We start from the raw sequence: 40,622 nt of genomic DNA, 5'->3' as shown, positions 1-40,622 counted from the left end.
TCGTTGGGTAGGTTCCAATTGATATAATTCATGCAGGTCAAACAGGCTTTCTTGTCGTATAATAGTCATAGGGAGTCTTCCTCCAGTCTTAGAGTTTGTTTGGTCACTTACTCATTTCGACTTGTTAGGGAGGTACTCCTTTTTATGTGTCTTAAACCCCTTGAAGCTCTAAGGAGTTAATTTATGAAATTGATTCAAGATATTAAATATTCAGAAATATTAATCTACAAGGATGATAGTATGTTTTATATCATCCTCACTATTTGATGTAATTCGGTTGTCATCAGTCGGATAAGCTTGACGCTGTATTTACTAAAGACTGTAGACGTTTTTTCTTCAATGCTGTCAACGTAATCATTTCGTACATTACAGAAGACGCAAGAACAGCTGTAATTTCACCACTGTCATAAGTTGGTAAAACCTCGACTAAATCAAACCCAACAATATCGAGTCCGTCTAAGCCTCTTACATACTCCAATGCTTCATAACTTGTCGGCCCACCTACTTCAGGTGTACCCGTACCTGGAGCATACGCTGGATCAACAAAGTCAATATCATAGGAAACAAATACAGGACGATCACCAACACGGCGGTGGATGCGTCGTATCACTTCTGAAAATCCAATTTCCCTAACTTCTTTCATTGGAATTACTTCAAAACCTAATTTTCGAGCATCTTCTATATCATCAGGGCTATAAAGTGGACCACGCATACCTACCTGAATAGAATGATCTACATCCAAAAGCCCTTCTTCTACTGCACGACGAAACGGTGTTCCATGCATATACTTTTCTCCATAATAATTATCCCAAGTATCACCATGAGAATCGAAATGAACGAGTGCAACTGGACCATATTTTTTGTGGAAAGCACGAAGATTTCCTAGAGAAATGGAATGGTCCCCTCCCATAATAATAGGAGTAATTCCTTTCTCGAGAACAGGCGCAAGTTCAGAAACCATGTTATCGTATGTGCGATGGATATTGCCAGGAATCACATCAATATCCCCGTAGTCCACACCGGAACAGTATTCAAAAATATTAATATCCATATCCGGATTGTAGGGACGAAGCAGTACTGAAAAATTACGAATGTGATGTGGGCCATATCGTTGTCCGGTACGATTTGAAGCGGCTGTATCAAAAGGAACACCTAACACAACAAAATCTACATTATCTGTTGTCTTAATTTGTTCCAATCTCATAAAAGTACGTACACCGCAAAAACGTGGTGATTTCGAAGAGTCTTTTGGTTGATACATAATAATCCCCCTATTTTTTAAAATGTACTTAGTTATAATGCATGAACTATGCCAACATTGAACACTAAGGAAAACGGGGGATTTTCAGAAAGACCCGATGCAATAACGCATTAAAACGAACATAAATAATGCGGTTATGCATTTGAATGCGTTTTTGCATTAATTCCATATTTTTTTAGTTTCCTAACAACATTCGATTGATTCAACCCAAGGTATTCAGCCATTTCGTATGTCGTCCTATACTGTCTGGCAGCTCTCTTTAACCAACGGATTTCAACTTCTTCGAGAGCTTCCCTCAAGGTTGTACTCCTCTCTTCCAACTCCTCAATAAGTAAACTATCCGTGTTTTGCAAGCGTTCTTGTTGGATATAAAAGGGTAATGAGTCAGGATAAATAGTGTTAGTCTCTGCTGTAATTACGAGTCGCTCTATCATATTCTGAAGCTCACGTACATTTCCCGGCCAGTCGTGAGCCACTAGCCCCTCTATTGTTGTTGCATGAAAAAACTTGCTCATCCCATATTTTTCATTGAACTTTTGTAGATAGTAATGCGACAGCATAGTAATATCCTCTTTACGTTCTCTCAAAGGAGGAATCGTAATTGAGATCACGTTTAGCCTATAAAAAAGATCTTGTCGAAACTTCCCCTGTTTCACCATTTCTGACAAGTCCTGGTTGGTCGAAGCAATTAATCGAAAATCAATGGATTTTGATTTTATTCCCCCTACTCGAGTAACTTCTTTCTCCTGAAGCACTTTTAACAACTTAGCCTGAACTGGGAGAGGGAGCTCACCAATTTCATCGAGAAACAGTGTCCCTTTGTCAGCAAGCTCAATGAGTCCTGGCTTCCCTTTTTTGTTAGCTCCCGTAAACGAACCTGCTTCGTATCCAAACATTTCGGATTCAAATAAAGACTCAGGAATAGCTCCACAGTTTACTTCGATAAACGTTTCTTTTTCTCTCTGGCTCCCTTTATGGAGGGCTCGAGCAAATACGTTTTTCCCTACTCCGGATTCTCCCAGAAAGACAACTGAAGCGTCGGATTTTGCTACTCGCTGTACAAGCTGCCAAGTTCGCTGAATTGACTTACTTTTGATAACCATGTTTTCTAGGCCATGGTCTTTTTCCCTAATTTCTAGTATTTCCGATTGATATCTTTCCATGGTTGTTCTTAATTCTTCGTAGTCTTCTTTCAAATGCTGGAGTTCTGTTAAATCATGTGAAAAGCTAATGACTCGTATAATTTCACCTGCTTCATCGTATACCGGAATCCCTGTTGCCATGACCGAACGTCCGGTTGAAGTGTGCTGCATCACCTGTACTTCCTTACGCTCTTTTAATACCATTATGGTTACAGATGGTGAAAGTACATTTTCCGCTTCGAGTTCAATAACGGTCTTCCCAATTAAGGACGAAGAATCAGTTCCATAAATGGCACTGCTATTTGGACTAGCTCTTAACACAATCCCTTCTCCATCCGTAATTACAATGTTATCTTTTGATGCTCTTACTAGAGCATCAAGTTCAATCTCCAGTATCTCAAGCTTCTCCATGTAACCACCAATCTTTCGTAGAAATATTTTTAATTTAAAATAACATTTTGTTAAGAACCTTGCTAAGAAATAATATAGTAAAGCCTATTAACCGCTTCAGCTATTTTTTCTTCTTGAATGTTTGCAAAGCCAATAACTAAATCAATGCTATTATTTTCCTTATATTTGTGTTTTAGCATAAAACGTTTCATTGAATATATTTCAAGTTTTGCTTGATTAGCCATTTTTTCAATTTCATCATGATCTTTATTCGTTTTAAAATGGGCAAAGATATGAAGCCCCGCTGGTACATCCTCAATATGAATATCATTATTAAAACGTTGTTGAAGCTCATTTATTAAAATTTTCCTTTTCATTTCATAATGATGATTCATCCTTTTTACATGTCTATTGTACTCACCATTTTCTATAAAATAATGCAATGTGAATAGATTGAGTGAATTACTAGACGGCATTAAATCAGAGTAATACCGGCGATATTCTCTTAATATATCTGGTGGTAACACCATGTAACTAATACGTAGGCCAGGAAACATTGTTTTCGAAAAAGTACCAGTATATATAACACGTTGATTTCGATCTAAACTTTGTAATGCGGGAATATTATCTGTTTCATACTTAAATTCACTATCATAATCATCCTCTACAATATACCTATCATTAGAATAGGTCGACCAATTTAAAAGTTCAATACGTCTGGAAATCGGCATGATTTTACCAGTCGGAAATTGGTGCGATGGTGTCACAAACGTAAAATTTGCTTTTGATGATTCAACTTCTTTTATATCAATGCCTTTTGCATCCATTTTTACAGGATGAACGTCAAATTGCATATTTTTCAGTAAAGAATACATTCGAAAGTATCCAGGATCCTCCATTGCGATTACTGAATTATTTTTCTGCATCTCCATTAATTGGCGTATTAAAGACATAGTACCTGCCCCAATTATAATTTGCTCGGGCTCACAAATAACCCCACGGGTTAAGGCTATCAAGTGACAAATCGTTTTTCTCACGATGTAAGGACCTTGAGGATGAGTAATTTCTGAGAGCTCTCTATTGTGAATATCTATCGCTTTTTGCTGACACTTTAACCATTTTTTAAAAGGAAATAACGATATATTTGAGGTCATATGAGAAAGTGAAAGCCATCCTTCCTTATCCATGAAACTTTCTTTTAAATCACTCGGTAGTTGATTTTTTAATAGGTCCCCTTTATGGATAAACTGGGTAATATTTTCAACATAGTACCCTTTTCTTTCAGTCGTATAGATATATCCCTCAGCAAGCAACTGCTCATATGCATTCATAACCGAATTAACACTGACCTTTAATTGATCTGCTAATATTCTTTTTGAAGGCAACTTCTCACCAGGTTTCATCCTCCCTTCTAATATACTCACCTTTATTGCCTCATAAATTTGTTGATATATAGAATTCGTTTTCAAATTTTTATCTATAGTTAAATAGATCATGATCATCCCTCTTATCTCTGGTACCCTCATTTTTTCCCTTTTGGTGCTTTTCATTATACCAAATAGTTGTCATGATTATCACTATATTCAAATAATTAAATCATAAATTATTAAGAGGGGGATAATAATGACAATATCTTATTTATCTACTAAAGAATTACAAGATAAAAGAAAAAAATATGTTCCGAAAGGTGTAAGTAATGGTAACTTAAACATCGCACATACGGCATCGGGGGCAACCATTTCGGATATCGATCAAAATGAATGGATAGACTTCGCAGGTGCGATTGGAACATTAAATGTAGGCCATAGTCATCCAAAAGTAACTGCAGCCGTAAAAGAACAAGTGGACAAGTTTTTGCATCCTGGATTCAACGTTATGATGTACGAAGGATACATTGCTCTTGCCGAAAAATTATGCGAAATAACGCCTGGTAATTTTGATAAGCAAGCGATTTTCTTTAATTCAGGTGCAGAAGCTGTAGAAAATGCGATAAAAGTTTCTCGCCGTTATACAGGACGACAAGCTGTAGTTTCTTTTACCCGGGGGTACCATGGAAGAACGAATCTAACGATGGGGATGACAAGTAAAGTCAAACCATATAAATTTGGTTTTGGCCCGTTCGCTCCTGAAATCTATCAAGCACCATTTCCTTATTTATATCACAAGCCAAGTGAAATGACAGAAGAAGCATATATTGATCAAAAGATTGAGGAATTTAAAGACTTTTTCATTGCTACAGTAGCTCCAGAAACGGTTTCTTGTGTGATAATGGAACCCGTCCAAGGTGAAGGCGGTTTTATTATACCTCCTAAAAAATTTGTTCAAGCTGTAAGTGATTTCTGTAAAGAACACGGAATTGTATTTGTGGCAGATGAAATTCAAACAGGATTTGGTCGTACAGGAAAGTTATTTGCCATTGATCATTTTGACGTCACACCAGACCTAATCACTGTCTCAAAATCATTAGCAGCCGGTTTACCTTTAAGTGGTGTTGTAGGTAAATCTGAAATATTAAATGTTGCAGATCCAGGTGAATTAGGTGGAACATATGCAGGAAGTCCAGTTGCATGTGCTGCTGCATTGGCTGTGATCAATGTTATAGAAGAAGAGAATTTAGTTCAAAAAGCTGAGATCCTTGGTCAAAAAATCGAAACAAAATTAAAAGAACTTTATGAAAAACATGATTACGTCGGAGATATCCGCCGCCTAGGTGCAATGGTAGCAGTGGAAATAGTAGAAAATCGGACGAACAAGGTCCCAAATAAAATCAAAACAGCTGAAATCGTAAAATATGCCAACGAAAATGGGCTATTACTTCTTTCTGCTGGATTAAAAAGTAATGTCATTCGCTTCTTGGCACCATTAGTCATCACCGAAGAAGAATTATCAAAAGGACTCTCTATATTGGAAAAAGCATTTGAATAAAATTCGGTTTGATAGGAAGGGATGAATATATGGACAAAAAATTTTCCAAATCTATGTCTAAAGTAGATGTCTTATTCTTAGCCATGGGTGCAATGCTCGGATGGGGATGGGTTGTTCTTTCAGGTGAGTGGATATCCAAGGCAGGGTTTTTAGGAAGTATAATTGCCTTTCTGATTGGTGGACTTTTAGTCATTTTCATTGGTCTAACATACGCTGAGTTAGCAGCAGCCTTACCTGAAACGGGCGGTGGCCTAGTCTTCGTATTACGAGCATTTGGTAAGAGAACTTCTTTTGTAACTGCATGGGCTGTTTTATTTGGCTATGTTTCCGTTATTACTTTTGAAGCGGTCGCATTGCCAACAGTTTTAGATTATATATATCCTGTGCAACATAAAGGATACTTATGGACATTAGGCGGCTGGGATGTTTACTTAACCTGGGCTCTAATAGGATCTGTTGGCGCTATCCTTTTAACGGCTTTAAATTACTTTGGTATTAAACCAGCAGCGATTTTCCAATCCGTTTTTACCGTTGCTATTGTTTTGGTTGGTCTACTATTAGTGTTCGGAGCGTTTAATAATGGGAATACAGCCAATATAGAGCCTCTATTTAGAAATGGAATCGGGGGCACAATGTCCGTATTAATAATGATCCCATTTTTATTTGTTGGTTTTGATGTCATTCCACAAGTTGCGTCCGAAATTAATGCACCACCAAAAATTATTGGTCGTATCTTAATTATATCGATTATTACTTCTGTTATCTTTTATTTATTAATCGTGTTTGGGGTTACAACTGGATTAACAGAGTCACAACTTGCTAGTTCACAATTAGCTACCGCTGATGCGATGGTAAATTTATTCGGAAGTCAATGGTTCGGAACCATTCTTGTACTAGGCGGTGTAGCAGGAATTGTCACAAGTTGGAATGCATTTATTATAGGCGGAAGCCGCATTCTTTATGCGATGGCAATCCGAAATATGATTCCGCAATGGTTTGGTTATATTCATCCAAAATATAATACACCAACGAATACAATCCTTTTCCTAGGTATCCTTGCTTTTACCGCACCCTTTCTGGGAAGACCAGCTTTAGTCTGGATAGTAGACGCTGGAGGGGTGGGAATTGTAGTCGGTTATCTGATCGTTTCCCTTGCCTTTTTAAAGCTTAGGAAAACGGAACCAAATTTGGAGCGTCCGTATAAAATTAAATATTGGAAAACTGTAGGTTCACTTGCAATCATATTAAGTATTGTATTTATAAGTTTCTACTTACCTGGTATGCCTTCTTCTCTGATCTGGCCAATGGAATGGATTATATTAGGAACCTGGTGTTTTATAGGCTTTTGCTTATATATAACACGTACAAAAGAAAGTAGTAGTGAGGTGCATGGCAATGCCAAAACAATTCAAAGTGAATAATCCTGCCACAGGTGAATTAATTGCTGAGGTAAAAGTGAACTCTGAAGAAGAAATTAAACAATCTTTAAAAAATGGGCATGACAGTTTTGAGAAGTGGTCCAAAATTAACGCGCATGAACGATCAAGATTATTAAGAAATTGGTCTCATATAATACAAGAAAATAAAGAACAAATAGCAGAACTGATGACTTTAGAAAACGGCAAGCCACTAAAAGAATCATTAGGTGAGGTGGACTATGCGACTAGCTATATTGATTGGTATGCTGAGGAAGCAAAACGGATATATGGCCGCACGATTCCAGCAGCTACTGAAACAAAACGAATTGTCATTAGTAAACAACCGATTGGATTGGTCGCTGCTATTACTCCATGGAATTTTCCAGCAGCTATGATGACTAGAAAAGCAGCGCCTGCTTTAGCAGCTGGATGCACATTCATTGTGAAACCTGCAGAAGATACACCATTAACGACAATCAAATTAATAGAACTCGCTCACGAAGTCGGAATTCCAACTGATGTCGTGCAATATGTAATTGGGGACGGCAAAGAAGTTGGTGACTTGTTCACAAATAGTGAATATGTACGGAAAATTACGTTTACCGGTTCTACTCCTGTAGGAAAGTCCTTAATCAAAAATAGTGCTGATACTGTAAAACATGTCACCATGGAATTAGGTGGTCACGCTCCTCTAATTATTGCCGAAGATGCTGACCTAGAATTTGCTGTCAGTCAAACGATTATCTCAAAGTTTAGAAATGCTGGTCAAACTTGTGTGTGTACCAATCGTATAATTGTACATGAAAATGTTGTCGAAGAGTTCTCTAAAAAGTTAACAGAAAAAGTCAAAAAATTAAAAGTTGGCAATGGGTTAGAAAAAGATACACAAATAGGTCCTATTATAAACGAAAAGGGATATGACAAGATCGTTTCACAAATTCATGATGCCCTCGATAAAGGCGCTGAAGCACTTGTCGGGAATCAATATAATGCTAATAAGGAACAAGGTTATTTCTTTGTATATCCTACCGTATTAAAAAATGTCAATTTAAATATGATGATCATGCAAGAGGAAACGTTTGGACCAGTAGCTCCGATTATAAGTTTTAAAGAGATTGATGAAGCTATAGAAATTGCCAATAGTACTCCATACGGACTTGCAGCTTATTTCTTCACAAATGATTATAGAACAGGAACTTACTTACATGATCATTTAGACTTTGGTATTGTAGGATGGAATGACGGTGCTCCTTCTGCTGCCCATGTACCATTCGGAGGATTAAAAGAAAGTGGGCTTGGACGTGAAGGCGGTACTGAAGGGATTGAGCCATACTTAGAAACAAAATACTTATCTATTGGAAATGTTTGAACATACTCACTAACTCTCCTTGAATTAGTAGAACCTACATGGCCGCATTATATAGATTAATACTTGCGTTAAAATCCTTTGTCATAGTGGGTGTAAACTTATCATGCCCACTCATGAAGTTTAGGGTTTTTAACGCTTTTTTTATATCCAAAACAAGGTAGGAATTAACAGGATGAATTGAAGTTTGCTGCTAGACATTTGTTGTTTATAGGATGTTTATTTAAGGGTATTGAAATGTGTAGAAACTATTCTGAGACTAAAAAATTCTCTTTTTGCCACTAACATGATGAAAAAAGCATTGGCTAGGTCTCATCATGTTAATGACAGCAAGACAAATATGAGAATACTAGTTTGTGAATTTGGTGGTAACATTTGATTTATAGATTATATCCTCAGAGGGTTGCATAAGAAAAGCGCAAGTNCAAATATGAGAATACTAGTTTGTGAATTTGGTGGTAACATTTGATTTATAGATTATATCCTCAGAGGGTTGCATAAGAAAAGCGCAAGTGCCCTGCTTAGCCACGAAGGTCACTGGAAGACCGACGAGGAGGCTGTTGCCGCCGCAGGAGGACTGAAGTGATCCAAGTGGTTGGGCGCTGAAGCTGGACATTACATCCATGCCGCAAACTTTTATACTTTCTGGTGTAAATAAAGGGTCACGCCTCCCCCTTATACAGAATTATGATGCTTCATCTGCGGAGTCCATATCGATTTCTGGCGGTTGCTTTTTAAATCCTTTAGTTAGGAATAGTAGGTAGACAAAACCTATTGTTGTCCATACAGCTCCTAATATTAATGCATTCTTGTCTAGATTAATGAATAAAAAGAGATCTAGACCAGCTCCGATGAACGGTAACACCAAGTAAAGCAATAGATCTTTTCCTGATCTTCTCTTGTTTCTTACATAGTAGTGAGAGATGACGGAAATATTTACAAAGGTAAAGGTAGCAAATGCTCCAAAATTAATAAAAGAAGTAGATGTAGTGACATCCGTTACAAGAGCTAATAAACCTACAAACCCGATCATTAGTAAATTAAAAACAGGGGTTCTATAGGTTTCACTGATATAGCCAAATATTTTCCTCGGTAAAACAGAGTCTCTTCCCATTGCATATAATAAACGAGCAGCACTTGTTTGGGCTGATAATCCTGAGGAAAACTGGGCGATAATTAAACCTGCCAAAAACACGGCACTAAATAAATTCCCACCAATTTGTTGAGCAATTTCAAAGGCAGCTGAATCTGGGTTTGTAAAAGAACTAAAATCTGGATGTATTAAGAATAAGAAATATGAAGAAACAATAAAGATGAGGCCACCAGATAAGGCAATCAAGAATATGGCTTTCGGAATTGTCTTCTCAGGTTTAATTGTCTCCTCGGACAGGGTTGTTACAGCATCAAAACCGAGGAAAGAATAACAAGCAATTGCAGAACCCGCTAATAAAAAAGAAAAAGAAGATGTTGGATCTATAAAAGGGTCTATAGAAAAAAGCGTTCCACTTCCCATTCCATTGGAGAGGCTTATGATACATAATACAAGAAAAATTGCAATAACAAGTATTTGAAATACCATCATAATAAAGTTAACATTCGTAGTTACTTTTATCCCAATTATATTAATGATTGTCGTAATGGCGATAAACCCGACAATCCAAACCCATGAAGGGACTCCAGGGAATGCAGCATTTAGATATACTCCACCTATTAACCAAATAACCATCGGTAAAAATAAATAGTCTAGCAGTACCGACCATCCTACTAAAAAACCTAAATGAGAACTTACAGATTTCCGAGTGTACGTGTATGCTGATCCAGAGGCTGGAAATGCCTTTACCATTTTTCCATAACTATAAGCAGTAAAAAGCATTGCAATCAGGGCAATAAGATAAGCGGTTGGCACAATCCCATGTGTAATTTCTGCTAGAACTCCATAAGTCCCAAATACAATCATCGGTGTCATATAGGCTAATCCGAATAAGACCACATGATACAAATTTAATGTTCGTTTTAAAGCTATATTATTACTCAATTTTTCTTTTCCCCCTTTGTATATCTAACCATCAATTTCTTTTAGTCTTAAATGTACGTTCATCATTACTCAGTTATAAAGTTCTGTTCTTCTGTTTTGGACATAATTTAATTTTTTATCCTTCAAAACATCCATATCCAGAGCAATCGTTTCAATCTGTTCTTTATTCTCCATTTTCATTAATGTATTACCATATAAATCTACTACGATACTTTGTCCAAAAAAATCAATCCCTTCTAGTGGTTCAGATTGATTGCATAATACAATTGGAATTTCATTTTCCATTGCTCGACTTTTCGAATAAATAGATTGGTAGTTCTCATATGGTTTCATATTTGCTAGAGGCACAAGAATAATATCCGCTCCCTTTAACCTTAATGTTCTTGCCACTTCTGGAAATTCAAGATCATAACAAATCATAATACCTATTTTACCAAATTTTGTATTGAAAATTGAAAGCTCATTTCCTGGTCTATAAATTTTTGTTTCTTGGTCAAATAGATGTGTTTTTCTATAAACGCCAACAATCTCGCCTGCATCATCAATGAGTGCACAAGCGATATAAATGCCTTCCTCTTCTCCATTTCCCTTTTCTATAAACGAAATTGCAGCGTAGATTTTATTTTCTTTACAAGTTTCCCTGAGTTCTTTAATACAAGGTCCTTCCATGGTCTCTGCGAGTTCAAATACGATTTTTGATGTACAGTAACCCGTTAAAGCCAATTCTGGAAACATAATAAAATGCGAATCCAGTTTTTTTGCTTCTTTTATCATATTTTTCATTTTATTCATGTTTCCTATCTTATTACCTATCTCTGGTGAAAATTGTGCAATAGTTAAATTAAACAAGATAATCCTCCTAAATTTATATTTAGTTTTAAATCTGCAAGAATTGTGCCATAATTTATAATCTTTATACGACTACACTTACCTCTTATGATAGAATAGAATTGATGAAAATAATCATCAATATTTTCAAAAAGTAAAGAAAAACCCGTTTAAAAATGAGTACATTTACAAAAAATGATTTTTTTCATCAAAGATGCTCTTATTCATCAATTCTCGTAAAAGGTGGTATCAGCAATGTATAATCCCCCAATTATTCCAGAAACAAGGAATAATTCTTCGAATACTTTTTTATTTTTAAACAAAAATTGTCAAATTAGATATGTTGCAACGTGTTTAGAATGTACATGGAAGGACATCTTCAACAAGGGTTTCCATGTTTTTGAAGACGTGACTTGGAGAGATCATTTTATTTCTGCTCCTAATCAAATTAAAGAAGTTCAGACTTTATATACCTTGGACGGAAAGTTTATCCTATATTTATTTAATAATATAATAGAGCCTTTTGACGAAATCTATTACGTCATTTCATTATTTGATACATCTGATATAAAGAAACTAAGTTCTTCCTCCAACAACGAAACCTTGTTAGAAAGCGACTTAATTATGACCTCCGATTCTATGAAAAGAATTCAAAAAATTATTTATACGATTTCAAACGTAGATTCAACGGTCTTTCTTTTAGGAGAATCTGGTGTTGGAAAAAGTGCTATTGCGAACAGGATTCATCAAGCAAGCAATCGTTCCAACTACCGGCTTATTTCTATTAATTGTGGAGCTATTCCTGAAAGTTTAATTGAGGCAGAACTATTTGGTTATGAAGATGGAACATTTACTGGAGGAATTAAAGGGGGGAAGATAGGTTTATTTGAAGCGGCTGACAAAGGAACAATCTTCTTAGATGAAATCGCTGAACTTCCATTAAACCTCCAATCAAAACTGCTTAGTGTACTCCAGGAAGGTACTATTCGAAGGATAGGCAGCACTAAATCAAAGAAAATCGATGTAAGGGTCATCGCAGCAACGAATAATGATATCAAACAATTAATAAGGAAAAAGTTGTTTCGTGAGGATCTATATTATCGATTAAATGTCGTTCCATTAACAATTCCACCTTTACGAGAGAGAAAAGAAGAAATCCAACATCTCATTGACTTTTTTTTAGCAAAATACAATAAAAAATATGGACTAGAGAAAAGATTAAGCATTAGTGTCAAACGTGAATTAATGGAATACCAATGGCCAGGAAACATTCGTGAACTCGAAAATATGATTGAAAGAATAGTAGTCACCAACATAGATGATGAAATAGATCATGTTCTTCATCCACACGGAAAACTAACTAGAAAAGAACATTTTAATCCGATTGATTTCATGCCGTTGAAAAAAGCAAAAAAGCAGCTTGAAAAAGAACTCATTTTAAAAGCCGTAAATTTATATGGGAATACCTATAAAGCAGCTGAGGCGTTAGGCATAGATCAATCCACCATCTCAAAGAAGATGAAATTATATAGAAAAGGAGAAATATAGAAAGTGAAGTTAACAATTGCATTAGCTCAGATACGAAGTAGTCTATTCGATAAAGAAACTAATTTGCAACGAATTCTAGAGTCCATGACCATTGCTCATAATAAAAAAGCTCAATATATTTTATTTCCAGAGTTATTTTTAACAGGGTTTGCTATAGAAGATCGGATTGAAGAAATGGCTGAATCTTTAGATGGGGAGATCATTACAAAAATAAGAAGAAATGCTAGGGCCTTAAATATGGGTGTCATTGTAGGATTTCCGGAAAAGGATGGAAACCATATATATAACTCATCTGTTTTTATTGATAATAATGGGAATATTTTAGGCGTTTATCGAAAAATTCATTTATTTGATCATGAGAAAAAATACTTCAAAGCTGGCGATCAAGTCCCTATCTTTCATACACCTGTAGGAAAGATGGGAGTGATGATCACCTACGATATGGAATTCCCTGAAATCTCTCGAATTCTATCGGTAAAAGGGGCTCATATAATTCTCGTATTATGTTCAAACATGATTCCCTATCAACAGTATCAAGATACTTACCTTAGAGCACGGGCTATGGAAAATCATATTTTCATTGCAGCTGCAAATAGAGTAGGACTTGAAAATGATTATGTTTACTTTGGAGAAAGCAAGCTAACAGATCCCACAGGAAAAACATTATCTAAAGCATTAAATAATGAAGAAATCTCTGTCACCGCCATCGATTTATCTGAAACACATCAGGCCAAAGGAGTATTGGACTACATCAGTAACCGGCGACCAGATATATATAGTAAAGAAGGTTTAGTCTAACCTATATTTGCACAACAAAATTCTAGCTAATAACTGAAAATATGAATGATACAGATGATACGAATGATCAAATCGGAGACGAAAACGGACCCGATGCGATGAAAATGAAACCCTAAATAATGATGATGAAAAAGATAGAGATCAAGATCCTGAAGGTCCAATAGAGGATTAAGAGGATAAGAGTGATGAAGATACTAGAGATAATGGTTTAAGTGGTTGGCTCCTTTACATGGAACCAACCACTTTTAAAAAATGGCAAGAAGTAAATCCTTATAGTACCCAGTAGTCAATCATGCTGAAGTGTCTCGTGAGCTGATATTTGACAGAAATGACAACACTCGAACCATGTAAAATTAACCATTTTCTATTTTCATAGGCAATCTAATTGTATTTCAATGCAAATGGTACTAAACTTGTTCTATTCTATTTGTTTATATTTTGAAATGAGGTCCTAACATCATGAACGAAGAACAAAGAAAAGAACAAGTTACCGGAGTAGCCGCAGGGGCAGGTGCGTATATGCTTTGGGGGTTTTTACCTCTTTACTGGAAGCTCGTTGACCATGTTCCACCTGGCGAGGTTTTAGCACACCGCATTATCTGGTCATTCGCATTTATGGTCTTAATCCTATTTTTGATGAAAAGAATGAAGAAATTTGTACGGGAACTGAAAGAAATTACATCAAATCGGAAAAAGCTTATTGGAATTATTTTCGCATCATTATTTATCAGCCTAAACTGGTTTGCCTATATTTGGGCCGTCAATAATGATCATGTAGTTGAAGCAAGTCTAGGATACTATATTAATCCCCTAGTAAGTGTGTTGCTCGGGATTATTGTTTTAAAAGAACGATTATCTTTCTGGCAACTTATTTCGTTTTTGCTTGCCATGGTCGGTGTGTTGAACTTGACCCTCCACTTTGGTTCGTTCCCTTGGGTAGCGTTCTCACTTGCTCTTAGCTTTGGATTTTATGGATTATTAAAAAAGCTCGTCAAATTAGGGGCGTTAACTGGAATAGCGATTGAAACGATGTTGATAACACCTGTAGCACTCATCTACGTCAGCATAATAGGAACGAACGGAACAAGTGCATTCCAATTTAGCGATATGAATACGTTACTACTTCTGTTTGGGGCTGGAGTTGTTACAGCGATTCCTTTGTTGCTCTTTGCGACAGGAGCGAATCGAATTTCATTATCGATGATCGGTTTCCTTCAATATATTGCACCTACAATTATGCTGTTTCTGGGGATTTTCTTGTACGATGAGCCATTCTCACAAGTCCATCTCGTTTCATTTACCTTTATCTGGACAGCACTCGCAATCTTCTCTCTTGCTAATACAAGGTTACTTGCAAGGTTTGAACCCAGATTATCGAAAACAAAATTAAACAGTTAATGTACAAAGAGGGTGACTCAACTGCAAAGAACCGCTTTGCACATCAGAGTCACCCTTTTCCTAATTGTACTGCAATTAAAATGGTTTTGTGAAACACTCAACCTTGACTCACTTGGATTTTTCGAGGATTAAAAACTATTACACTACCAATAATAATCAATCCAAAGGATACTACACACCAAAAACAAATAGCATTAATAATGAAAAGTTCTAAATAAGTTAGATATACAGAAAAAAGCAAGCCCACTACTAAAGTCATTTTAGGAATTATACTAAACGTTTTTTTATCTAATAAAAAGGTTGAACTAAATAAAAAGGTATAAAAGATTAATCCGAGTATAGACATTGGTACATTTCCAATCTCAGAATATCTACTACCATTCACTTTTGAGCAGTCGCCAACAGGACAAAAGTAATTACTAGAAAGGTGGGATAGATATAGATATGCACAAATCAGTAATCCAAGAATTGAAATGACTTGTAAAACAACTACTTGGATCCTTTTTTTCATTTTTTTACCTCTCCTTCTTTAAGAAGACTTTGTAACTTTTCCTTATTGTAACCGTTTAGTCGTTGTGTAATTACGCCCTTCTGATCGACCAAATAAAATACAGGGAATGTCTTAAAATTCATTTTCTTCTGGATATCCTCACTGGCTGAGATAATTGGAAATACGAAACCATGTTCTTCTTTTACACGAGCATATTCTTTTTGATTCCCTTGACCAATCATGACAAATTTTGTACTAGGGTGTTCACTCTCTAGCTTTTCTATTGTTTGATAAGACTTTTTACACACGTCACAGTCAACCTTACCGATCATGACGACAAACTTTTCACCTTTATATTGATTCAAAGAAACTTCCCCGCCACTCACTTCTTCCCCACTTACAAGTGGAATCGAATTCCCTTCTTCAATACCACCCATATCAAAAAACATTGCAATTGCTGCTTGGGGATTGTTATATGACCAAATACCAAAACCAAGTATAAGTACGACAATACCTATCCCTACGCCAATAAAGTATTTTTTCATGTGATAACCTCCATTTTCTTTTCCTCAAATTGCTTCAGATGTAATCCTGGATAGATACGACCAGATTGCAGTAACTCTGAATGTGTTCCAGACTCCACGATTTCTCCATCGTCCACCACGAGGATCTTATCAGCATTTTTAACTGTACTTAACCTATGAGCGATCACAATCCTTGTACATTCTAAATCTTGTAAATGATTATGGATACGTTCTTCAGTAACCGTATCTAATGCACTACTAGCTTCATCTAGCAGCAAAATGACTGGTCGATGTGCTAGGGATCTAGCTAATGCCACCCTTTGTCGCTGTCCACCAGAAAAATTACTTCCCTCTTCAGAAAGGATTGTCCGATACTGCATTGGTAGTTGTAAAATATCATCATGGATTTCAGCAAGCTTTGCTGCCCGAATTACCTCTTCCTCGTTGATGTTGGAATTATGAAAGGCAATATTTTGGAATATAGATGCATTAAACAAATGAATTTGTTGCGTAACGACACCTATTTGTTGGCGAAACTTCGATTTATCCAAGTTACTAATGTCTTGACCATCAAATAAAACTTGACCTTTAGTTGGTTGATAAAGTCCTATTAGAAGGGAGGCTAATGTACTTTTTCCCGACCCAGTTGCACCGACAATCGCAACAAATTGACCAGGTTCAATCTCAGTTGATACGTTCTTAATTACTGAAGAACCATAACGGTTATAACGAAAACTAATATTTTTAAGCTCAATCCTTCCCCTTAGAAGAGGGGGTTCAATAACTGTTTGATCTTCCTGTTCAAGATCAGCTTCAAGAATGTCCAGGATGCGTCTAAAATACGTCCCCATCAAAACCATTTGGCTTGAGGTTGTCACTAACGAAGTAAGCGGGGTAAAAAAACTAATGGCTAAGGTGTAAAATCCTAACATAGCCCCTAGTGTCATGTTTTCAGACATCACTTCTTTTGTACCCATTAAAAGGACCATTAGCGGTGCCGCAACACGTAATGCCTGCATTGTGCTCTCGATATAAGATGAAAAGAAACCTCGTTTTCGTGAAGCTTTTATTTGTTCCAAAAACAAATTCGACCAATGCTTATAAGCACTAGTTTCTACTCCCTCTGATTTAACGACCAAAATACCACGCAATACCTCAGCCAAATAGCTCGAAGCTTTTGTTTGTCGTAGTATTTCTTCTTGTGATAACCGGCTCATGTAGATATTACTTATAGCCATTAAAACCACTTGAATAATTGCTATTCCAACAACATAAAGGGTTAAGTAAACAGAATTATAGAGCATATAAGCTAGAAAGCTCAAAACCAATCCACCATCTAACAACATGGTGACTGTTCTTGTCGAAAGAATTTCTCGAATAATCATGTTACTGTTAGCACGAAGGATTAAATCTCCACTTGTGCGCAATTGAAAAAAATGAAAAGGTAACTTCAGCAAACGATTAAAGAACTTTGTCATTAGGTTCCAATCTAAACGATTTTGTAGTTTAACAAGTGTTCTAGTTCGTAGAAGGGAGAAGACGAATTGGATCACAACCAACAAGATAATTGGTATCGATAAGAGTTTAAGATAGCTGTGGTTTTCTGCAACTATAACTTTATCAACAATAAACTGTACAAGCATCGGGGTTGCCACCGCCAATAGTTGTACAAATAAGGAAAAGATAATAATTGAAACAACAAGACGCGGTTCTTCCCACAAAAACTTGAGGTATTCTTTCCACACTTTCTTAACCTTTCGACGCTGTAAGCTTTCAGTTGGCTTCATAGATAAACATACCAAGGGTGTGTTATTATCCATTTCCTCCAATAAAATGACCCGACGTCCTGCTGCTGGGTCTAATATGAACATTTTATTGTTACGGACTCTCTCTAACACCACAAAGTGATCCCCCTGCCAGTGTAAAATCGCAGGGAGTTGGATTTCATCCAGATGTTTGGGATGGACACGTTGTGCTGAAGTCTGCAATTCTAATGATTCTGCAATTTTTTTTATAATAAGAAGGTTTATCCCCTCACGTCCCCCTCCCCAATCATTTCGTAGTTCCCATAATGTGTATTCACTCTTAAAATAAGAGAGGATCATGGCTAGACAACATAACCCACATTCAGATTGTTCCATCTGTTCAATAAATGGAACACGGTAACGACTTGTTCGTCTCATACTAATTCCTCCGCTGGAGCACCTAAAACAACTACCGGGGGTACTTTAGATGGATCAACAAGTCGTAATAGTCCATATCCAACTCCTGCCAAACCTAGCATTAATCCAGGAGTTTCTTCATTTTGAGGGATGCCACAGAACCAACCATTTGCGTTTGCCTCCTGCAAAATTGAAGTACCGATTTGTTGCGCACGATCCATTAATCGAGGATCATCCATATTTTCAGATGCCAGTATAAGAACTTCTAAATTTCCAAAATCACCATGGCATTGGCAGTGGCTGCCTCCGAAACCTTCCCTCAGTGTAATATCTACTGCAATGTTTATCTCATTTAACATTTTTCCATCTTCCCAGTGTTTCTTTGTCATTAATCGTCCTAATGCAATCCCAGCTGCACCATGACACCATTGAACTGGAGTAGTGATACCGAGACGCTTACGTTCTTCCCGATAACGAAGATCCGCCCAATTCCCTTCTTCGGCTATAAATCTACTACGTTCATAGGTAATCGCATGTTGACTATATTCGAGGAATCGATTATCCTCAGTGACGGTATATAGCTCAGCTAATGCCCACGCAATACCTGCTGTACCATGTGATAAGCCTACTAGGGCAGTCACATTATCCATAGATGAAACCCAGCCGTATCCGCTTTCTTTTGCTCTTGCATTTTGAATAAGGTGCTCACCACATTTAACGGCAATAGAAAGAGCCCTCTCAGATTTAGTAATTTTATATAGCCTTAAAGAAACCAATAGAGTTCCAGAAACACCACCTATTAAATCGTACATAATATCCTTATGGATCCATCGTTCACATTTATATAGTGCCTCCAATGCTTCATCCAAATAGTCTCTGTCTTTCCACAGCACTCCTAAATGACTGAAAACATAAGCCACTGAGGCATAACCATGAAAAGCAGAGAGCGACCCCAGCCCATCGTATCTTTCTAGAAAATCATATGCGGATCGTACCGCAGATTGTGAAACCCGTTTGTACGAATCTTTCCCAGATAGTTCAGCCAAATAAGCATAAAATAGTGCTACTCCTAGTACACCATCGTATAAAGTAGCATCTAGAGGTGTGAATAACCAACGATTATTGAGAGATGCCCCCACACCAATCCAACTTACATCATCTTTTCCATCGCCCCAAAATGCAGACTCCAGTAATTTGTCTCCGATCGTTATTGCCTCTTGTAAAAATTCATCTTGTGTAGAGAACTTCTCAGGGGCATTCATTGAAACCTCGCTCCTATATTCTTTAAAATCCCAACGTTTTAACATTGTGGCCATCGAAGTACGGATATACTTTATTTGTTTCTGACAATCTGTACGATTAAAATTCTGAATTCGCGACAAGGTATGTTGAAGAGCTGAGCTACTATAAAAATCTTCTATTTCTTTTCCACGACTGTCCCAAACTGACAAAGAGTTCACTTGAGTATGAAAGTATGGAACATCCCCCTTCAATAAATCACGAGTCTCTGAAGGAATAATATGTCCTAACTTTTGATTGAGTTCAACAACTCTCCATAGGTAATCAAATAACTGGACGCGATCTAAACCATTTTTTAAATTATCTGGATGCAATGATGCTTCAAGCATTGTCGTATATGATTGTGTATGTCGAAGAATTGAACGAACTTTATCATTCTGAAAGGCTATTATAGGTCCATCTTCTTTTAACAGAGCTTCTTTATTTTTCACTATAAACATATAAGCTCGTTCGAATCCTACTAAAATATGATCAACATAGTCTTCTGGAGGAACCTCCTCCCCCTTATACATCGGACGATTATTTGCTCCTTTATGAAAACCTGCTACTTTTGTCATACGCATTTTATCTGTTTTCTTATTCGCGAATTTATATATAGATCTTGGGAGTTTTTGTCCGGCATGGCCGCCTATTCCACTTACTTCAATAGAACGGAAAGAACCCGTTTTAAAAAGAGAAGCAGGTAGAATAGCCGTTCGCAATACCGATTGTGTCAGTTCCTCTGATGTTTTCTGTAGAGCGGTAAGGTTTGTATCGTCTATTGGATGAAAATTTTGAAATAATGATTCTAGATCAATAAACTGCGGATGCTCACCTGAAGCAACCATGTTTTCCATATGTATATCCGTGGCGTGTAGCATATGGAAAATTGCAATGTATGATCCTAAACGTTGGTAGAAGTCCTGAACTTGATTTATGCTTTCACATTCCTTATGATCAGTAAATTGCTGCCAACCATAATCGATACGGTCAATTACTTGTACAGGATGTAAAGTTGGTGTGATTCCCTTGTTCAACCACTCAATTAAACGATTAAAATGATAATCAATCGACAATGATCTTGGCTTATAAACAAGACGATCGCCTGTTGAGAATCTCATGATAAGTACACTGCGACCATCACGATGTAGATCGCCACTTCCCGTTTGAATGTCTATTAATTCAACATAGTGTTCACCAAACGTACTCTGAATCTCAGTTAAATCATTGATTAAGTGCTCAACTGATTCACAAACTGTATTCTTCCACCTTTCTGTTGTCTCAACCATCAAACGAGCTAATACTGGATATTTAGAAAGTAATCTATAAATATCTTTATAATTCGTAATATGATTATCTATAAAGTCTTCATACCTTAATTCTGGTGTCTCACCATTTAGAAGTCCTTCAATCCGTGCAAGGTTTAACTCATATATTAAGACTCTCATTGATAAAGTTAATAGCCCTTCACAAGTCGCCTTCATTACACTTTCCTGTATAACGGATTCTTCCATGCGAAATGAAGTATGTTTGGCATTCCACTTCTGATAAGTTTCGCTTACCGATAATTTGGCATATTTAAGAAAAGGCTGTACAAAGGCAAGAAACTCAAGATTATGTAATTCCTCATTTTCAAAATGAACATCCTTCATATATAAATGCTGGCCATTAAATATCTCCTCGAGCTTTTCACCCCATCTTATTTCACCATTCACACTCGGATTATCTTTCTCCATTAAAATACATTTGAATTCTTCTTGATTCAATCCGTCTCCCAATAAACGAAATTCTGCTTGCGAGATCGGTAAACCAGTACGCTTATACCAGATCATCTCTTGATCTATATCATGATCATATGAAGGATTCGATCCTACACCCCGTTCATGCAGATATAATCCACGTTTCCAAGTTCCCGGATTTATGATTGTCGATGAAATATCAGTCATTCTATCTCTCCTTTATTAGAAAAGCGTACCTTATAAAGAAAACTTGGCTAGCACCAAGCAAATAAGTTTAGTAGAAACAATTAAGACAAGGATGATTAATTATCCTCCTTGCCTTAATTGGTCATGCATTTTGTTTTTCAAAATTAGCAGCAGACAAAAACACTATTAGGGCAGTCATCAGTGACTGTGCAAGACCATCCACAACCGTCAGCACCTGAAGCCTCTTGCAATTCCTCGTCAGTAATGGATACTACTACATTTTTCAAATCTTCCATTTTAATTCCTCCCTAAGTTTCATATTTTTTAGCAACCATGGCTCCTAACAATTTTTACTATAGACTACCCTTTTTCATTTTACAACCACATTTATACATATAATCTATAAATTTACTTTAATGTAAGGTTATGTAATGGTTATGTAATTTACTTTACCCTTTAAATATGTATCCCCTTCGGTATACCTTTTATTTTAACTTGAAGAAGGAAAGTCAATAATTGATTAAACTTACACTTGTCTTACATTCATGTAATTTGTAAGTTAAAATTACTTAATAATAGAATTTATCCCTCCCTTTCCCAGTTAGAAATAAGTCGATACCCCTTTCCGCGTTCCGTGATAAGTGCGTCGTGAATATGAAGTTTTGAAAGCTTTTTCCTCACCCTTGTCATATAGACATTTAAAGTATTATCATCTACAAAAACTTCGTCATCCCATATACTTTCAAGAAGTTGCTCACGACTTACCACGCATTCTGCTTTACGTATCAATTTATCTAAAATCTTCGCTTCTGTATGATTCAACTCAATCTTTCTCGCACCAAGATATAACAATAGCCTGTCAACATCTAGAGTTAATCCATTAAATAGTTGTTTACTTTTGTAATGGTTACTTGCGTAGCTACCATAAGTTCGTCTTAGTTGGCTTTTGATCTTTGCTAATATGATTTCATAATCAAAGGGCTTTGTTATAAAATCATCAGCACCTTTTTCCATAGCCATCACCTGCTCCATCCTCCCATTACGCGCAGAGATGAACAAAATAGGACACGTTGAAATGTCTCGGATATGCCCACACCAATAGTACCCATCAAATTTTGGCAAGTTAATGTCCATTAGTACTAAATGGGGTGAAAATCGCTTAAAATCTTCAAGTACCGCTCCAAAATCCTTTATTGAAAATGTTTCAAAGTCATACTTCTGAATGTAGTTTTCCAATAAGATAGCAAGTTTTGGGTCATCTTCTACAATCAAAATTCTAAACATATTTATCCCACCTTAGATGTCTTAATCGTTTTACACATAACTCGAACATTTTAAATACTTACAAATCTGTAAGTGAAATGAAAGGTTATTCAATGGAACTAATAATTTCCAACTCTTATACTAAATTTATAGATTATTTATTCAAAGGGGCATTAGGCTTATATATGTATTAAATGGGACTATTCTCCTTTTTCCTCTTTGAAACAATATAAGGTGGGGTAATGTATGATCACTAGTTCGAACGAAGTATTAATTTCTACAAATGGCCTAACAAAACAGTTTGGAGAACAGACTTCTGTTGATAACGTGGACTTGCAAATTAATCGCGGACAAATTTTTGGATTTTTGGGTCCAAATGGCGCTGGAAAGACAACAACTATTCGAATGTTACTAGGTCTTATGAAACCAACTAAAGGAGAGGTGAAACTATTTGACAAATCTTTTAATAACAACCGCTTAGACATTTTAAGAAAAGTAGGAGCATTGGTTGAAGCACCTTCCTACTATCGTAATTTAACAGGCTACGAGAATTTAAAGATATCCAGTGAAATTTTAGGCGTTACAAAACAGAGAATTGATGAAGTTCTTGAGATCGTGCGCCTAACAGAAGTGTCCGATAAGAAAGTAAAGCAATACTCGTTAGGGATGAAACAAAGGTTAGGCATTGCTTTAGCATTACTTGGTTCCCCCGAGTTATTAATACTGGATGAGCCAACAAACGGCCTTGATCCAAGTGGTATTCATGAAATTCGTCAATTAATTAAACGTATGCCAAGAGATTTCGGTATTACTGTATTAATATCAAGCCATAATTTAGCTGAAATCGAGATGGTTGCCTCACACGTAGGTATTATACAATCGGGTAAATTGAAGTTTCATGGGACATTGGAGGAACTGAAAGGTGATAATAAACCCCTAGTGGAGATTAAAGTGAACCAACCTGCGAAGGCAAAAGAGATCCTTATGCAACAACAAGTCCATGCACAAATCAAGGGAGACATGTTGTTTGTCGAAAACTTTGATGGTCCTGTTTATTCCATTAATACAAAGTTAGTCAGTAACGGTTTTGAAGTCTCTCATTTGGTTGAAAAGGTTCAAACACTAGAGGAAATCTTTCTCGATCTAACTGGAAGAGAGGGGGCTTTATAATTGTTTCGTCACGTATTAACAGCAGAATGGATGAAGCTTAAAAACAATTGGGTTGTTTTTCCCGTACTCATGGCTCCCTTACTGATCCTACTTTTGCAATATGCTAATTTTCGTATACGCTACTCCAGTGTTGTAAAGGAAGGAGATATTCCGTGGACGGTCTTTATTGAACAACATTCCGTCATTTGGGCCGTTCTCATCCTTCCAGTTCTCTCTGCATTACTGTCAAGTATGTTAATTATGACAGAGAACTCAGATAATAACTGGAAATACCTATTAGTTCTCCCTATTAAACGGGGAGAAGTCTATTTCGCAAAAATGGCATTAGTCGTTCTTTTTTTAATCATCAGTTCCATAATCCTTGGCGGTGGTATGGTAATCAGTTCAATTATTTTAAACCTTCCAGGCGAGATTCCTATTACACAGTTACTCCAAACGTTGAGTGCCGCTCTCATAGGGGCATTCGCAGTTCTAATGATCCAGTTTTGGCTCAGTATTCGCTTTAATAACCCTGGAATTCCTCTTGCCGTTGCGATCTGCGGAACAGTGTCTGCTATCTTTTTGCTACAGTCTGCCTTTACTCGTTGGCTTCCCTGGGTCTATCCGTATTTAGTACTACCGATTCGATTAAATGAAAACATCAATATCTCATGGTACATGTTTCAATCATTATTGGTAGGACTTCTATGTTTGTTGGCTGGTTTTCGAGAATTCGCACGTCGGGATATATAGATAAAGGAGAAATGAGGTTGATATAACCATGGATTTTATTAATGTATTGAAAATGGAGTTTCTAAAGTTAAAACGTTCGTATGTATGGTTACTCATGTGTGTGGCACCCTTACTTATGGTAGTCTTTGGTGCATATAACTTTGTCCGTTATCAGGATGTGTTTTTACAAGGCGATGCTGTCCCATGGCAAAAGCTACTAGGGCAGATTGTCACCTTCTATGGCTTGTTACTTTTGCCATTGTCAATCGCCGTAATGGCTGTATGGCTAGCACGAATCGAACATTCTGAAAACAACTGGAAGCATTTATTTACCTTGCCACTAAACCTTAAAGCCATTTACTTGGCCAAAACAATCATTCATATTTTATTGGTTGGCATTTCAATGTTGATCTTATATCTAGGAACGATAATCGCTGCAAACATCGTTAACGTAGGAGACATTCCTTTAAAAGCAATGGCTATTAATTCTCTTATATGCTGGGCGACATGCTTGCCAATTCTAGCCCTACAAATGCTATTAAGTATACGATTTTCGAATATTGGCATACCAGTTGGGATTAGTTTAGCTGCTTCAATAACAAGCGTTGTCATTACAAATAGTGCATACGGCAAATACTATTTTTGGTCCCTGCCTTCTCTTACATTAATGCCCAATTCAGAAGGGATGCGTAATCTAACCATTCCTTATTCGTTAAGTGTTTCCATAATCGCTTTCATGTGTTTATGGATCATTGGATATACTTTATTCCGCCGTCAGGAAGTTTAATTATTCCCTGTCAATTAGAGAGTATGTTACCGTGATTACTTCTCGTGTAGGCTAATATTATTGATTAAGTAAAGGGTGCCTTACCTGTAAAGAACCTTGTACAGATGAGGCACCCCGTCTAGTTCCCGATTCGAACTCGTTCAGCACCCATCATAGCTACAAACGGCCAGTGGGGACGTTTTCTCGCAACTAGATGCTGAAGTTGCCATCTATCTACCTATAGGCCTCCATAAACGACATTACCACTGACCATGACTGCTTTTCGATCAGGCTTCCGAGCTACCAATTCTGCAGAAGAAGCCGCATCTACAAATACAAAATCAGCTGGGTCTTCTGTTTTTGGCCATTGCTTTTCCCCATCATCGTTCAATGGAGTAATTCCTCTTGTAGCCCACTTCAATGCTTTACGCAATTGAAGTTCATCTTTAAAACCTGCAATTTCACTAAACTTAGTCACTTTTTCCAACACATCACCTGTTCCATGTGGACTCCATGAATCAAAAAATCCATCACAGCCAAAATGTATGTCAACGCCAAGCTGGTCTAGTAATTGTACTGGAGGGAGCGATTTGGTTAAAGGTATCGTGGACATAATCGCCACTTTTTGTTCAGCTAAACGATTGGCAAGCTGACGAGCACGTGCTTCCGAGACCTCGCCAATACAAAACGCATGGCTGATCGCGCTCCGTCCTTGCCAACCCGCATCTCCGTTTATATCCAGCCACTTATCAATCGTATACCATCCCATATGACCCCCATCATGGAGATGAATATCCACATCAGCATCGAATTCTGTTGCAATGTCCATTGTCATATATAGAGACTTTTCAATCGACTGATCGATACCTGCGGGATCTAGTCCACCGACCATCGTTGCTCCAGATCGCATGGCTTCCTTCATTAACTGAGGAACCTCATCTCTTAGCAAACCGTGTTGTGGAAAAGCAATTACATCTGCAGTTATAACCCCCTCATAATCCTCTAATGCTGCAAGAACCCCTTCAAGGTTTCTCAACCCTATGTAAGGATCGATGTTCACATGGGTACGGATATGAGTACTTCCATGAGATAAAAGAGTTTCAATCATCTTTTTCGCACGTTGTTCTGTTGTGGGAGCAAGCATTGCAAGCTCCTCGGCCTCATAGTGTAGACGTTCTTTTAAACTCCGAACCGGTTTACACGCCTTCCACCCTAAACTCATATACGTTTTATCTAGGTGATTATGCATTTCTTTGAACGTAGGAATCGCTAATAGCCCTTTGGCATCCAGCTTCTTACTATCAGTGTCAGGTATAGAAGAATGCTCATCGATCTGATCGACAATCTTCCCATCATCAACTTTCAAATGAAAAATACCTGTTTTTGTATAACCGTATCCCTCTTCATCAGTAAAGCTACCTGTTTCCAATTTTACATTTTGAATCCATGTTGCTACCATTGATAAAAAACCCCCTATTTATGCTCGAACCGCATCTAGATTCGTTTCAATCTTTTTCCCTTTGTGAATAGTGTGCGTAACCGACTTTCTGCGGGCCACGGCTTCCGCCGAGCAACTGGCATCGACAAGCAACATATCAGACTTATCGCCAACCTTTGGCCATACTTGTTCTCCAGACTCATTTAATGGGGTAATACCTCCACTAGCAAACTTCCATACTTGATTTAACGATTGTTCCTCGATAAGTCGAAAGCGCTCTGCCAAAATACTCAGCTTTTCGATTGTATTCCCCGTTCCAAAAGGACTCCAATGATCGGTTAAACTATCATGCCCCACAGAGACAGGAATACCAGCCTGATCTAATGTAAGAACAGGAATCGTTGGACGATTAATTGGAATTGTTGAGGCAACATCAATTCGCGCAGACTTGAGGTTCTCAATCGTTTCGTTTAAATCTTCACCTGATAAATCACCTAGCGCAATTGCATGACTAATCGTTACCCTACCTTCAAGACCTGCTTGCTCCGTTAAACCAGCTAGCTTATTAAATGTAAACGCGCCGAGAGAATCGGGATCATGTAAATGTATGTCTATCCCAGCCCCTGCTTCAACAGCAATATCGACCATCGTTTCTAACGATTTATCAATATTCCGGTCAACTGTTGCGGGATCAACACCTCCAACTAGGGTTGCTCCTGAACGCATTGCTTCACGCATTAATCCCTCTACCTGACTACGGAGCAATCCATGTTGAGGAAAGGCAACAATTTCATAGGTCAATTGATTTTTATAGCGTTCAAGGACGTTAACAGTGACCTCTAAATTTTTCAAACCAATCGTAGGATCGATATTACAGTGGGTTCTAATGTGGGTATGGCCCTGAGCCAATAAATGCTGTACCATTCGATCCGCTCTTTCCTCCGCTACAGCTAACTGTTTCGGTAATAGCTTCTGTTCCTCTTCTATTCTAGTAAAAATACCATTAGTGATTGGTTTACATGCTTTCCAGGGACCGCTGAAGTAAGTTTTATCAATGTGGATATGCATTTCGCGGAATGCTGGCATTAATAGCTGGCCATCCGCTTCAAGAATAGTGACCCCATCCTGTAATTCAATGGAATCGCTTATAGCCGCAATAATACCTTCTTTAATAAGGATGTCTTTTGATTCGGTATTCGTTTTAATTACTACTCCGTCTTGTTTCTCAAAACTTGTTTCTAATCGGGCATTCTTAATTAGTAAGCTTTGCACGAAAACATTCCTCCTTTAATAAGAAGGGAAGACCAACTCCCCTCCATTGTTTCTTCCTATTTTACCGTAGCATTGTTGATCATAAGATAACTGGCAGGACTTAACCAGAATCCATCTACATTGTTATTGTACACGGCTAAATGTTCATAATTCCGAATCGGAATGTAAACCGCTTCTTCCATTTCGATTTGCATCGCTTTCTCATACAATTCTTTACGCTTGTCTGGGCTTGTTTCACGACGGGCAGCCTCAATTATTTGGTCGACTTTTTTATTTGTGTAATAGAAATGATTCCCTGGTGATCCATGGGAATCGGAATGGAACAAGTTGTACTGGTTATAATCACCATCACCTGTTGCATTTCCCCATCCACCGATGAACATATCGTGATCCCCACTATCTACAGCCGAGATATAGGCACCGTACTCAAGCACTTGGATTTCAATATCTACCCCAATGCCTTTAAGCTGTGACTTAATAACCTCCGCCATACTAACTCTTTCTTTACGATCGCTTGTGATCAGTGTTAGACTAACGCCGTCCTCAAATCCTGCTTCTTTCATTAAATCCTTCGCCTTATTGATGTTATACTCGTAGGGCTCAATATTTTCACTATATCCGAAAACCTTAGGACTCATCGCTGAGTTAGCTAGTGTGCCAACATTATTATATATACCTTTTATAATTGCCTCTCGTTCAATCGCATGGCTAATGGCTTTACGTAGCTCAACATTATCTAATGGAGTCTTCTGAGTATTAAAACCGATGTATTCAACTGCTAACCCATCAGTCCGGTACATGTTCAATGTATCTGACTTATTAATCCGCTCAATTTCAGAAACTGGCACCTGGTCGGTAATGTGTGCTTCTCCAGTTTCAATCATGGCAAGTCGTGTAGCCGCTTCAGGAATTACTTCGAAAACAACCTTATCTATTTTCGGTTTTTTCCCCCAGTAATCTTCGTTTTTAACAAGCGTAATATCCTGTCCTGAATTCCAAGATTCGAACACAAACGGACCGGTTCCCACAGGGTTGCCGGCCAACGATTCTGGATCCTCGGTAATCACCTTTGGACTGAGGATGCTTCCTTCGTTGCTCGCCAAAATTGATAGAAGGGGAGCGTATGGTTCATCAAGAAGTAACTGAACCGTCGTATCATCAATTACTTTCACTTCTTCGATCATACTTAACTTATCTCGCTGTGGTGATTCTGTAGCTGGATCAAGTAAACGGTCGAATGTGGCCTTTACAGCCTCCGCGTTAAATGGAGTTCCATCATGGAAAGTAATTCCTTCATTTAGTTTAAATTGCCAAGTCGTTTCGTCTATCTGTTTCCACTCTTTCGCTAATTTCGGAACGATTTCCATATCTTTATTAAAGGCAACCAGTGTCTCATACACCTTCTGATAAATAATATTGGCAGAAGGAATATTGGTAATAAAATGTGGATCAAGATTTGTTGCATCCGCTTGGATGGCAATTTTCAATGTGCCTCCTGCATTCCCAGTATCTTGTGAACCTTCATTCGCCTCTTTTTCACCACCACCTGTCGAGCAAGCTTGAAGAATCATAACGGTAATTATGATGGTTACAAGAGTTAGATATGATTTCCCGCTTACTAAACGTTTTACTATTGTCATAAATCAATCATCCCTTTCTTTTGTATTTGTGTTTGCTATGGTAACTCTTACAAGCATTATAAGAGATAATGGTTTCTTTTTTTTGTAAGATTTTTACCTACTTTTAAAATATTTTGACAATTTAGAATAATAGCATTTACTTTACTATAAAAACTCTTCTATTCTTAGTTACACAGCATAGCCAAAATTGATACGAGGAGGACTCAATATGGAAGCACAATTGAAGACGCAGCAAGAAGCAATATCCTTCGATAAGCTTCGGAAGCAACAACGAATTGAAAGAATAGAAGCATTTATTAACAGAATGGTTCGGAATAAGGCCGCGTTAGTTGGGGGATTAATTGTTCTATTTTATATAGTGATCGCACTATTTGCCCCATTCCTTGCACCTTACGATCCGTTTGCTATTGATTTAGCAAATAAACTTCAAGCGCCATCTTTAGAACATTGGATGGGTACCGACGACAAAGGCAGAGATATTTTAAGTCGTATCTTATATGGATCGCGTTTGTCGATGGGGGTAGGTGTTGTCGCAGTATTATTCGGGGCTATCTTTGGTGTCATTATGGGTATGGCCGCGGGTTATTATGGTGGATGGATTGACTCGGTCATCAGCCGAGTTCTTGATATTATGCTCGCGTTTCCCGGTATTTTATTAGCTCTTGCTATTATTAGTGCCCTAGGCCCGAGCCTCTTCAATGTAACAGTAGCTGTAGGGGTGTTTTCCGTACCATTATTTGCTCGAATCGCACGTGGTTCAACGATGGAAGTGCGGAAACTAGAATATGTCGACGCCATCCGCTCCCTTGGTGCTAATGATGGGACAATCATTTTTTTGCATATTTTACCTAATATTTTGTCTCCATTAATTGTCCAAGGGACGTTACGCTTGGCAACGGCAATTCTTTCCGCTGCAGGGTTATCCTTTCTCGGACTTGGCGCACAGCCCCCTTCACCAGAATGGGGTGCAATGCTTTCAAATGGGCGAGATTTTATTTTCAGCGCACCATATATGGCTATTTTCCCTGGGTTGACAATCGCGCTGCTTGTCATGGGGTGTAACCTGTTTGGTGATGGTCTACGTGATGCACTAGATCCAAGAATGAAATCATAATGAGGAGGAATATTTTATGCTTGCTTTTATAACCAAACGATTGGCTCAAACGATTCCAGTCATTTTCGGAATTACCTTAGTTGTCTTTTTAATAATGCAAATGGTCCCAGGTGATTCAGCTCAAGTTCTTGCGGGTGAAGGGGCTTCAAAAGAAACGATTGAAAACCTTCGACATAATCTTGGTTTAGATCGACCGCTCTATGTACAGTACTTCGATTCTATAGCAGGACTTTTTCAAGGGGATCTTGGTATTTCTGCTAAAAGTCACCAGCCTGTTATTAATGAAATCACAACACGACTTCCCATTTCAGTTGAGCTCGCTTTTTATAGTACTTTAATTACAATCATTCTTGGAATGACTGCTGGTATTATTTCAGCAGTTCGTCCCTACTCGGTTTCAGATATGAGCGTTATGGTTGTCGCGCTTTTAGGAATTTCCTTTCCTAGTTTTTGGCTTGGCTTGATTTTAATGTACATCTTTTCTGTCGAGTTACAATGGTTTCCAGTTTCCGGATGGGATAGTGTTAAACACATGATTCTACCAGCGTTTACGCTTGGTGCAAGTGGGGCGGCAATTGTTGCCCGAATGACTCGCTCGAGTATGCTCGAAGTTGTAAGACAAGACTACATTCGAACAGCAAGGGCCAAAGGGATTAGAGGGTACCTCGTCATATACAAGCACGCATTACGAAATGCATTAATTCCTGTAATTACGGTTGTTGGACTCCAATTTGGTGCCCTACTTGGTGGTACCGTTTTGATTGAATCGGTCTTTGCCATCAATGGATTAGGACGGCTAATTGTTGAATCCATTCGAATGCGTGATATTCCAATGGTTCAAGGTGGAATACTTGTCGCATCTCTGGTATTCGTGATTGTTAACTTGTTCGTTGATATTTTGTACCGCTTCTTTAACCGTCGAATTGACTTAAATTAATAGGAGGGATTACACATGGCACAAGAGAAAGTTCTTGAAATAAATCAACTGAAGACTTATTTCCATACGAAGAGGGGTATTGGAAAAGTTGTCGATGGCATTGATTTAACTCTTCATAAAGGAGAAACGCTCGGAATCGTCGGAGAATCCGGTTGCGGGAAAAGCATGACATCTTTATCGGTTCTACAACTTGTCCCGGATCCTGGAAAAATTGTAGAAGGATCGGTTCGATTAAATAATGAGGAATTGGTTGGCAAGTCTGAAAAGCAAATGCGGAATATTCGTGGCAACCAAATTTCAATGATTTTTCAAGAGCCGATGACATCGCTAAATCCTGTCATTTCAGTTGGGGAACAAATTGCTGAGACCATTCGTGAACACCAGGGATTAAATCGAAAGCAAGCCTTTCAAAAGAGTATTGAGATGCTCAAACTCGTTGGGATACCTTCACCAGAAAAGCGCGCAAAACAGGAGCCGTTTCAACTAAGTGGCGGAATGCGTCAACGTGTGATGATCGCGATGGCTCTCGCCTGCAACCCTGAGGTATTGATCGCCGATGAGCCAACAACAGCACTTGACGTAACGATTCAATCGCAAATTTTAAAATTAATGAAAAACTTGCAGAAGAAGCTCAAAATGGGCATTATCTTCATTACTCACGACCTTGGTGTTGTAGCTGAAACGTGTGACAGGGTAGCTGTCATGTATGCTGGGGAAATTGTAGAATATTCCACGACCGAAGAGTTATTTCGTCATCCAAAGCACCCTTACACGAAAGGGCTCCTCCAATCATTACCGAAGCTTTATGAAGATCAAGAGGAACTACAGGCTATGGAGGGGAGCATCCCTAGCCCTTTCAAAGAACACCAAGGATGTAAATTTACCGACCGTTGTCCAATCGCCGAGGATTCTTGTCACCAAATCCATCCAGATCTTAAAATGAGCTCCGACCACTCGTATCAGGTTCGTTGCCTATTTTATCAGGAGGAAAAGGAATTAACGAAAGGAATGAGCTCTGTATGAAGGCCGCAACGAAACCCTTACTCGAAGTAAAACATCTAAAACAATACTTTTCTATGAAAAAAGAATCACCTTTTCAGAAGAAACAGTATGTCAAAGCCGTTGATGACATTTCTTTTGGAGTTGAGGAAGGGACAACGTTAAGTATTGTCGGAGAATCTGGTTGTGGCAAGTCTACAACCGGCCGTGCCATCCTTAGACTGGATGACCCAACAGAAGGAGAAATTCATTTTCAAGGACGTGATTTAGCTAAGTTGTCACGCCGAGAATTAAAAGATGTACGTGGGGATATCCAAGTCATTTTCCAGGACCCTTTTGCCTCCCTTAATCCAAGGAGAACCATCCGCCAAATGCTAAATGAATCGATGAAAATCCAAGACGTCCTTCCAAAATCGGACCGCGAGGGCCGGATGCTCGAACTAATGACACTTGTTGGCCTACCTCCAGATTCATTGGAGCGTTTACCACACGAGTTTAGCGGGGGGCAACGTCAGCGTATCGGGATTGCTAGAGCCTTGTCTGTTAATCCGAAAATGATTATTTGTGATGAAGCAGTATCCGCGCTTGATGTATCAATCCAAGCGCAAGTATTGAACTTGCTTAAGAAGCTTCAGAAACAATTCAACATGACCTATGTATTTATTTCACACGATTTAAGTGTTGTACGTCACATCTCAGATCGCATTATGGTTATGTATCTTGGTAAGATTGTAGAGATCGCCGATAAGCATTCGTTATTTAATAAACCTTCTCACCCATATACCAAGGCGTTACTGTCGGCTATTCCGGTTCCTGATTTAGATGTAGCCCGGAAAGAGATTGAAATAACTGGAGACGTACCTTCTCCGATTAATCCTCCATCCGGATGCCGCTTTCACACGCGTTGCCCATTTGCGACAGATCATTGTAGGAACATAGAACCAGAATTAAGAGAACTTGATGACGGTCACTTGGTTGGATGTCATTACGCTGAGAAGTTATCAATCTAATATTATTGATGTATAATATAGTTAGCGATCACTTGAAGGACGGAGTCTAATAGTATGATTAACCAAGAGACCCTTTCTATATATATTATGATATGTGTATTAGCCCCCTTACTAGGGTCTTTTACACTTTTATTTTTATTTATATTTGAAAAGCGAATTGACTCTTTAAAAAATCAGGCCACTCAGCTAGCTCTCGAACAAGAATTACAGCGTAGTCGTTTCGAAGTCCTGAGCCAACAAATTCAACCTCATTTCTTTTTTAATACCTTGAATGTCATTGGCAGCCTAGCTCGACTCGATCGAAAACAAGATTTAATTAGTTCAATTGAAACCTTATCAAAGTTTTTCAAACACAAATACACTAGTGATCAATCCCTAACCACGATTAGACAAGAACTCCAATATACGAACTATTATTTAGATATACAGAAACTACGGTTTGGGGATCGATTACACATAAAACAGTTTGTCGAGCCTGAGCTGAATAACAAACTAATTCCTAGCTATGCGATCCAAACATTTGTTGAGAATTGCTTTAAGCACGGATTTGAAAAATATCAAGGACCTGCTGAACTGGTTATTAACATCCGTTCTTATGACAAGGAATTGATTCTTGAGGTTTGGAATAATAAGGGGGAATACGACAAGGCAGAAGCCATCCCTCAACAAAGACGAGAAGGAATAGGTTTGGAAAATATAAAAGAAAGGCTTTCTCTACTCTATCCTGAAGAAGAGGTCGACTTGTATCTTATTGAAAAGGCAACTGGTACATTAGTTAGAATGGAATGGCCAATCCAAGAACAGTCCACATAGGAGGGATCTACATGAATATCCTTTTAGTAGATGATGAACAATTAGAGCTTGAGCAACTTGAATACCTTTTAAAACCTTATTTTAATTTGGGATCCATTTATCAAGCAAAGGATGCCTCAAGGGCTCTTGATATTGTGGAGAATGTGGCGATTCAACTTGCTTTGGTTGATATTCAAATGCCTGGTAAATCAGGTTTAGAGCTAGCCAGACAATTCAAGAATGATTACCAAATAAAGGTTATTATGGTTACCGCATATCAATCTTTCGAATATGCTCATCAAGCACTACGAATGGGCGTTGAAGATTACATTACGAAACCTTTGATTGAAAGTGAACTCATCGAAGCCATACAACCTTACCTCCAACAAGCGAACTTATCTGATATGGTCAACCAAACACTAGAAACGATTCACAGACGTTTCGGTGATCGGCTAACGTTGGGACAAATTGCAGATGACATCCATGTAAACAATGCTTATTTGAGCCGTAAATTTAATGAAGAGTTAAATACAAACTTCGCAAGTTATTTGAACACATATCGTATTGAGAAAGCTAAACGAATGCTTAAAGAGTCTCCGAAGATGAATATTTCACAAGTATCGGAAACATGTGGGTTTAATAGTCAGCACTATTTCAGTTCATTGTTTAAAAAGCAAACTGGATTGACTCCTCGCGAATTCCGCATGAAGGATGTCTAAATGTGATCAGCAAATCTTATAAATGGTATGTGACAGGAGGATTATCGTTAGGTGCCTCATTTGGAGTTTTAACCTTGCTCGCACGCTGGATTACTGCCAATACAATTCTATCATCACCGGAGACATTATTTAAATACGGTTTGCTAGGAGGCATTGGTTACTCCTTAATGGGATCTGTTGCTTTTATTCTATTTAGTTTCGTAGCAGTTAAAATTAAAAAGCGTTTTCGGAAACATGAGACGATTGGAGATGTCTTGTACGAACGTCTTCCAGGTCAATCCTATGTAATCATGATGGGATTATTACTAATAACAAGTTTTGACTCTCTATTTATTCAAGCACTGGGGGCTGGAATTTTATTTCACCTTATTTTAGATATACCTGCTTCTATTGGGCTTTTTATATTTTTCGTTTATTGCTTTGTTTATGCCGGGGTTGGGGGGATGAATTCCCTCCATAAAATTGAACCTATCAAAATTTCCCTGATTTTTGCTGCCATTATTTTTATACCTGCTTATTTCTTTATTCAAGAGGGGATCTACCCAATTTACGACGGGGTCCGACTCTATCACCCTTATCTTTTGTATTGGAAAAACTATGATGCCTTTCTATTTATGATAACAGCGATTTTAATTGGATTTGGACAAGTCATTACTGATCGGGCCACTTGGCAGCGTATTCATATTATTCAACCTACCAAGGTTCGAGCTTCTTTATGGTTGACCGGTTTGATATGGGGGACAATTCCTCTAGCGCTCTTTTCAATGCTACTTATTTCGATCTTTGATAAAAGTTATGACAATACCTACTCCTTATTATTCGAATTTGTCTATAAAATTGAACCCCTAATTTTGGTGATCTTATTCTTTTTATTTTGCTTCAGTACATTATCTACAACGGTTGGAGCGGAGTTACATGCGACGACTATATTGATTGTAAAGAATATCATGAGTATTAATAAGGAGTATACTGACCGTAGTAAATACCAGCTCTCCTACCTAGTTGCGGGCGTAATTTCGTTAGCTTTATTTATTATTAGTTCTTTTTTGACACCCAATTTATTAGATTTAATTTTCTTCTTTGGACAGTTTTACGGTGCAATGATCATCCCGATGTTATGGATTATCTTTGGAAAGAAAACGTTGAGTGCTTTCTTTGCCTATAGTATTTTAATTGGAGTTGGGGCTGGCACTATCGTGATGTTTTCAGGAGTTTCCATACTAGCGATTTGGATTAGCTTCATCACGAGCGGAGTCCTATCAACCCTCCTGTATCTTTTCAGTCCATCAATTGATTCTAGCTCCAATTAAACCAGAATATTAAAAGCAAACCTATAATCTGAAGTATAAATAATCTGAATATAAAGCCCACTAATACTTAACTCTTCATTTAGAGATAGCAACAGTGGGCTAAATTTCAATATTAATTTATACACTAGGAAGAAATCACTTTTCGCAGCTGTTCAACAGCATCTCTTGGACTATCCGCTTGGCTTATCGCTGAAATCACGGCAACCCCGTCTGCCCCAGCTTCAACAACTGTGGTAGCATTCATGCGATCGATTCCACCAATCCCGACAATCGGAATCGCTAGCCCCTCCTGGCGAATCATCTGAATGATCTGAGGGCCTTGAACGGAGCGGGTATCTGCTTTTGTTTTCGTCGCATACATCGGTCCGACTCCAAGGTAATCGACTCCGGCTTCAACGGCTATCTTCGCTTCATCCACATCGTGTGCAGAAACACCCAGTATCATTCGTGAACCAAGCCGATCTCGAACCACGGTAATCGGTGTATCCTCTTGGCCGACATGAATACCATCCGCATCAATTTCTAGGGCGAGTTCGATGTCATCATTGACAATAAAAGGCACCCCATAGGATCGGCAAATTCCCTGTAACTCTTTGGCGAGCTTTATCTTAGCCTCACCTTGTAAACTGCCAGTACCTTTTTCACGAAATTGAAAGAGCGTAACACCTCCGTCAAGTGCTTCCTTTAGTACTTCTTTCGGATCTTTTTTACAATTGACAGAGCCCATCACAAAATAAACGTTTAAATTTTCTCGGTTCAGCTTCAAATCTGAACGCCTGCCTTCCGATACGCCCAGTGGTTCGTTGGTCCATGTCCTGATCCGATCCCCAATTCGTGTTGGATTGCCGATGTAATGAAGTCCTTTGCTGTTTGGATCGCCTCTTGAACCGAATTTCCCTTCGCAACCTCTGCTGTAATCGCTGCGGCAAATGTACATCCAGTTCCATGTGTATGCTTCGTCTCAATTCGTGGGCCTTTGAATCTATAGAATTCATTTCCGTCATAAAGAAGATCTACCGCAAACTCTGCATCCCCGGTATGTCCGCCTTTAATGACAACGTTCTCGGCTCCCAATTCGTAAAGCTTCATCGCCGCTTCTTCTCGATCTTCATTCGACTGAATCGTAAGACCTGTCAATGCTTCTGCCTCCGGGATATTCGGGGTAACGATGTAGGCAAGTGGTAATAACTTCTCTCGGACAGCTACCACTGCCTCCTCTTGCAAAAGCGATGCCCCGCCCTTCGCAATCATTACCGGATCGACAATCAGCTTTGTCCACTCATGCTTTTTTACATGATCAGCAACTGCTTCAATAATCTCAGCACTAAATAGCATGCCTGTTTTCAGTGCGTTGGGTGCTAAATCAACCGCAATCGAATTTAGCTGTTCGACAACTCCTTCGACTGGTGTCGGATAAACGCCTTGAACACCGAGTGTATTTTGAGCTGTTAGTGCGGTGATCGCTGACATTCCGTACACATCTAGCTCCTGGAAGGTTTTCAAATCGGCTTGAATGCCTGCTCCCCCTCCAGAATCCGATCCCGCTACTGTCAATGCTTTATAGGTCATAACGCGCACCTCCCAATCAATACTGTTCCAAAATCATAATGTCATTTATCCTAAATAACGATGGTAAAGCGTCTTTGCTTCAGTTATGTCCTTTGTTCCGTGTACAAGCACGCGTCCATCTTTAAAGATCACCAGCCTTTGTTCACCTGTTGTGAACGACAACAGATATGGATTTTTTTCAACCGTTCCATTTTGCCCGGAAAGCATCTTTTCTAATTGATCTAGGTTTCTCGTTTGCGAAACAGACGGCCGGATTTGTACTGTATCACGTCCACATAAAATCGCTGTCTTCGTTTGATTTTCATACGACAAAAATGGATATGTTGGGTTCTTACCACAAGAAAGACAATCTTCCTTTTTCGCTTTTGAAATATCAATCGCCGTCTGCTGGTTTACCCAGAGATCAAAGGAAACGAGTTTTCGTCGAAGTGACGACCAGTCCTCTACTAAAATTTTCAGAGCCTCAACCGTCTGATATGCAACAACCATTTGAACGGCTGGACTGATAATCCCTGCTGTATCGCACGTCGCACCACCGAGAGGAACCGTCTCTAATAAACAATTCAAGCAAGGTGTATCCCCAGGGACAATCGTATAGCTAATCCCATAGCTACTAACGCAGGCACCGTAAATCCAAGGAATGTTGTGCTTTTGCGCAATATCATTAATCATTAGCCTCGTATCAAAATTGTCGGTCGCGTCTATGATCAGGTCAACATTGTTAACGAGCTGCTCCATCTCCTGTGGGGTAATATCGAGCACATGAGCCTCGATTTCAACCTGTGAATTAATTAGTGATAGGCGTGTTTTAGCCGCGATTGCTTTTGGAATCCGGTTTTCTGCATCCTCTTCACTATAAAGCTGCTGGCGCTGAAGATTGCTCCACTCGACATAATCGCGGTCTGCAATCGTAAGTTTTCCAACCCCTGCCCGTACAAGTGCCTCAGCATTTCCCGTTCCAAGTGCTCCAGCCCCAATCATAAGCACATGCTTTTCCCTAAGCTTTTGCTGGCCTTCTTTACCGATTGGAGCGAAAAGCGTTTGTCTAGAGTAGCGGTCCATTAACCGATACTCAAGCCTTCCACTGGACTGCTGGCTGTCGCATAGCGCTTTTTCGGAATTCGACCAGCTTCAAATCCGAGACGTCCAGCCTCAATGGCTAGTTTCATTGCTTCGGCCATCTTCACAGGATCCTTTGCTGCTGACACTGCTGTATTGAGTAAAACACCGTCTGCTCCTAACTCCATAGCAATCGCTGCATCTGCTGGAGAACCAATTCCAGCATCGACGATTACCGGTACATTGGATTGTTCGATAATAAAGCTCAAGTTCAACGGATTAATGATTCCTTGGCCAGAACCAATCGGGGATGCACCAGGCATAATCGCATGGGCGCCAAGCTCTTCCAATCTTCTAGCAAGCAAAACATCATCAGACGTATATGGAAGCACAGTGAATCCTTCTTTTAAGAGTTCTTCTGTTGCCTTTAACGTTTCAACTGGGTCTGGCAGTAACGTCTTTTGACAACCAATGACTTCCACTTTGACCATGTCACAAAGTCCAGATGCTTTAGCAAGTTTTGCGAATCGTACTGCTTCTTCTGCTGTTTTCGCACCAGCTGTGTTCGGTAAAAGGGTGTACTTTTCAAGATCAAGTTTCTCTAAAAAGTTTGGTTGGCTCGGCTCAAAAATATTCATCCGACGTACAGTAAACGTTAAAATGTCTGTTTCTGATACTTCTACTGCTTTCTTTTGTGTATCAAAATCCGGGTATTTTCCTGTTCCAAGTAAAAGTCTTGAAGTGAATTCAAAGTTTCCGATTTTCAACATATCATCCGCCTCCTACAAATTGTACAATCTCAAGTTTGTCCCCATCTTCAACCTTAGTTTCTGAAAGGGTTTCCTTATCTAGAATATCTTCGTTTCGTTCGACCATGACGACTTTATTATTCAGTTCAAAGTGTTCAAGAAGACCCGAAACCGTCGTGATCGTATCAGGTACTTCTACCATATCTCCGTTTATGTGTAATTTCATAGCTGATCAACTCCTATCTGATCACGATTGAGATGAAAGGCTTCGGCCCAATCACTCTTTAAAGGGATACCCTCGACAAGATCGGCCATCAATTTTCCAGTAATCGGTGAAAGTAAAATCCCGTTTCGGTAATGACCGGTTGCAACGAACAGCCCTTTCATATCAGGATGTTCTCCTAAATAAGGTAAGCCGTCATTCGTTTGCGGCCGTATCCCCGCCCAAGCGTTATCCCATTCTGAATCCGCAAGCTCAGGGATAATCTGCGTGGCCCGGTCCATTAGTTTCGAAAGGCCATTGAGTGTGACCTTTTGATCAAAGGAATGCGCTTTTTCGGTTGCTCCAATAATGAGCCGGCCGCCGGTTTTCGGAACGATATAGCATCCCTTTGTA

36 protein-coding genes (1 of these 36 cut by a window edge) are annotated in these 40,622 nt (G+C 38.5%); 16 read left to right on the top strand and 20 right to left on the bottom strand.

The annotated features are described in order from the left end of the window. Nucleotides 1-283: 283 nt before the first annotated feature. From speB to gabR, 3 genes are all read right to left on the bottom strand, one after another. A complete protein-coding gene (speB, locus tag NON16_RS14235; RefSeq protein WP_257349981.1) occupies nucleotides 284-1,261 on the bottom strand; it encodes an agmatinase in 978 nt (325 codons plus the stop codon). A gap of 134 nt (nucleotides 1,262-1,395) precedes the next feature. Further along, a complete protein-coding gene (locus NON16_RS14230; protein ID WP_257349979.1) occupies nucleotides 1,396-2,814 on the bottom strand; it encodes a sigma-54 interaction domain-containing protein in 1,419 nt (472 codons plus the stop codon). Between the two features lie 62 nt (nucleotides 2,815-2,876). After that, on the bottom strand, nucleotides 2,877-4,292 hold the full coding sequence (gabR, locus tag NON16_RS14225) for a MocR-like transcriptional regulator GabR (protein ID WP_257349993.1): 1,416 nt from the start codon (nucleotides 4,290-4,292) through the stop codon (nucleotides 2,877-2,879). Nucleotides 4,293-4,416: 124 nt separating this feature from the next. Here gabR and gabT point away from each other — a divergent pair, with 124 nt between their 5' ends. The 3 genes from gabT to NON16_RS14210 are packed head-to-tail and all read left to right on the top strand — an operon-like array spanning nucleotide 4,417 to nucleotide 8,505. Further along, nucleotides 4,417-5,718, top strand: coding sequence for a 4-aminobutyrate--2-oxoglutarate transaminase (gene gabT / locus NON16_RS14220; protein ID WP_257349977.1), 1,302 nt, complete (start codon nucleotides 4,417-4,419; stop codon nucleotides 5,716-5,718). A gap of 29 nt (nucleotides 5,719-5,747) precedes the next feature. Next, complete coding sequence (locus NON16_RS14215) at nucleotides 5,748-7,139, top strand: APC family permease (RefSeq protein WP_257349976.1); 1,392 nt, start codon at nucleotides 5,748-5,750, stop codon at nucleotides 7,137-7,139. Continuing rightward, the gene (locus NON16_RS14210; protein ID WP_257349975.1) at nucleotides 7,114-8,505 is read left to right on the top strand and encodes an NAD-dependent succinate-semialdehyde dehydrogenase; all 1,392 of its coding nucleotides are present in this window, start codon (nucleotides 7,114-7,116) and stop codon (nucleotides 8,503-8,505) included. The genes NON16_RS14215 and NON16_RS14210 overlap by 26 nt, the downstream gene beginning before the upstream one ends. A gap of 682 nt (nucleotides 8,506-9,187) precedes the next feature. On the opposite strand, the gene NON16_RS14205 is transcribed toward NON16_RS14210, so the two are convergent. After that, on the bottom strand, nucleotides 9,188-10,537 hold the full coding sequence (locus NON16_RS14205; protein ID WP_257349973.1) for an APC family permease: 1,350 nt from the start codon (nucleotides 10,535-10,537) through the stop codon (nucleotides 9,188-9,190). Between the two features lie 69 nt (nucleotides 10,538-10,606). After that, the gene (locus NON16_RS14200) at nucleotides 10,607-11,386 is read right to left on the bottom strand and encodes a carbon-nitrogen hydrolase family protein (RefSeq protein ID WP_257349972.1); all 780 of its coding nucleotides are present in this window, start codon (nucleotides 11,384-11,386) and stop codon (nucleotides 10,607-10,609) included. Nucleotides 11,387-11,620: 234 nt separating this feature from the next. On the opposite strand from NON16_RS14200, the gene NON16_RS14195 reads away from it, so the two are divergent. From NON16_RS14195 to rarD, 3 genes are all read left to right on the top strand, one after another. Then, nucleotides 11,621-12,913, top strand: coding sequence for a sigma-54 interaction domain-containing protein (locus tag NON16_RS14195; RefSeq protein WP_257349968.1), 1,293 nt, complete (start codon nucleotides 11,621-11,623; stop codon nucleotides 12,911-12,913). Between the two features lie 3 nt (nucleotides 12,914-12,916). After that, complete coding sequence (locus tag NON16_RS14190; protein WP_257349966.1) at nucleotides 12,917-13,711, top strand: carbon-nitrogen hydrolase family protein; 795 nt, start codon at nucleotides 12,917-12,919, stop codon at nucleotides 13,709-13,711. Between the two features lie 459 nt (nucleotides 13,712-14,170). Then, nucleotides 14,171-15,109, top strand: a complete 939-nt coding sequence (gene rarD, locus NON16_RS14185) for an EamA family transporter RarD (RefSeq protein ID WP_257349964.1) — start codon at nucleotides 14,171-14,173, stop codon at nucleotides 15,107-15,109. A gap of 97 nt (nucleotides 15,110-15,206) precedes the next feature. On the opposite strand, the gene NON16_RS14180 is transcribed toward rarD, so the two are convergent. The 6 genes from NON16_RS14180 to NON16_RS14155 form a co-directional block, all read right to left on the bottom strand. Continuing rightward, entirely contained in the window at nucleotides 15,207-15,620 is a 414-nt protein-coding gene (locus NON16_RS14180) for a vitamin K epoxide reductase family protein (RefSeq protein WP_257349962.1), read from the bottom strand. Continuing rightward, entirely contained in the window at nucleotides 15,617-16,144 is a 528-nt protein-coding gene (locus NON16_RS14175; RefSeq protein WP_257349961.1) for a TlpA family protein disulfide reductase, read from the bottom strand. The genes NON16_RS14180 and NON16_RS14175 overlap by 4 nt, the downstream gene beginning before the upstream one ends. Beyond that, nucleotides 16,141-18,306, bottom strand: a complete 2,166-nt coding sequence (locus NON16_RS14170) for a peptidase domain-containing ABC transporter (protein WP_257349960.1) — start codon at nucleotides 18,304-18,306, stop codon at nucleotides 16,141-16,143. The genes NON16_RS14175 and NON16_RS14170 overlap by 4 nt, the downstream gene beginning before the upstream one ends. Next, nucleotides 18,303-21,509 carry a type 2 lanthipeptide synthetase LanM family protein gene (locus NON16_RS14165; RefSeq protein WP_257349958.1) on the bottom strand — a complete coding sequence of 1,069 codons (3,207 nt, stop codon included), beginning with the start codon at nucleotides 21,507-21,509 and terminating at the stop codon, nucleotides 18,303-18,305. Before NON16_RS14165 ends, NON16_RS14170 begins: the two co-directional genes overlap by 4 nt. 143 nt (nucleotides 21,510-21,652) lie before the next feature. Further along, the gene (locus NON16_RS14160) at nucleotides 21,653-21,784 is read right to left on the bottom strand and encodes a type A2 lanthipeptide (protein ID WP_257349956.1); all 132 of its coding nucleotides are present in this window, start codon (nucleotides 21,782-21,784) and stop codon (nucleotides 21,653-21,655) included. Between the two features lie 286 nt (nucleotides 21,785-22,070). Continuing rightward, a complete protein-coding gene (locus NON16_RS14155; RefSeq protein WP_257349953.1) occupies nucleotides 22,071-22,772 on the bottom strand; it encodes a response regulator transcription factor in 702 nt (233 codons plus the stop codon). A 225-nt stretch (nucleotides 22,773-22,997) separates the two neighbouring features. Between NON16_RS14155 and NON16_RS14150 the strand changes: the two genes are divergently transcribed. Genes NON16_RS14150 through NON16_RS14140 form a run of 3 tightly spaced genes read left to right on the top strand, consistent with a single transcriptional unit; the run spans nucleotide 22,998 to nucleotide 25,419 of the window. Further along, nucleotides 22,998-23,921, top strand: a complete 924-nt coding sequence (locus NON16_RS14150) for an ABC transporter ATP-binding protein (RefSeq protein WP_257349951.1) — start codon at nucleotides 22,998-23,000, stop codon at nucleotides 23,919-23,921. Continuing rightward, a complete protein-coding gene (locus NON16_RS14145) occupies nucleotides 23,922-24,653 on the top strand; it encodes an ABC transporter permease (protein ID WP_257349948.1) in 732 nt (243 codons plus the stop codon). Nucleotides 24,654-24,681: 28 nt separating this feature from the next. Further along, nucleotides 24,682-25,419 carry an ABC transporter permease gene (locus NON16_RS14140; RefSeq protein ID WP_257349947.1) on the top strand — a complete coding sequence of 246 codons (738 nt, stop codon included), beginning with the start codon at nucleotides 24,682-24,684 and terminating at the stop codon, nucleotides 25,417-25,419. A 217-nt stretch (nucleotides 25,420-25,636) separates the two neighbouring features. On the opposite strand, the gene NON16_RS14135 is transcribed toward NON16_RS14140, so the two are convergent. Genes NON16_RS14135 through NON16_RS14125 form a run of 3 tightly spaced genes read right to left on the bottom strand, consistent with a single transcriptional unit; the run spans nucleotide 25,637 to nucleotide 29,748 of the window. Next, nucleotides 25,637-26,857: an amidohydrolase gene (locus NON16_RS14135; protein WP_257349946.1), complete on the bottom strand. Its 1,221-nt coding sequence runs from the start codon at nucleotides 26,855-26,857 to the stop codon at nucleotides 25,637-25,639. 18 nt (nucleotides 26,858-26,875) lie between these two features. After that, nucleotides 26,876-28,108, bottom strand: coding sequence for an amidohydrolase (locus tag NON16_RS14130; protein WP_257349945.1), 1,233 nt, complete (start codon nucleotides 28,106-28,108; stop codon nucleotides 26,876-26,878). 56 nt (nucleotides 28,109-28,164) lie between these two features. Continuing rightward, on the bottom strand, nucleotides 28,165-29,748 hold the full coding sequence (locus NON16_RS14125; RefSeq protein ID WP_257349943.1) for a glutathione ABC transporter substrate-binding protein: 1,584 nt from the start codon (nucleotides 29,746-29,748) through the stop codon (nucleotides 28,165-28,167). 208 nt (nucleotides 29,749-29,956) lie between these two features. On the opposite strand from NON16_RS14125, the gene NON16_RS14120 reads away from it, so the two are divergent. Genes NON16_RS14120 through NON16_RS14090 form a run of 7 tightly spaced genes read left to right on the top strand, consistent with a single transcriptional unit; the run spans nucleotide 29,957 to nucleotide 36,629 of the window. After that, entirely contained in the window at nucleotides 29,957-30,862 is a 906-nt protein-coding gene (locus NON16_RS14120; RefSeq protein ID WP_257349941.1) for an ABC transporter permease, read from the top strand. 16 nt (nucleotides 30,863-30,878) lie between these two features. Then, nucleotides 30,879-31,799, top strand: a complete 921-nt coding sequence (locus tag NON16_RS14115; protein WP_257349940.1) for an ABC transporter permease — start codon at nucleotides 30,879-30,881, stop codon at nucleotides 31,797-31,799. Between the two features lie 15 nt (nucleotides 31,800-31,814). Then, nucleotides 31,815-32,822, top strand: coding sequence for an ABC transporter ATP-binding protein (locus tag NON16_RS14110; RefSeq protein ID WP_257349939.1), 1,008 nt, complete (start codon nucleotides 31,815-31,817; stop codon nucleotides 32,820-32,822). Continuing rightward, nucleotides 32,819-33,808 (top strand): ABC transporter ATP-binding protein, encoded by a 990-nt coding sequence (locus NON16_RS14105; RefSeq protein WP_257349937.1) that lies wholly within the window; start codon nucleotides 32,819-32,821, stop codon nucleotides 33,806-33,808. The genes NON16_RS14110 and NON16_RS14105 overlap by 4 nt, the downstream gene beginning before the upstream one ends. Before the next feature lie 54 nt (nucleotides 33,809-33,862). Continuing rightward, nucleotides 33,863-34,621, top strand: a complete 759-nt coding sequence (locus NON16_RS14100) for a sensor histidine kinase (protein ID WP_257349935.1) — start codon at nucleotides 33,863-33,865, stop codon at nucleotides 34,619-34,621. Between the two features lie 11 nt (nucleotides 34,622-34,632). Beyond that, nucleotides 34,633-35,319 carry a response regulator transcription factor gene (locus NON16_RS14095; RefSeq protein WP_257349934.1) on the top strand — a complete coding sequence of 229 codons (687 nt, stop codon included), beginning with the start codon at nucleotides 34,633-34,635 and terminating at the stop codon, nucleotides 35,317-35,319. A gap of 2 nt (nucleotides 35,320-35,321) precedes the next feature. After that, on the top strand, nucleotides 35,322-36,629 hold the full coding sequence (locus tag NON16_RS14090) for a sodium:solute symporter family transporter (RefSeq protein WP_257349931.1): 1,308 nt from the start codon (nucleotides 35,322-35,324) through the stop codon (nucleotides 36,627-36,629). Between the two features lie 124 nt (nucleotides 36,630-36,753). Here the strand turns inward: NON16_RS14090 and thiE are convergent, their stop codons facing one another. The 6 genes in view from thiE to thiO are tightly spaced (at most 45 nt apart) and all read right to left on the bottom strand, a layout consistent with a single transcriptional unit that may run on beyond the window. Next, nucleotides 36,754-37,356, bottom strand: coding sequence for a thiamine phosphate synthase (gene thiE, locus NON16_RS14085; protein ID WP_257349992.1), 603 nt, complete (start codon nucleotides 37,354-37,356; stop codon nucleotides 36,754-36,756). A 35-nt stretch (nucleotides 37,357-37,391) separates the two neighbouring features. After that, nucleotides 37,392-38,198 carry a bifunctional hydroxymethylpyrimidine kinase/phosphomethylpyrimidine kinase gene (thiD, locus tag NON16_RS14080; protein ID WP_257349929.1) on the bottom strand — a complete coding sequence of 269 codons (807 nt, stop codon included), beginning with the start codon at nucleotides 38,196-38,198 and terminating at the stop codon, nucleotides 37,392-37,394. A gap of 45 nt (nucleotides 38,199-38,243) precedes the next feature. Beyond that, complete coding sequence (locus NON16_RS14075) at nucleotides 38,244-39,260, bottom strand: thiazole biosynthesis adenylyltransferase ThiF (RefSeq protein ID WP_257349927.1); 1,017 nt, start codon at nucleotides 39,258-39,260, stop codon at nucleotides 38,244-38,246. Continuing rightward, the gene (locus NON16_RS14070; RefSeq protein WP_257349926.1) at nucleotides 39,260-40,027 is read right to left on the bottom strand and encodes a thiazole synthase; all 768 of its coding nucleotides are present in this window, start codon (nucleotides 40,025-40,027) and stop codon (nucleotides 39,260-39,262) included. The genes NON16_RS14075 and NON16_RS14070 overlap by 1 nt, the downstream gene beginning before the upstream one ends. Before the next feature lies 1 nt (nucleotide 40,028). After that, on the bottom strand, nucleotides 40,029-40,232 hold the full coding sequence (gene thiS, locus NON16_RS14065; protein WP_257349925.1) for a sulfur carrier protein ThiS: 204 nt from the start codon (nucleotides 40,230-40,232) through the stop codon (nucleotides 40,029-40,031). After that, nucleotides 40,229-40,622: the end of a glycine oxidase ThiO gene (gene thiO, locus NON16_RS14060; protein ID WP_257349924.1), read on the bottom strand. 740 nt of this gene lie beyond the right edge of the window; 394 of the gene's 1,134 nt are visible here — the last part of the coding sequence; its start codon lies beyond the right edge, outside the window; the stop codon is at nucleotides 40,229-40,231. Before thiO ends, thiS begins: the two co-directional genes overlap by 4 nt.

Origin of the sequence: Pseudalkalibacillus decolorationis (assembly GCF_024609785.1) — a bacterium.
Lineage (GTDB): Bacteria > Bacillota > Bacilli > Bacillales > Fictibacillaceae > Pseudalkalibacillus > Pseudalkalibacillus decolorationis.
Note: the sequence above shows the minus strand (reverse complement) of the source record. Positions and strands in the feature narration are given on the sequence as shown.

Excerpts from the sequence above, each read along its gene's own strand:
- speB (WP_257349981.1), bottom strand. The coding sequence starts at position 1,261 with ATGTATCAACCAAAAGACTCTTCGAAATCACCACGTTTTTGCGGTGTA.
- NON16_RS14230 (WP_257349979.1), bottom strand. The coding sequence starts at position 2,814 with ATGGAGAAGCTTGAGATACTGGAGATTGAACTTGATGCTCTAGTAAGA.
- gabT (WP_257349977.1), top strand. The coding sequence starts at position 4,417 with ATGACAATATCTTATTTATCTACTAAAGAATTACAAGATAAAAGAAAA.
- NON16_RS14215 (WP_257349976.1), top strand. The coding sequence starts at position 5,748 with ATGGACAAAAAATTTTCCAAATCTATGTCTAAAGTAGATGTCTTATTC.
- NON16_RS14210 (WP_257349975.1), top strand. The coding sequence starts at position 7,114 with ATGCCAAAACAATTCAAAGTGAATAATCCTGCCACAGGTGAATTAATT.
- NON16_RS14195 (WP_257349968.1), top strand. The coding sequence starts at position 11,621 with ATGTATAATCCCCCAATTATTCCAGAAACAAGGAATAATTCTTCGAAT.
- rarD (WP_257349964.1), top strand. The coding sequence starts at position 14,171 with ATGAACGAAGAACAAAGAAAAGAACAAGTTACCGGAGTAGCCGCAGGG.
- NON16_RS14180 (WP_257349962.1), bottom strand. The coding sequence starts at position 15,620 with ATGAAAAAAAGGATCCAAGTAGTTGTTTTACAAGTCATTTCAATTCTT.
- NON16_RS14175 (WP_257349961.1), bottom strand. The coding sequence starts at position 16,144 with ATGAAAAAATACTTTATTGGCGTAGGGATAGGTATTGTCGTACTTATA.
- NON16_RS14170 (WP_257349960.1), bottom strand. The coding sequence starts at position 18,306 with ATGAGACGAACAAGTCGTTACCGTGTTCCATTTATTGAACAGATGGAA.
- NON16_RS14165 (WP_257349958.1), bottom strand. The coding sequence starts at position 21,509 with ATGACTGATATTTCATCGACAATCATAAATCCGGGAACTTGGAAACGT.
- NON16_RS14160 (WP_257349956.1), bottom strand. The coding sequence starts at position 21,784 with ATGGAAGATTTGAAAAATGTAGTAGTATCCATTACTGACGAGGAATTG.
- NON16_RS14155 (WP_257349953.1), bottom strand. The coding sequence starts at position 22,772 with ATGTTTAGAATTTTGATTGTAGAAGATGACCCAAAACTTGCTATCTTA.
- NON16_RS14150 (WP_257349951.1), top strand. The coding sequence starts at position 22,998 with ATGATCACTAGTTCGAACGAAGTATTAATTTCTACAAATGGCCTAACA.
- NON16_RS14140 (WP_257349947.1), top strand. The coding sequence starts at position 24,682 with ATGGATTTTATTAATGTATTGAAAATGGAGTTTCTAAAGTTAAAACGT.
- NON16_RS14135 (WP_257349946.1), bottom strand. The coding sequence starts at position 26,857 with ATGGTAGCAACATGGATTCAAAATGTAAAATTGGAAACAGGTAGCTTT.
- NON16_RS14125 (WP_257349943.1), bottom strand. The coding sequence starts at position 29,748 with ATGACAATAGTAAAACGTTTAGTAAGCGGGAAATCATATCTAACTCTT.
- NON16_RS14120 (WP_257349941.1), top strand. The coding sequence starts at position 29,957 with ATGGAAGCACAATTGAAGACGCAGCAAGAAGCAATATCCTTCGATAAG.
- NON16_RS14115 (WP_257349940.1), top strand. The coding sequence starts at position 30,879 with ATGCTTGCTTTTATAACCAAACGATTGGCTCAAACGATTCCAGTCATT.
- NON16_RS14110 (WP_257349939.1), top strand. The coding sequence starts at position 31,815 with ATGGCACAAGAGAAAGTTCTTGAAATAAATCAACTGAAGACTTATTTC.
- NON16_RS14105 (WP_257349937.1), top strand. The coding sequence starts at position 32,819 with ATGAAGGCCGCAACGAAACCCTTACTCGAAGTAAAACATCTAAAACAA.
- NON16_RS14100 (WP_257349935.1), top strand. The coding sequence starts at position 33,863 with ATGATTAACCAAGAGACCCTTTCTATATATATTATGATATGTGTATTA.
- NON16_RS14095 (WP_257349934.1), top strand. The coding sequence starts at position 34,633 with ATGAATATCCTTTTAGTAGATGATGAACAATTAGAGCTTGAGCAACTT.
- thiE (WP_257349992.1), bottom strand. The coding sequence starts at position 37,356 with ATGGGCTCTGTCAATTGTAAAAAAGATCCGAAAGAAGTACTAAAGGAA.
- thiD (WP_257349929.1), bottom strand. The coding sequence starts at position 38,198 with ATGACCTATAAAGCATTGACAGTAGCGGGATCGGATTCTGGAGGGGGA.
- NON16_RS14075 (WP_257349927.1), bottom strand. The coding sequence starts at position 39,260 with ATGGACCGCTACTCTAGACAAACGCTTTTCGCTCCAATCGGTAAAGAA.
- NON16_RS14070 (WP_257349926.1), bottom strand. The coding sequence starts at position 40,027 with ATGTTGAAAATCGGAAACTTTGAATTCACTTCAAGACTTTTACTTGGA.
- thiS (WP_257349925.1), bottom strand. The coding sequence starts at position 40,232 with ATGAAATTACACATAAACGGAGATATGGTAGAAGTACCTGATACGATC.